We start from the raw sequence: 57,671 nt of genomic DNA, 5'->3' as shown, positions 1-57,671 counted from the left end.
CCGTCTTCCCGCGTCGCGGGGCGACGTGATCGAGCGTGATCGCGCGCGCGGGCACCTTCGTCGCGCAGTACGCGCACGTTGGGCCGTAATGCCGGAGCAGCCACGCGCGCGTGTCGGCTTGCGCGCCGCGCGTCGTTGGGTGCGAGGTCAGCTCGTGAGCCCGTTCGCTTTTGGCCGCCGCACCGCGACCCTTACCGCCGCGACCGCCGCGCGCACCCCGGCGGCGCGAGGATGATTTCTTTCGCATACATGAAAACCTATCGCGGTGCACCGAATCGGGCCCGACCGAGGTCTGGCGAAACCTCGAGGGCGACATAGACTTCGGCGTGAAGATGTCCGCGTTATGGAGGCCGTTCGTGCACTCCTGGCTGAGACCGACCGTGGCAGTCGCGTTCAGCATTGCATCCTTGTGCGACGCTGCGCGCGCGGCCGCCCAGGTGCCACGCGACTCGGCGGTGGCGGCGACGCTCACCGGCACGTTCCGCGATCGCGCCGGCGCGCCGGTCCGCGGCGCTCGCGTGACGATCGCGTCCGGTGCTCTTGTCGCCATTTCCGACAGCGTGGGACATTTCGTCGTTCATGGTCTGACACCGGCGGCGACCGAATTCACTGTCCATCGAATTGGCTACGAACCGGGCCGCGTCACGCTCAACCTCCGGCCCGGCGAGGCGCTCGATGTCGATTTCACACTTGTCGATGCAGCCGTCGAGTTGCCCGCGGTGGAGTCGAACGCGACGAACACGTGGCTGAAGAAGTTCAACGATCATCGGGCGTCGCAGGGAGGCGGCCACTTCTTCACGCGCGAAGACATCGAGAAGGCGAATCCCAGACAGTTGAGCGACATGCTTCGCTCCATTCCGGGCCTTCAGCTCTCGGCGAAACCAGTGGGCCCACCGACCGTGCGCATGGCGCGCTCGAATCTGGGTGCGTTCGGTGATTGTCCGGTGCAGTACTGGGTCGACGGCATGCGCGCCACCGATTTCGAGCTCGACGACGTCGCGCCGCGTGAAGTCGAGGCCATCGAGGTGTATTCGGGGCCGGCAACGCTGCCGCCGGAATATCGTACGCGCATCGGGACGTCGTCGTGCGGTACCATCGCCATCTGGACGCGCATGCCGTGATCCGCGTTGCCCAGCGCGAGATCAACCTCCGACCAACGCGAGCTCAACGCAAACTCAATGGCGCGTTCGAATGCTGATCGCACCAGCCGCGTTTCCCTTCCCGTATTTGTACTGCGCTTCCGAGGCATTGTAGAAGTGAATCGATTCGACGGTCATCGCGGAGATGTTGCGTAGCTCCGTCGCGTCGCCGTAGAGTTGGTCATCGAGGTACACGTTCGGAAGCGCATTCGGCGAGCCCGGCTGAAGATCAACTTTGCCCCGGCTCACCAGGAACATAGGCCGCAGCCTATAGATCACCTCGAACGCGTTCATGGCGTGCGACGAGTCGATCTCGGTTCGCGAGATCGTCGACAGATCGGAGACGACGGCGCCGGCGCCGCGATGGCCCGTGCACGCCATCGCGACGGCGCACGACAGCGCGGCGAATAAAGCAGCGAATGACGCGCGAGCTGCGACTCTTCGTTCGGTCATCGAGCGCTCCGATCGAGACGGGCTGGGCGGCTGAGCGATCGCTCAACCGCCCAGCCGCCACCACAGTACCGCGCGCGTGCGCGAATCGTGCCGATCGTTCTTCAGGGTTGCGGGGTGATGTTGCCGCCGCGGGCAGCGGCTTCGCCGGACGGAATTGGAAGCGCCCGGATCAAGGCGTCATTGCTGTGCGTCGGGTCGGACGAGACCGACGGCATTCCCGGCTGCGTCACGTACGCACGATTGAACGCGCTGTACTCGCGGAGCGCCGTTAGATAGTACGGTCCTTCGTACACCAACGAGTACCGCATCTCGTACAGGATCTGCTGCCGTGCGGCTGCGACACTCGCGAAGGTCGGTAACGCCGCGAGTCCACCTTCGCCGACGTGCACGGCGTTCACGTCCGCCGTCGCCGCGGCCAGATTTCCCGATTCCGCTTCAGCCTGCGCGCGGAACAGGTACCAGTCCGCGGCGCGACGCAGCGCAATGGGGCGTGTCAGGTTCGCGCCGATCGTCGGATCGGTGATCGGATCGCGGAAGGTGAGCTGCAGACCGCTCACGCTCGACGACGGCGTCGCCGCGGTCACGATCTTCGCTGCCCGCTTGTCGCCGGCCTGAATCGAGCTCACGAAATTGTTCGTGAGGAAAATGTGATTGTCGACGAGCGGGCTCGTGAAGGACTCCGGCGCGCTCGGGTTGTACTGATAGTAAGGGCCGAACTGAAGCTGCGTCGCCGACGGCGCGGCACCGAGGCTGCCGATCGCGGTGTTCAGCGCCGTGATCGCCGTCGCGAAACACGTCGTACACGGCGACTGGTGATCGAGTCCACGCATCACTTCGACTTCACCTTTCAAACCGCGGTTGAATCGCGCGAAGGTGGCCGTCGTCGTGAAATCGCCGCTTTGCGTGTAGCCGCTCGGCAGCGTGAACGGGAACGACGCGCTGACGCCGGCCGACGTGAGCTGCGCGAAGGCCGAGTCGAGCAGCGCCGAGGTGTACGCGAGCACGGCCGTCTTCGTGCGAATCGGATCGTTGACCGACGGATTCGGTCCCTGGATCACTTCGCCGACCGTATCACGCAACTGCACTTCACGGAGATACTCGAGCGCGGCGAGCGTGCGGACGAAACCCGCGGTCGCCGACTGATCGCCGGCGCTGAGCGTGGTGAACGACGGGCTCGCGAGGAGTTGCTGCACGGTGCGCACGATCTGATAGTTGCCGGTCCATCCGGCCGCACCGATGAAATCCGAGTTGTCGATCGGCACGTTGATCAACTCGTTGATGAAGCGCGGCTCGTTCGGATCGATGCGCACCGTGTTGCGCGCCATCGTCTCTGGAAAGAGCAGATACACGAAGGTCGAGCCGACCGCGCGATCGTCGGCGATGATCCCCGTGACGAGATTCTGGATCGGCTGCGCGGTGCCGGCGACGAGGTTGTCCACGCTCGGCGCCGACAGTCCCTCATTACACGCGGCGGTGAAGACGAGAGTCGCCATCAGCGCCCGAAGAGTCTGTTTCTTCACGACGGAATTCCTCTCAGAAGTTTCAGAAGTTTCAGAAGTTTCGGAAGTTTCAGAAGTTGGCGTTGACGGAGAGCATGAACTGCCGGCTCGGTGGGTACGGAGCGAGATCCCACAGGCGGCTCAGTGGAGAGTTGCTGAAGTTCGACACTTCGGGATCGAGACCTCGATAGTGCGTCCACGTCCACAGGTTGCGTCCGCTCAGCTCGATGCGTGCGTCCTTGGCGGTGCCGCGGAACAACGTATTCGTGAGTCGTGAATTCAATCCGACGCTGAGCGTCAGCTCGCGCAGCTTTGCGAAACTGGCATGCTCGAGGAACGATGGAAAACCCTTCGCGTAGTTCGCCTGATCGGCGTTGTTCATCGCGGTGTCGGCCAGGTTGCCGCCGGCGATCGCGCTCTGGCCATTCACGCCGTTCTCGGGATACGTCTGGCTCAGATCCGCGAGGAAGCCACCATGTCTCCACTCGACCAGCGAGGACAGGCGGACGTTCCCGAACGTGAGATCGTTTCCGAAGCCCATCTCGAAATCGGGGCTCTCCGACCCGAAGAATGACTCGAGGCGATTGACGCCGGTGGAGTCGAAGCCGGTGAACGCCACGACTTCGTCCGGCGCATAGCCTACCTGCACCTTCGTGCGCGCGGTGCGCTCACCGAAGCCCGAGCCGGTGTAGAACGCCGGCACCGGCAGCGACGTCACGAGGCCACGGTTGTGCGAGAACGTTTCGTGCGACTGCCACGTGAACGCGCGCGTCTGAATCGGGATCATGTTGAGCCCAACCTCGATGCCGCTGTTCGTGAGCGACCCGCCGTTGATGACCTGACTGGTAAAGCCGCTGGACGGCGCGGGCGCCGCGGTGAGCACGAGACCGGTCGTGCGCTTCTTGTAGCCGGTGATCTCCGCCTGCGCGCGTCCGCCGAGCATCTGCAGATCGACGCCGCCTTCGGTTTCGCTCGTGACTTCGGGCTTGACGTTCGCCAGACCAATCTGCGCCGACGGCAACAGACCGACGATTCCGTTTTCGGCGATGGTGTTGAGGAAAGTGTATTTAAAGTTCACCGGCACGCGGTTGCCCGCCTGCCCGGTGGAGAGACGGAACTTCGCGTTGTCGAGGCCGAAGCGGCCCAGCGGCATGTTGTACGACACCGCGAACTTCGGGAAGGCATAGAATTTCGCGCTGTCGCCGTTCGTGCTCGAGCGCTCGCCGTTGATCGCGGCGGTGACCATCAGCCGCTCCTGCAACGTGAGGAACTCCTCCTGCGCGAAATACGAGAACGTCTTGGTCAGGCTATGCAGCTGCGTGACCGCGGTCTGCACGGCCGTCGCGAAGTTGGTGATTCCGGGGAAGAGACCTTGCCCGCGATCGACGTCCTGAACGAACGACTGATGCTCCTGCCGGAAGCCGGCCGACGTGCTGGCGGTGCCGAAGCGCATCGTGATCTTGTGAATGAGCGTGCCCTGCAAGTTCGCGTTCACCACGTCCGCGTTGCCATCGACGACGGAGCCCGGGAACGGACTGATGTTGCCGCTCTGCTCGACGTAGGTATTCGGCGGGGAATAGATGAACGAATGGTCGTTGTACGCGTCCACGCCGCCGAGCATGGTGAAGTTGAGCGCCTGGCGCTGCGTGGTGAGGATGCTCCAGTCAGCCTGGAGGTTGCCGATGAGGCGGAAGACGTCCTCAGGCGTGCGGACCGATTGCTCATCCTGCAGCACGTTCGCGCCGCCGGCGATGAAGGGATCCTTCACGAGCGCACCGGTCGTCGGATCGACGCGGCGCGGATCGAAGTACGTCGGCGTCGCACCCATGATGGTGTAGGGCGCGATGTTGTTGTTGTCGTTGCCGAAGATGCCGCGCTCGGTGAGCGTGTGCAGAATCTCCGTCGAGCCGGTGAGATTCAGCTTGCTGCCGATGAGCTGCGCGAGGTTCGTGCGGAGCGACTGCTTGCTGTATCCGCTGTTGACGGAAAGCCCGCCGTCGTGCTTCACCGTGCCCGACAGAAAGTACGACGTGCCCGAGCTCTGGAAGCCGCCGTGCAGGGACATGTTCGTCTCGTACGACAGGAGGTGATTGCCGTAGATGATCTCCTGCGGGTCGACGCAACCGGCATAGTCGGCCTGCGTGAGGTCGATGCCGAAATCGGCTTTCGCTTCGGCGACCGCCTGGTCGAACGTGAAGCAGCGCAAGTCGTATTTGTTCGCGAGCGTTTGGGTGCCGAGGCGCTGAATGATGTTGAACGACGGCGCGCCCGCCTGGCCCTTCTTCGTCGTGATGACGATGACACCGTTCGCGCCGCGCGAGCCGTAGATCGCGCCGGCCGACGGGCCCTTCAGGATCTGGATGTCCTGAATGTCCTCGGGGTTGAGATCGGCCACGCGGTTGACCATCTGGTCCTGATTGGACGTGATGCCGCCGCCGGCGCCCGTGATCGAGTTCAGACCGATCGACACCGCCGTGTTGTCGACGATGACGCCGTCGATCACATAGAGCGGCTGATAGTTGCCGTTGACGGTATTGCTGCCGCGAATCTGCACCTGCACGCCGCCGCCCGGTGCACCGGAATTTTGCGTGATGACGGCACCCGGCACCTTGCCTTGCAGCGCATTCTCGATGTTCGGCTGCGGCGCGCGCTGCAGCTCGGCGCTATTGACGATCGTCACCGCGTTCGCGGCGTTCTGCGTCGAGACCGACGTTGCCTGTCCGGTCACGACCACTTCGTCGAGCTGCAGCGGATCGCGACCGACGAGAATCGTGATCGTGTTCGCGGTGCTGGAGAGCAGCGCTGCCGTGCGACGAAAACCGATGCGGCGCACAACGAGTGTCTGCGCGCCGGCCGGTACCTTGTCGATGACGAACTGTCCTTCGGTGTTCGTGACGGCGGCGATCGTGGTGCCCTGCACCAGGACGGTCGCGGCCGGGATCGCGGTGCCGGCGCTGTCGCTGACCTGACCGCTCACGCGTCGTTGCGCCGACGCCGTGGCGCTCAACGCTGCGCTGAAGAATGCGGCGAGCAGAGATACGCTGAACCTTCTCACATCTCCTCCGTGATACGGATTGATGGGGGAAACGGCGCCGAATTCCGCACAGGGGTGTCGGACACGAGCGCACTGGACAACTTCCCTACACCAACCATGCAATACGACGAAAACGTTAACTAAGAACTCTTAATCACGATCGTAAATCGTTGTGGTACATCATCATCCGAGAGCGTACGATTCGCATGCATCTTTACACTTGTCTCGGCGCGCATCGCGTTCACCGCACCTTCTCGGTACGCTTTGCGCCACCCGGTGCGCACCGGCCGCGGATATTGACGCGATTCGCGGCAGAGGTACGCGAGTGTCACATTCGGCGGTGTATTTAAAGAATTCTCATCAAAGGAATGATCCCGTGCCGTTCGTCGCTCGGAACCGCCGGCGTCATCGGTGGGTAAGGGATTCGGGGTCGTCCATCGACCGACACGGAACGAGCATTTTCGGACAATGATCACTCGCACCGATCTCATCGACGTGCTCTTCGTCATCGTGCCGCATTCATTGCTGCTCGATGTCGCCGGTCCTGCCGAAGCGTTTCGTCTCGCCAATCAGCATCGCGAGCTCCACGGGTTGCCGCCGCGGTTTCGCCTCCGTTTCGCCGGGCCGCGCACCACACAGGAAACGTCGGTCGGCCTGGCGATCGCGGGACTGGAGCCGTTGCCGCACCATCTCTCGCCAGGGACGTGGGTCGTGGTCGTCGGTCAGCCCAGCGAACATCTGGGCGACGTCACGCCGGCCAAGATCGAGACTGTACGCTGGCTCCAATCGTCGCTCGCCGCGGCAGTGCGCGACGCTTCGAATGCGCATCGTTTGCTGACGATCTGCTCGGGAACGCTGCTCGCGGCGCGCGCCGGACTTCTCGATGGCCGGCGGTGCACCACCCATCATGCGGTGCTCGACACGCTCCGCGCCCTGGCGCCACGAGCCAAGGTGATCGAGAATCGCGTGTTCGTCATCGATGGCCCTGTCGCGTCGAGCGCGGGCATCACCGCGGGGATTGACGTCGCGCTGCATCTGATCGCCAACGAATGCGGCGAGGCGTTGGCGGCGAGCGTCGCCGAGGATATGGTCGTTTATCTTCGACGGTCGGATCGCGATCCGGAACGATCCCCGTTTCGACTGCATCGCCGGCACCTGCACGCCACGGTGCATCGCGTGCAGAACGCGATCACGGACGAGCCGGAACGCGACTGGAACATGGCGGCGCTCGCGCTGACCGGTCACACCACGGAGCGCCACTTGCTTCGCCTCTTTCTCGAGCACGCGGGCGTGTCACCCTTGCAGTACCTCCAGGCGATCCGGCTCGAGCGGGCGAAGCAGGCGCTCGAGCATGGAGCGAGTGTCACACACGCCGCGGCGGTCGCGGGATTCCGTTCGGATCTACAGATGCGGCGCGCGTGGAACAGACAGTGGGGCGGTTCACCGCGCGACGCGCTGAAAGTCGATCGCGCGACCAGCGTCTAGCAATCTCCACGCTCGAGCTACCAGACGCGCACGCGTGCGCCGGGCTCGATGTACAATCGCTGGCCCGGACCGACGCCGAACGCGTCATACCACGCGTCGAGATTTCGGACGGTATTCATCCGATAGGTTTCCGGCGCGTGATCGGTCGCGAGCTGTGCGCGCAGTGCCCTGTCGTTCATCGTCACACCGAACGATCGAGCGAACGCGATGAAGAATTCGCGATCGGCGCGACGCACGTACGCCGTGTCGGCACGCTTCGCCCCGAGCGATTGACGATACGCTTCGAACGCCGCGGTGAGGCCGGCGAGATCGGCCACGTTCTCCGTGCGCGTCAGGCGCCCGTTCACGTGCACGCCCGGCAGCGGTTCATAGGCAGAGAACTGTCGCACCAGCGGCCCCGCGGCGGTCTCGAAGTTCGCCGAGTCGGCCGCCGTCCACCACCGATGCATGCGGCCGTCCGGCAAATAGTCCGCGCCGAGCACGTCGACGAAGTGACTCACGTCGTGACCGATGAGCGCGCCGATCGCGCCGTATGCGGCGGCATCCGACGCGGTCGAATCGAACTTCGGCGGCTGAAGCAGCGCGGCGGCGAAGGTGTAGGCGTTCTGCTGGAATAGCAGAACGGCGGACACGAGATGCGGTCCCAGAACCCACTCGTGCGAATCGTAGGCGCTGCCCAGGCGCATCAATGCATGCCGGCGGCTTCGTTCCGCGACGCGCCGCAAATTGCCCGCGGCGTCTTTCGGATCGACGCGCAGATCGGTCCAGCGCTCCCACGTCTCGGGATAACCAATTCCGACGTACAAGGCATCGATCTTCTCGAGAGCAATTCGCCTGCTGTCGGGCGACAACCACGGAACGTTCGCCACGTGCCGGCGAAACGCCGCGGTCACGTTGCCGACAATGTCGCGAACGCGCGCTTTCTGGCGAGGCGAAAAGTAGCGTTCGGCGTATAGCTTGCCGACAGCGCCGGACAGCGCGTCTGCCGTCATCGCCAGCGCGCGCTCATCGCGCGTGCGCCGGTCGCCACGCAAATCGGCCGCGGCATCGGAGATCGCACGCGGCAACGCGTCGGCAACGTCGTCGATCGCGTGAAAACGGAGATAGTCCTTCCACGTGTCGAGCGGTCGCGAGGCCACGAGCGCCGCGACTCCCTTCACCGCCGTTGGCTGCCACGCGACGATCACTCGCTGTTTGCCGAGACCAGCGGCATCGAAGAACACGTCCCAATCGAAGCCCGGCGCCTGCCGCGCGAACTCCGAGCGCGACCACTCGTTGTCAGCGTTGCGATCGACCGCTGACGCCGGAAGCGTCGCATGCGACACGGCGATGGCCGTTTCGAGCGCCACCACCGAGTCGGCGCGCCGATCCGGATGATCGAATCCCGCGAGAGTCAGCGCGTGCGCGACGTAGGTCCGATAACGCGCGCGGCGCGCTTCGCCGGCGGAGTCCGTCGCCACGTATCGATCGCGATCGCCAAGGCCAAGGCCGCCCTGCACGAGAAAGGCTGTGTACGTGTGTTCGCCATGAATGCTGTGCTCGACGGAGAGGCCGAGGATCGAGCGAGACGCGAAGATGCCGATGTTGAGCGGGTCGACGTCGGCGCGCATGGTGGCGCCAAGGAAGCGGGTGAGCGCACGCTTGTCGTGGAGGGCAGCGATGCGCTCGAGCATCGGAGCCACCGCGCTGAGCCCTTTCGCGTCGATCGCATCGCGATCGAGAAGCGCCGCGCGAAAATCCGCGACCTGGCGAGCGAGCGAACCAGGTCGTGCCGTGCGCGCGTCGTTCAGCAGCGCGGCAATTTGTCGCGCGGTTTTCACGTCGATGTCATCGCGCACGCCCCAGCGGTCTCGCCCGGGTGGAATGACGGCCGAGCTGAGCCAGGCGCGATTGGCATAGGCGAAAAAGTCGTCGCCGGGTTTGACGGTCGTATCCCGCGTGCGCTCGGCTTGGAGCGGAGGCGCTTGCGCGTGAGCCGTTGCCGCAACCGGCACGCAGAGGCACGCGATGAGAGCAAGCGGAATGCGAAGGAGCATGTCGTCGACGCGCATATTCTCGCGAAGGTATCGGCCGTGCGCCTCGTTGTCGCAGCGTGGAATGACAGGTAACAATCATTTTCGGACACGAAACGCCGTCTTTTTTTTGCATCTCGGAACTCAAACGCGGTGCGCGAGGATTCCTGATAACCAATCGGAACTCGATACCTCGTCACTTTCTGGCCCTTGCGACCTTCTTTGCCGTTCGTGCCCACGCTCTACGGTGGGCCGAATCGCGCTATGCTCGCGGGGCTGCTGCTGCGAGCCGGCGCGATCGCCGCCGCTCAGACCGCGCCGCCGATCGCTCGGTACGTCCCACCGGTCCCCGACGCAACACATGTCTTCGTGCTCGATTCCGCGCACATCCTGTCGGCCGCGATGATCGCCGCGCTTCAAGACAGCAGCCGCGCGCTTCAGGCGGAGACCGGCGCCGATATCGCATGGGTGACGCTCCCGACACTCGGGGGCCGTCCGATCGAGGAAGCGGGATTGTACATCGGGCGCACGTGGCGTGTCGGATCGGCCGGCACACCGGGTGACCCGCTCCGCAACCGCGGCCTCGTCGTGCTGTATGTGCCGAACAAGGCCACGACCGCGGGGCCGAACTTCCGCGTCGAAGTCGGCAACGGCCTCGAAGGCACGATCACGGACTCGCGCTCGCGCGCGATCGCGAACGCCATGAGAGATTCCTTACGCCTGCGCCGTGTTGACGCCGCGTACCGGCTGGGCTGGGCCGCCGCCGCGAGCCTGGTTCGCGAGGATGCATTGCAGCAGCACGTCATCGCGGCCGCGCACTCGAAGCCGATGCCACACTTCGTGCAGCCGGCGCATCCGGCCAAGCCGCGCACGGCGCACAATTCCATGCCGAATTGGTATTGGTTCGCCGGATTTTTCGTGTTTTACATCGTTGCGCTTTTCTTGAACGACCCGAACAAAGCGAGTTCGAGGGATCGCGACTCGAGTAGCAGCGGCGACAGCGGTAGTGGAGGCGGCGGCGGCGACAGCGATTTCGGCGGCGGCGGCGGATTTTCGGGCGGCGGCTCGTCGGACACGATCTAGTGATAACCGTCGGCGCGTGGCTCCTTGCATGGTCGCTGATCCTCAGCGCGTTTGCCGTCTTGTCGTCAGCGGGAGGGCCGGCGGAGCTATCGCTCGGCGCGACGCTCATCAGACAGGTCGCCGCGGCGGTCGTGTGGACCGGACTGAGTCTCGTCATCGCCGCGTATCATCGGCGCGTGCGACGCACCACGACGAATCTCTGGCTCATCGCGGCGATGCATGTCCCTGGATTGTTTGCGGCGGCAGTGATCGCCGCCGCCGGCTCGATGTTCGTGCTACGAGCCGTGTCGCCGAACGTCCATCCCATCTTCTGGATGATGGTCGTGTTCTACCTCGACTTCGACGTCGGCGCGTACGCCGCGGTGATCGCGGTAACGGAAGTGGTCGAGCTTCGGCGCCGACTCGCCGCGCGCCAGCGGCAGGCGGAAAGTCTGGAACGATCGCTGGCCCGCGCGCGGCTCGACTTCCTCACCGCGCAGCTTCAACCGCACTTTCTCTTCAACTCACTCGGTGCGGTGTCGGAGCTCGCGTATCAGACACCGGCGGCGGCGACGCGTGTACTCCAGCAGCTCGCGTCCATTTTTCGCACGGCCCTCGCGACACGCGACGACGAGATCACCCTCGGCGAAGAGATCGCGGGGATCGAGCCATACTTGGACATTCAGCGTATTCGTTTCGCCGACTGGCTGCGCATCGAGTATCATGTCGACGACGCGGCGGTCGATTGTCTCGTTCCGCGCTTCGTGCTTCAGCCGCTCGTCGAGAATGCAATTCGACACGGTCTGAGCGGCCGCCGCGCCGCGGGCTCCATCGAAATCTCGGCGAAGGTCGATGCCTCTACGCTCATCGTCTCTGTCGCGGACGACGGCGTCGGCATGGATATGACGAGCTCGACGTCAGGCCGGCGGGGCATCGGTCTCGCCAACGTGCGCGACCGGCTGCGCATTCTGTATTCCGACGCGCACGACCTGCACCTGTCGCGCGGAAGCGCCGGCGGGACCGTCGTCCAACTGTGCATTCCGGCGCGGCGGCGTGAGGACCATCCGCGCGGCGCGACGCAGGACGTCGCGGTGATCGATGCGCACGAGGCTCGCACCATTCGCCTCCCGCGCGCGTTGCGGAATCCGTTCGTCATGCAGCCATTGCTCTGGGCGATGGGCGGACTGTTCTGGACTCAGCAGACGTACATGTATAACGAGCTCCAGGTGCCGAGGCTCAACCTCACGTGGCTTGGCATCGCACGGCTGGACATGACGTTCGCGGCAATCTGGGCGCTTCTCACACCGTGCGTGATGTTCCTGGCGCGGCGCGTTCCGCTTCGACGAAACGGTCTGTGGTGGCGCGTCTGCCTCTACGTCGTCGGCGCGGCGGTCATCGACATCGGCGACACGATGCTGTGGCGTCGGGCCGTGTCAGCTACGGACCCGTTCCCTGCTCCCTCGTACCAGTTGCAGTTGGTCGTCGGCATGCTCATCATCGGGATCACGGTCGCGTTCGCACATCGATCGGTGTTCGCGGCGTGGATGCGCCAGCGCGAAGAGGCGGCAGCGCTGTTGCGCGCGGAACTGGATGACGCACAAACCCGCGCGACGAAATTGCAATCAGTGCCGCCGGTGCTGCTGGAATCGCTCGACAGCATCGCCGTGTCGGCGCGGGGTGATCCGGGATTGACGGAACGACAACTCACGCGGTTGGCCGACTACGTTCGACTCGCCCTCGAGTGCACGGACGCGCGTGGCGTCACACCCGATCGCCAGCGCGCACTCGATGGATCGCTGACCGAGCTGTACCAAGCCCTCGGCACACGCTCACGATCGCGCTGCTAGACGCGTCATCAAGTGGCGTACGTCGCGTGTGAGGTCTTCGATCGCCTGCGCGAAGATCGCGGACTCGCCCAGCTCATACGATGTCGGGCTCCACTGAATGACGAGCGTCGATGCCAAGGCAAGCGCACCACGAGGTGACGCCAGGCGCTTGTCCCGCTCGGCCGGCGGCGTGATGCGCCACCACTTGTCCTTGCCATACGTGATGCGGCCGATGCGATACGTCCCATCCTTTCGCGCATCGAAGTCCTTTGGCGTGCCGGGAAAGCCCGTGAACCCGCGCTCACCGGTCGCCGACAGAATCACGTTCACCGTGAAATGCCCGGCTGTCCTGGCGCTGGGTTGAAACCACAGGAAGACAAACCCGGGACGTTCCGGCTCGGGCCACCGCAGGACGAAGCTGCTGGATTTCGGAAGGTTCGGCAGTGAGTGGTCGAGGGGACGAACATGCGGGAGAGCGACTTTCCAGCGTTTCCGCAGCGCGCGCATGAAGCGTGGAAAGATCCCTTTGGTCGTCGTTCGTGGGTCGATTGCGGACGGCATCATTCAGCGATCGTGGCGTCGTCGCCGCTGTCTGAACAGCGCGGCGGGACGAGCCGTTCGCAGGCCGTGACGAATCGAGTCGTCGCGGAACGGCGTGGCCAGATTCTGCCGGCAATGCGGCCGACCGGAATAGCCGGTTATTATAAAATTCTAATAACGCGCAGTTCGCGCGACGTTCGCATCGACCTCGTGCCTTATTTCGATCTAGCGCTGCACTGATTCGAGACGCCGCAGTTCGATCGTCGCTGGGAACTCCCTCATGTACCTCAGGGTTCGCGAAAACACCGGTCCACTCACGGGCCGATCTTCACCTGAGGAGAAGCAGCATGACCTTGCGAGCCACGCTCGCCGCAGCAGCTCTTTCGTTTTGCGCGGTTGCTTCTCAGTCCGATCAGAATTCGTCCGCTCTCATCACGTCTCCCACAATCTCGCGAGCTCGAATCCGGCCATTCTCTCGCAGCTTCCGGCGACGGTCACACTCGCCGCCGGGAACGATCGCGTAAGTGTCGGCCTCACGGTTCCCGTCGTCTCGTCGACGACCACCGTTACGGTGACGGCGTCAGGTGCCGGCGTATCGGTGTCGGCGAACCTCACGTTGCTTCCTCCTGGATCGCCGGCGCCGGCGAAGATGATCGACACGATCTTCGCCTCGCCGCTCACGGTCTCGGCCGGCACGTCGTCGACGGCGACGATCAAGCTCACGTCGCCGGCGCCGGTTGGTGGTCTTGTCGTCGGTCTCGAGACGAACCTCCCGAGCTCGGCGACGATGCCCGCGTCGGTGACGTTCGCCGAGGGAACGACCATCGCGACGGTGCCAATCACGACGTTCGTCGGATTTCCCAACAGCACGACGACGGTCGAGTTGACAGCGATGGCGGGCGCCACCCTCGTGCACAACGGGATCAACGTCGTCACCGGCAGCGTCACTCAGCCCTTGGGGCTTGGACCGACGACGCTGAACGCGCCACTCGTCAACGGTTTCGCGACCGTGACCGGCGGTAGCACGTTGACCGGAACGGTATCACTCAGCGGACCGGCGCCGAGTGGCGGTGCGGTCATCACGTTGGTGAGCACCGACACGACCGTCGCGACCGTCGCGCCAAGCGTCGTGATTCCGGCCGGCGCCACGTCGGCCAGCTTCGGCATCATGACGAAGTCGGTCTCGGTTGTGTCGTCGTCGAACATTGGCGGTGGGTACGCCGGCGGGTTCAATGTCGCGACGCTCGTGGTGAACCCGGCATCGTCGACCACGACGCCACCGCCGGCGCCGACGTCGATTGGTACGCCGACGCTCATCAGTCCGGCGGCCGACGCGCGCTTCGCGCCCGGCACGTCGATCACCTTCGACTGGAGCGACGTCAGCGGCGCGACCACATACACGATTCAGATCAGCGACAACGACAAGTTCACGTCGACGCTGGTGAATCAGACGCTCACGACCTCGCAGTTCACGATCTCGACGCTGCCGACCAAGACGTTGTGGTGGCGCGTGCGGGCCAGCTCCAGCAGCGCGACGGGAAGCTTCACGACGTCCCGTCGGTTCGAGTTGAAGTAGCGAAGTAGCACCGTCTTCTCGCCCGGGAAATCCCTCGGGCGATTCCAATATTCCTATCGAGAGGTCGTCATGCGGGTCATGTCCACGCGGCATCTGGCAACAGCACTCCTGCTCGCGGCGGTCGCGGGCTGCTCCGACGTGACGGCCCCTCCGTCGGGAGCTCTTGCGCCCAACAATGCGAAGGGAGTGGCAGGTGGTGGTGGTGGTGGTGGTGGCGGCGGCGGCGGGTCCGTGACGCTCGCCGACGTGTCGGGGACGTGGACGGGGTCGTACACCCCGAGCAACTCGGCCGGAACGGCGCTCGCCGGCGCCGCGCCCAGACCGTTCACGCTCCACGTGACGCAGGATGCCGCGGGAAATCTCGGCGGAGTCGAATGCGTGTTCACGAGCACGAATTGCGTGCTCGGCGTCGGCGGCAAGATCGACTCGAAGGGCCAGCTGACGCTGTTATTCAACTTCTCTTATAAGGGCACGCCGTCGACCGTCATCTGCGCGGACGGTTCGACGGCACTTGCGATCACGTCGCCCGGGGCGGTGGCCACCGACACGGGGTTCTTCATTTACTCAGCGAATCGCTGTCCCGTGATCTAGCGCGGCGCTATGTCCGAGCATGATTCATCCAGCGGGCGATACCCGCCAGTCGCGCACCCAGCGACTGGCGGGTATCGTTGCATTGGCGCTCCTCCTCCGCGCGCAAGCTCCGCGCGCAAGCTCAGCGCGCAAGCTCAGCGCGCAAGCTTAGCGCGCAACTTCGGCGCGCAGCTGCATGTGGTACGACGCGCCCGCACCCGAGAGCGCGACAGCGCCCTGCTGCTTTGCATTCGCGGTGTCGAGCGTCGCCGTCGTCTGGCCGCTCAGCACGTTACACGACACGACGCAACGAAGTGCTCTCCAGTGCACCGTACCGTCGTCGTTCGCGATCACCAGCTCGGAACTGCCGAGCCAGCGCCCACCCGCCGCGGTGAGCGCCGACATCGCGATCTTCAATTGGTTCGCGAGTGGCGACGAGGTGTTCGTGAGCGCACGCGTCGACGCATCAGCCGCGGCCTTCTCTTCCGCGTCATGCACCGCGCCGGTGAGCACCGACACGAGCACGCGAACCGAGTCGCCCGGTTCGAGACTCAGATCGGCGAGCGGGCGGGCCCCGAGCGCCTCGTCTTCGTGAATGCGCAAATGCCCCCGAGCGGGCAACTCGAGCATCGACGCGGCGGCGTGTGGTCCGGCGATCGAGACCAGGAAGTACGGTTGGTCGACGGAATCCGTCTGCGCGCGCGGCTCGGTGAGCGCGGCGGCATGGAGCGTGGCGATCGACAGACGAACCTTGGCCGCCGATGGCCGAGGGGGCGTCGAGAAGGCCGCGATGAGCGCGACGAACGGCGCGAGGACGGGTGCGAACCGGAGGCCAGGATTTGGGAACATGGCAGCTCGAAGGTAGAGGGTGAACACGACAAGTCACAGCGGTTCGCCGATGGTTCCTTGAGGCGCACCCTTCCTTATATAGAAGGTCAGTCCGGTGGCGACTTTTCCGTTGGCCGGAGCCGAATGATTCGCGACGGCTGCCGGCGCTGCGCCGGATCGTCATAGATGAGCACCAGTTGTTCGCCGGTTTCGCGACTCACGCCGAACACGGTCAAGAGCGGTCGCACCTGAATGTCCGAGGTCGTGCCAATTCGGTCGCCTGTGACCTGCGGCAGCGTGGTCACGGAATAGCTCACCGATCGGACATCCAGCTCCCGTGGAATGTCGATGTCGGCGCGCTCGATCGCGGCTGTCGCGGAGACAGGGTATGGGCTCGTCGCGATCGCTCGATTGCATGCCGTTCCGGCAACGAGGAGTGCGATGAGCGCTGTACATCTTGTCATCAGGATCGGCTCGAGGGCTTGTCTCGACTGAACCCGAGTGGCGAACGGTATGTTCCGAGCGAGCGAGAACCGTGCGCGCGCGAATGCGCATGAGAATGCTACTGTTCCTGGGTGCAAACCATGCAACCCGTGCAACGCGTGCGAACATGATCGTGTGGATCGACGCCGACGCGGCGCCGCGCGACGTCAAGGAGATCTGTCTCCGGGCGTCGGACCGGTTGAAGCTCGAGACGATTCTCGTCGCGAATCAGCGGTTGCAGATTCCGCCGGGCTACACGCATGCATCGGCGGTGCGCGTCGATGGCGGTCCCGACGTCGCCGACGCATATATCGCCGAGCATGCGGTGGCGGGCGACGTCGCGATCACGGCGGATATCCCGCTCGCGGCGCTGCTCGTTCCTAAAGGCGTGATTGTCCTTGATCCGCGCGGTGACGAATACACCGCGGAGAGTATCGGCGAGCGCCTGTCGGTGCGGAACTTCATGGATGCGTTGCGCAGCACCGGCGTCGAGACAGGCGGGCATGCGGCGTATGGGGCGCGGGACAAGCAGCGATTCGCCAATGCGCTGGATCGGGCGCTGACACGGGGGCGGCGATAGGCGTCCTGCGGCAGCCGCGGCAGCTTACGGCGTGTTTAGTGTTTTATAAATATCTGCTTCAGGTCAATTGATAGCGGCTGTGTCGCGCCTGGCGGGTACCACGTCAACGTGTCGCACATCTCGCGCCTGGGATGGTCGCGCGTGTACACGTGTATGACCTCGCCCTCCGGATCGACCACCCAGTACTCGGCGATGCCGCCTTCGTCGACGTATACGCGGGGCTTTACCTGGAAGTCACGCCGTCGAGTCGAGGGTGACAGGATCTCGACGACGAGCGAGGGAGTCGGCGCACTCTCCCAATCCTTGTCGTTGCCGGCGGCGGCCGGATGCGGCAACCGCACCATGAGATCAGGCTCGACCTCGACCTCTTCGCCAATGCGGAACACGGAGCGGGGATGGTAGACGAACCCAAGTCCCTGCGCAGCCACATACGGGTCGAGCACGCGCGTGAGTCGCGCGGCGATGGTTTCATGCGCGTCGCCGGGTGCGGGCGTCACGTAGAGAACTCCGTGCACCAGCTCGTACTTGTTGCCGTCGTCGGGCAGGCTGTGGACTTCCGCGAGCGTCCAGATCTTGGTCGCCGTTGTCATGATTCAGCGTACGCTCGGCGGCGGGGCCGAGTCAATGGTCCGGTTGCCTGCAATAGGCTCATCGCGCGCCCGCAGCCGGCCGATTCGGCGACGCCGCCCGCGGCAGCAGATCGAGCGCCTTTCTGCCGAGCGTATCAAAGAGTGTGAAAGTCGCGGTCGACGCTCCGACCGCGTCGACGGTGCCCTGCCGCGGCACCGCGGCCCGCATGTCGAACACGTCCGCGGTCAATCGCACCTGCCCGCGCACGTCGGCAATGCGACCGGTGACGACGTACCGCGCATGAAAGCGCTTTGCCGCGGCGCGCAACGCGTCGTCGGACTCTGTATCGAGATGCGTCTGCCGCGCATACGCCACGACCTCGCGGGGATCGGCCACCGAAGTCACTTCCGGAACGGACAGCTTGGCGGCAAGAATGTTCACCGCCTCGTCCTGAAAAAACGCGAAGTCGGCACTTCCAACATGTGTGAACGGCAGCACCACGATCGTGCTGCGCGTGTCGACGGACGCAGTGGATGACAGCCGGAGGACCGCGGCGGCGATGCCGACGGCCGCGACGATCGCCAACGCCACCACCCAGGTGGTGAATTTCCGCGGCGCGCCAGCCGGTCGCGGCGTCATGGCGACAGCAGCCGGAGCAACGGGAGCAACAGGAGCAACATGCGCGACCGCCGGCGCAACGACCGGCATCGCCGATGGCAACGCGCCCGAGGTGTGCGTGAGGACGCGCGCACGGAGTAATGCGACGAGCCGTCGCGTCTCGGGTGACGGCTCCATCTCGAAATCACGGTCCAGCGCCGTCGCGAATTCGCTGTACGCCTGCGCAAGACCGAGTCGATCGCCCGCGCGATCGAGCAGCGCGAGCAGTCGCCGCAGCGCCGGCTCGTCCAACCGATCGAGATCGAACGCCTGACGCGCGCGTCGCAACGCCGTCGGAAGATCCTTGGCATCCTCAGCACGCTTCGCGAGCGCCCAGGCCGCCGCGCACGCCTGCTTCCGAAGCCGGAGCCGCTCGCGCTCGACCCAGTTCTCGAACTCCGACGCGCCGGAGAGGACGAAGCCGTCGAGAAACTCGCCCGCGTACAACTGCATCGCACGATCGACGTCACCGGCGGCGATCGCCGCGTCGAACTCCGCCGCGTCGCACCGCAGTCGGTCCGGCGCCACGCCGACCTCCTCCTTTCCCCGGCTCACGATGGCGTCGACCGCAAGCTCGCCGCGCAGAAAGGAGATGCTCCGGTTGAGCGCATTGCGCGCGTTCGTTTCTGTCATCTCGGGCCAGAACACACCGAGCAGCGCGTCTCGGCGCCGGAGACGCCCCTGAGGACTCATCGCGAGGTAGGCGAGCAGCGCCAGCCGCTTCGGCTGCGCGAGAACCGCCGAAATCTCGCCTCCGGTGGGGTCTCGGAGGTCGAGACCACCCAGCAAAACGAGCCGAAGTGGCTCCGCGCGCGAAATTTCCGCCGCTGATTGGCTCAGGTTCGTCACAGGTTCGAGTCGAGTTGGGACCAGGGGAGCGCGGACCGGCACAGTTCCGCATCCACCAGCCGGAGTTCTTCATGACCATGCTCGCTCGTCGTTCCCGCTTCGTTGCGCCCGCCGCCCATCGCGCGCCCGCAACGTTGTCGCCCGTCATCATTGGAAGCGCGACGGCGCTTCCGCCGCATCGATACCGGCAGAGCGAGCTGTCGGAGATCGTACAGGCCGCCGTGCCCGCCGGGATGCAGCGCGACGGCAGGCTTCGCCGCTTCTTCGATTCCGTGCAGGTCGACGAGCGCTACTTCGTCGTGCCGCCGGAGCGCGTCATCCACCTGAAAGGCTTCAAGGAACGCAACGACCTCTATATAGAAGCGGCGCTCGAGCTGAGCGAACGCGTCCTGATCGACGCGCTGGCGAACGCCGGGATGGCGCCGGCCGACATCGGCATGCTGGCGACGACGAGCGTCACGGGGATCGCGGTGCCGTCGCTCGATGCGCGGTTGATGAATCGCATCGACCTGCCGCATTCGCTCGTGCGGATGCCGCTGTTCGGACTCGGTTGTCTGGGCGGCGCGGCCGGCGTAGCGCGCGTCAGCGATTGGCTGCGCGGCAATCCCGACCAGATCGCCGTGCTGCTGTCCGTCGAAACGTGCTCGCTCGCGTTCCAGCTCGACGCGCAGATCGGCAACCTCGTGTCGATCGGACTGTTCGGCGACGGCGCGGCGGCGATCGTCATGGCCGGCGCGCGTCATCCGCTTGCACGCTCGGGCGCAACCGCCGGCGGCGGACGCGCACGCGTGATCGGCGCCCGGTCGACGTTCTTCCCCGCCACCGAACGCGTGATGGGATGGGACATCGGCGACAACGGCTTCACGCCGGTGCTGAGCGCGAACGTTCCGACCATCGTTCGCGATCACGCGCCGGCCGCCGTGAATGCGCTGCTCAAAAAACACGGCGTCGATCGCGACGACGTCGCGCACTGGGTCATGCATCCCGGCGGTCCCAAGGTGATCGACGCGATGGAATCGGCGCTCGATCTCGAGGCGGGCGCGCTCGAACCGACACGCCGGCATCTCCAGCGCGTCGGCAATCTCTCCTCGGCGTCGGTGCTGTTCATTCTCGACGAGCACCGGCGGCGCATCGCCGCGGGTGAACGCCCCGGCGGCTACGGCGTCATGATGGCGATGGGCCCCGCATTCTGCGCGGAAGTCGTATTGCTCGACTTCGACGCCGCCGACGTGGAGGACGATCAATGAACCCCCTCCAGTTTGCGTTCACCGCGCTGGTGCTCGCGGTCGCCATGCAGCGCCTGTGGGAAGTCCGACGGAGCGCGAAGCATCAGCGAACGCTCATCGCGCTCGGAGCACGCGAGCACGCGCACGAACAGCTCGCGTGGATGCGCGTGCTTCACGCCGGATGGCTGGCGGCGACGCTGATCGAAGCGTGGCTCGTTCCGCGCGACGTGCCGACGGCGGTGATGCTGATCGCCGCCGTCGCATTCGCCGCCGGCCAGACGCTTCGCGCGCTCGCGATGCACGCGCTCGGTCCGCGCTGGACGATCAGCGTCATCACGTTGCCCGGCGAGCCCGCGATCGCGAAGGGAATCTTTAGACATCTTCGACACCCGAATTACCTCGGCGTATGTCTCGAGCTGCTGGCGCTGCCGGTGATCGGCGGCGCGTACGTCACGGCGATCGTCGCCTCGATCGCCAACGGCGTGCTTCTCTTCTTTCGCATTCGCGCCGAGGAAGCGGCATTGCGCTGCGACAGCCTGTACGAATCCACGTTGGGTGACAAACCGCGTTTCATTCCGGGAGTGATGCCATGAGCCAGTATGACAATTCCATCGCCGTGATCGGCGGCGGTCCCGTCGGTCTCGTATTCGCCCTCTGCGCCCACGCGCGCGGACTGCGGCCGCTCGTGATCGAGCGGCGCACGTCGGCGCGATCTGAATCGCGCGCGATCGGCATTCATCCGCCGTCGCTCGAGCTGCTCGATCGCCTCGGCCTCGCCGACCGTTTTCTCGCCCGCGGCATTCTCGTGCGCCGCGGTCTTGCGTTCGGCACGCGCGGCGTCGTCGGGGCGATCAACTTTCAGTGGTTGTCCGGCCGCCACAAGTACGTGCTCGCGCTGCCGCAGCAGGACACGGAAACACTGCTTCGCGAAGCGCTCATGGAACGCGTGCCCGATGCACTGCTCCGCGGCCGAACGTTGACGGGACTCACACAAACCGCCGCCGACGTCGAGCTCGAGATCACCGACGTGCACGGCAGCATCCGCCACGTGCGCGCCAGCGCCGCGGTCGCATGCGATGGCAAGTATGGACCAACGCGCGCACTGTGCGGACTGTCCTACACCGGCGGCGCCTACGAAGGCGCTTACGCCATGGGCGACTTTCCGGACACGACCGCGCTCGGCGAGCAGGGCGCGGTGTATCTGACGCCGGCGGGCCTCGTCGAATCGTTCCCGCTGCCGGAAGGCTATCGGCGCTGGGTCGTTCGCCGCGACGACGACGCGTGCGGCTTGCCGACCGCCGATGAAGTCGCGAACGTCGTACGCGCGCGTACCGGTCATGTCGTGTCGCCTCCCGACGCCCGTGCGGTCAGCGGTTTTCGCGCCGAGCATTGGCTTGCGTCGGACCTCTCGGCCGGGCGCGTGGCGTTCGTCGGCGATGCGGCGCACGTGATCAGCCCCATCGGCGGCCAGGGTATGAACGTCGGCTGGCTCGGCGCCGAGGACGTCGCGAAGACGATGGCGTCGTCGCTGCGGCGCGGCACCAATCTCGAAACGGCGCTCACGCGCAGCTCGGCGCGCCGGCGGCGTGTCGTCGGTGCCGCACGCCGGCGTGCGGAGCTCAACATGTGGATCGGCCGTCCGACGGCGCGGCCGGAGCGGCGTGAGCGCGTCGTCGGATTGCTGCTGCGCGGGCTTGCGGGGCGAATCTTCGCACGATCGGTGACGATGCGAGGGCTCCAGTTCGGGGTGTGATTAGAGAACACTTATACTCCCGGCCGACGCCGAAGCTAACCCTTCGGCTCGAGGAGCCGATCGAACGGTGCGTACCCACGCAGCGGCGTCGTGTCCGGGAACCAATGCAGGCGCCACCAGATGCCCCAGCCGATCCCCTGCGCGAACGCGTCCTGCAGCAGCGCCACCGCCTCGGCCTTGTGTCCGAGTCCGGCCGCGATGAATGCGCGCTCCTGCGTCGGCGCGCCGAGGAGTCCGGGATCCGTCATGCGCTCGAGCTGGTGCATGCGGCGCACGGCTTCGACTGTGTCGCCGGCGCGAGCCGCGATACGGCCCGCGAGTCCAATGACCGGCGACGCACTCGTGTCGACGAGCATCGGCGCGAGTGTCTCACCGGCGCGCTTGTAGTCGGCCAGCGCGTAGTAGGCGAGCGCCTTGCGGTACACCATGCGGCGATCGGTCACGGGATGGGAATTGAACCAGTCGATCGCGTCGCGCACGAGCTGCTGTCCGAGCTTGTCGTGCCCGTGGGCCATGAGCTCCTGGCCGGCTTGCATGACGAGATCGCCATAGAAGTCATAGGACCCGGAGCGCGACGGCAGCGTCCGCGCCGTATTCAGGATGTCGCGAATGTGCGCCGAGTCGCCGTCCCACGACGCGGCGATCAATTCGGCGCGCGCGGTCGACATCACGTCGGGCGCCAGGCGGTGCAACTGATTCGCCGCCTCGATGTTCCCCGCGCGGTCGCCGAGGTAGTGGTCGATCGACGCGATGATCTCCCAGCGCGACGCGTCGTCCTCGGGAGGAATCCGCTTGCCGTTCGCATCGCGCGACGGCGGCATCGTCCGCAGAAGCCGCAACGCTTCGCGGGGGCGGTTCTGATCCATGAGGATGCGCGGCAACGAATCGGCCGGAGGCGCCTCCGGCGCGATGGCAACCAATCGCCGTAACGCTTCTATGATCTCCGGCACGCGGCCGAGATGCTTGGCAACGACGTAGTCGTACAGCGCGCGCTCGAAGTTCGAGAGCTGATCCATGTGCGGCGCGAGTGCGTGCATGGTGCTGTCGCCGATGACCCGCGAGCGCGGGTAATAGGTCGAGCGATAGTTGTCCTGCACGAATTGCGTCTGCCACAGACGCGCTTGGTAGTACGTCGAGTCGAGCGCGACGGCGCGATCGATGTGCGTCATCGCCACCCCGCGCTTCACTGAATCCGCCGCGCGCAGCTCGAGCCCGGTCGCGAGCTCACGCGCCGCGGCGAACTTCGGCGCGTCGACAAGCGGCAGCGCCGCCGGGCCCAACGATGGCTCGGTCACGATGGTGAGGAGCGCGAACACGGGATCGAGCGCCGCGCGCACGGTGGAATCCGGCGCACTGCGGCGCAGGTCGATCGGACGCATGGCGCGAACGAGGTCGCCCGAGCGCGCATCGAGAATTCGAAAACGCAACCGCACACTGTCGGCGCCGTGTGCTTCGGCGGTCGTGACGAGCAGCGTACGTGCACCAGCCTTGCTCGCTCGCGAACGGGCGGCCGCATCGTCAGGAAGACTCGACGCGACTTCGACCCGACGAACCGAGGGCAGCGATTCGACGGTGCGCGCGACGAGATCGTTCGCCTGTGCGGTCGCCGCGACGAGCACCGCGTCGCGCGACTCCACCGGCGTCGATGCGACCAGCACGCGCGACGCATCGAGCTCGGCGGGACTTCCCATGCTGTCGCGCATGACGTACACCGCCGCCCCGGCGGCCACGACGATGACGGCCGCGCACGCGCCGATGACGACCGCCCGGCGCAGCGGCGCTTTCCGCGAATCACGCGGGGCGGACAATGTATTGACGTCAATGTTTCCAAGTGCATCCAACACCGCCCGCGCGTTCGCTGGGCGTTGCGCGCGGTCCTTGGCGAGGCAGCTCGTGACGAGCGCCGCCAAACCGCGCGGGATCTCCGGGCAGCAGGATTCGATCGGCGCCGGATGTTCGGTGATGTGCGCCGCCATCAACTCGTGCGGCGTGCGCGCGTCGAACGGATAACGGCCGGCCAGCATCTCGTACATCGTGAGCCCAAGCGCGTAGAGATCGGCCCGATGATCGGTCGTCGGATCGCCGAGCGCTTGCTCGGGCGCCATGTAGGCCGGCGTGCCGAGCGAGGTGCCGAGCAGCGTCAGGTTGGTGACGGCGCCATTCGATCCGTTGTCGAGAGAATGCTCGGCGCCGCTCCGCGCGGCGCTGATGGCCTTGGCGACGCCGAAGTCCGTGACCACCGCCGTCGCGCCGGAAAGCAGAATGTTCTCCGGCTTGATGTCCCGATGCACGACGCCGTTCTCGTGCGCGTAGCTCAGCGCGCGCGCCACGTCCGTCGCAATCGCGACAGTTTGCGTTACCGATAGCCGCGGAGTACGCCGCAGCAGATCGCGCAGCGACTCGCCGGCGACGAACGGCATGGTATAGAACGGCACACCGTCCGAGATTCCGGCACTCAACACGGGAACGATGTTCGCCTGCTGCAGCCGCGCCGCCACACGAATCTCGCGAGCGAACCGATCGGCGCTGACACCGGCGGCGAACGCCGGCGGCAACACCTTGATCACGACGTCGCGCCCCAGGCTGCGTTCTTCCGCGAGAAAGACGTGCGACATTCCGCCGCCGCCAAGCTCGCGCTTGATGTCGTGGGTGGCGTCCAGAGCAACGCGCAGCCGCGAGACGAGTAGATCGGTCATTGCTGCTCCAGCGCGGCCAGCCGTCGCCGCGCCGCGGCGACTTGCGGTTGCAGCTCGGCATCGGCATCGCGCCAAAGCATTATGAATTGCTGATAATGGTGCGCGGCCTTCGCGCGATCGCCGGCTGCATCATACAGCTCGGCAAGGCGGCGCTCGGCCAACGCGCGATAGCGCGAATCCGGACTGATGCGCTGCGGGTACGGATAGCTCAGGTAGCGCTCGAAGTTCGCGATGGCGGAATCGCGTTGGCCGCCCGAGTCGAACGCGCGCGCGACCTGCTGATACACACAGAACGGACACCAGTCCGCGTACGGATACACCACCTGCCGCGCCGCACGGAACTCGGCGATCGCATCCTTCCATTTGCCCTCGGCGAGCTCGATCTCGCCGAGGGCTTCACGCCGCTCGAACTCGCGCTCGCGGCGCACGACGGTGTCGGTGATCTCACGATCGTATGCATCGACGAACGTACGCGCGCGCTGCGGCTGTCCCGCGCGGGCGTACGCGGCCGCCACCTCGAAGTACGGACGCTCGCGCGGCGGAAGCGAGGTAACTGCGTTCGCGGCGAGCAGCGCATCCAGGCGTCCGAGCAGCGCGGTACTTGGCGCCAACGTGAGCTCGGCGGTGATGAACGGCAGCGAGTCTGTTAGAGATGTGAAGCGCAACGCGGCGCCGGCGTCGGCATAGGCCGCCAGCTCGACGCGGCGTGCTTCGGCCAGGCGGCCGCGCAGCCGCGCGATCCACGCCCGCTCGACGGAAATCGGGAGGGTCGGCTCGAGCTCCGCCAGCGAGTCGAGCTTGTCCTCGAGGATCAGGTGCCACAGCAGCACGCGCCGGGGTGTCGCGCCGCCGGGGAATCGCCCCTCCATGGCGGCGAGCACGGAGTCGGCTTCCCGATAGCGGCCCTGCGCCTGGAGGGCGATCGCCACATTGCCATGGAAGATCTGCACTTCGGGCGCAAGCTGCGCGGCGCGGCGAAACAATGGCTCCGCCTGCGCGTCCTCGCCGACGTAGCGATACTTCATGCCCAGGTTGTTCCACGTCGTCGACAACGTGGAGTCCAGCGCGAGCATGGTGCGATAAGTAGACACGACCTGCTTGAAATCCGGCGCCGCCCACGTGTGGTACTCCGTCTCGGCGAACATTCGCTCGGCGTCGGGCAGGCGGCCGCGCAACGCGTACGCGCGCGAGAACGCCGCATACGCGCGATCGGGTTGAACGCGCGTCCCCAGCAGCAACGAACAGTTCGTGAGCGTCGTCGCCAGGCGCACGTATGCGGACGCGAACGTCGAGTCGAGGGCTACCGCCTGCTCGAACAACGTCGTGGCGAGGAAGAACGCGCCCGCCGCGTTCGCGCGCATGCCGGCCGCGTAGGCGCGAAATGCGTCGAGCGAGGGTGTCGTCGCCTGAACGAGACGCGGCGACTGCCGCAGGTCAGCGAGCGATTCGCCGATGCGCCCGCGCAACTGCCGCGTCGCGTCGTCGACGGCGCCAAGGAGCGACGACGCATCGCGCGCCGTCTGGCGATACGACGCCAGCTCGTCGCCGGTCTGCGCCGAGACCAGCCGCACCGTGACCACATATCCCTGGCCGAGTCGCACGACATTCCCGTCGACGACGGCGTTGGCTTGCTCACGCTCGGCCAGCTCGCGCGCGACCGCGGCATCGACGCGCGTGTTCACCGGGCGCCGCATGCGGACGAGACCAAGGCTCACCGCACTGAGCGGCATCACACTGATGGCGCGCGACGGTGTCAGGGCCGCGCGTACGGCGTCGGACACGACGGAACCGAGTGCGCTATCACCGGGAACATCGAACTCCGCGATCACCACCGCCGGCTTCGCCGGCAGTGTGCCCGCCGCGATCAACGATCCGACGAATCCGATGTGAAAGACGCGCATGACGACGTAGGCGACGAGCAGAACGCCGACGGCCGCGGTGGCGCCGAGCTTCCATCGCCGCGAAGCGTACACGGGCAACACCGCACTCGCGCCGCTGTCGAACGCCGCCGCCGCATCGAACGCGGTATGTAATTCCGCCGCCGTCGCCGGCCGGTTGCTCGGCAACTTCTCGAGGCAGCGCATGACGAGTGCGGCAACAGGCGCGGGCACGTCCGGGCGGAGCTCGATCAGCGAACGCGGGCGCTCGACGAGATGCGCGACCGCGAGCTCCTGCGGTGTCCGCGCCTCGAACACGGGTCGCCCCGCAAGCAGCTCGTACGCTACGCAGCCCAGCGCATAGATGTCCGCGCGGTGATCGGTGCGCGGATCGCCCACCGCCTGCTCCGGCGCCATGTACGCCGGCGTCCCGATCGCGAGCCCGGTGGCGGTGATGCCGCTTGTTCCCGCGGCGCCATCGGTGGTGCCCGCCGCCACGATCGCGCGGGCGATGCCGAAGTCGGCCACCAGCGCATGCCCGCCCGACAACAGGATGTTCTCGGGCTTGATGTCGCGATGTACGACATTTCGTGAATGAGCATATGCTAATGCATCGCTCACGTCACGGAGCAGGCGCAGCGCTTCGCCGAGCGGCAGCTTTGGCTCGCGCACCAGCCGCGAGCGCAGCGACACGCCGTCCACAAGCGGCATCGTGTAGTACGGCACGCCGGCGGCGGTCGTCCCCGCCGTGTGAAGTGGTACGACGAGCGGATGCTGCATCGCGGCAGCGAGCTGTATCTCGCGCTCGAATCGCTCGGCGCTCAGGCCCGCGGCCAGCTCCGGCGCGAGCAGCTTCACGACGACGCGCCGCCCAAGTCGGATGTCGGTCGCCACGAACACGCGCGACATGCCGCCGCCGAGCAGTTCCGATTCGATCGTGAATGCGGCGCCGAGAGATGTTTGAAGATCGGCACGTGCATTGTTGCCGCCCGCGTACGCGTTTGCCGTCATCGTCAGGGTCCTCGCGCCGCGAGCCGGCGGCGAATCTCGTCCGGCCAGTTCACGACGATCGTCAGTCGCATCTCTTCGGCGGGCGCGAGCCCGACGATCGCGTTGCCGTCGGCGGTCACGTCATAGTCCGCGTGCTCGCTGTCCGTGAGGAAGTCGTTCTCGAGCAGAGTCTCACGTCTCACGACCGACGGAACGTCTCCGCCGCTCAGCGTCGCAACGATGAACGCGCGCCCCTGCCGGTAGTAGAGCCGCGTGCCGTCGCGCGCCCACACCGGCTCGCTGCCGCCGCCAACCGAGATCTGCACGCGGCCGCCGCCGTCGCGGAACGGACGCACGTACACCTCGAATTGCCCGGACTGATCCGACGCGTACGCCATGAGCCGGCCGTCGGGCGAGAGGCGCGGTGAAAGATTCCGCGCGCCGTCGGCGATGAGCACCGTCCGCGTCGTGTCGCCGAGGCGCATCGCGCCGACTTCCATGTGACCGCGGCCGTCGTCGTTGCGGTAGAGCAGCGACTTCCCGTCGCGTGAGATCGTGCCTTCCACTTCCGGTCCGAGCACGAGCGGGGTGATGCCGCCGCTGCCGTCGGCCGGCACCCATCCGAGCCCGCGCCGCGAGTTCATGAGCGAGTAGCAGAGTACGCGCGTGCCGTCGGGCGACCATTCCGGACGTGTGTTGTACAACTCCGGCGTCAGCCGCCCCAGCGTGTGCGTGGCGATGTCGTAGTTCCAGATCGCCGTTCCAATCGGCGACTCGATCTGCAGAGCGAGATGACGTCCGTCCGGCGAGAGTCGCGGATGCGTGTACGCGCGCGGCTCATCGAGCAGTGGACGCGTGCCGGACCTGTCGGCGATGACGATCGTGTTGCGCACGCCGCCGGTGACATACGCCGCCGTTCCATTGCTCGCGATCACTGGAGCGCCCGGCCACGCACCGGGCTTGACACCGTCGAGCACGGCGACGGGCTCTCCGGTCACCTTGTGCCCCCGCGCGTCGTACGGCACGGCCATCACCACGCCGTCGCTGCGCGTGTAGAGGAGCTGTCCGTCGATGATGCCGACAGCCGCCGCGCCGATGAGCGGCGTCAGCGTGAAAGATCCGTCCTCGAGCGACGCGACGCCGATATAATCGTCGCGCGAGTCGCCGGGTCCCCAATTCGTGAACAGCACTTCCCTGCCGCCGGGGATTGCGACGGGCATCACGTGCTGCACGGCATTCGCGGGCTTCGTCAACGTCCGAACTCGCCCGCCGGACGCGTTCACCGCCGACAGTCCCGCGCTCTCGCCCGTGCCGCCGAGCACCAGCAGCGTGTCCAACGGCCAGGCGAGCGACGGAAAATCCGTCTGCGTGACGTCCGCGATGTCGGTGATCGGGCCGCCGTCGATCGGCATCTTGCGAAGCTTGGTGCCGACGAAGAAGGCGACCCAGCGTCCGTCCGGCGACACGGCCGGACTCGTCGCATCCTCGGTGCCGGCGAGCGGGCGCGGCACGAGCTCGTCCAGCGCGCGCACGACGAGCCGCGTGCTGAGTCCCGCGCGCGCGACATAGACGACACGCTTGCCATCCGGCGAGATCGCGAGATACGATCCTTCGTTGCGCGCGGTCAGACGCTCGTCGCCGCTCAGTGGAACGACGAATCGCGAGGTCACGGCGTCGGACGTCTTCGCGCGCGATGGATGCAACGCGAATCCCCCCGCGAACAACGCGACGCCGCCGAGCACAGCGGCCGTCGCGACTGCCCGGCTGCGCGGCCGCGCCGGCGCGATCGCTTTGGGCGACGCAGACGACTCCAACGCTTCCGCGAACTCGCGCGCCGTCGAGAAGCGATCGGCCGGCAGTTTGGCGAGCGCGCGCTCGACCGCGGCATCCACATGCTGCGGCACGGTGTCGCGCGCCAGACGCAATGAGCGTGGCCTCTCAGTCAGGAGCTTGGCGAACACCGCCTGCACCGACGGCCCGGTGTGCGGCGGTTCGCCGGCGAGCATCTCATAAAGCACGGCGCCGAGCGAATAGATGTCGCTGCGCGCATCGACGCGGCGATCGCCGGTCGCCTGCTCGGGCGACATGTACTGCGGCGTGCCGAGCGACAAACCGGTCTGCGTCAGTCGTTCGCCGCCGGCGCTCGACACGGCGAGCGCGAGCCCGAAGTCGGCAACCACAGGATGCACCGCCGCGGTACTCCCGCGCCCGGTCTCCGACGCATGCAGGAGAATGCTCTCTGGCTTGAGGTCGCGATGGATTACGCCATGCCGATGCGCATAATCCAGCGCGTCCGCGATCGTGATCGCAATCTGCAGCGCGATGGCCACGTCGAGCGGCCCGTCACGATCGAGCCGCTGCCGCAACGACTCACCCTCGACGTACGGCATGACGTAATACAGCGTGCTGTCGGAGCCGTTCTGGCCTTCCGCACGGCCCGAGTCGAACAGCGGCAGGATCGTGGGATGTTGCAGGTTCGCCGTGACGCGGATCTCGGTGAGGAACCGCTCCGTGCCGAGGACGGCGCCAAGATCGGGGTGCACGATCTTGAGTGCCACCGAGCGATCGTGGCGCAGGTCGCGCGCGAGATACACCGTCGCCATGCCGCCGCGTCCAATCTCACGCTCGGCGACATAGCGTTCGGCAAGCGCCGCGTTCAGGCGATGTAACACGATGTCGGTCACGCGTGTGGTCCCGTCGATCCGCCGGAATTCGGCACGCGCCGCACGACGAGCATCGCGATGTCGTCGAACTGTTCCCCACCCTGCACATGCTGCTGCACGGCGAACGACAGTCGATCGAGAATTGCTTCCGCCGACGGCGCGGACTGCGCGCACAAGCGCTGCACGCGATCGTCGCCGAGCAGCTCGCCCGCCGGCGATCGCGCTTCAGTGATGCCGTCGGTGAACATCACCAGCGCATCGCCCGGCATGAGCCGCGCGGTGCCCACGGTGAACGTCGCGTCCGCGGCGAGACCAAGCGCCGGTCCCGTCGGGTCCAGACGCAACGGCGCCTCGCCGCCGCGCATCAGCACGGGCGGCTCGTGCCCGGCGTTCACGTACAAGACCAATCCGGTCGAGGGATCGACCGCGGCGAAGAACAGCGTGGCGAACATGTTCGCGTTGCCGTGCGTGCGCGCGATGTAATCGTTCGTCGCGCCGACAGCGTGATAGAGACACGCGGTCGACGCGCCGACGCCCGACGGGCCCATCGAGGCGGGATCGGGCGCGAACAGACCCGACACGCGGCGCGCCCGCGGTTCCTCGGCGAAGCGGTCGGCGATCGCGTGGATGAGCGTGCGGCAGATCGCCATGAACAGCGCGGCGCCGACACCCTTGCCGCACACGTCGGCGATGACGATGCCGATGCGGTCTGTTCCACCGAGCTTGAACGCGTCATAGAAGTCGCCGGCGACCTGGCGCGCCGGCTGGAAACGCGCGGCGATCTCCCATCCATCCGCCGTCGGGAGAACGTCGGGGATGAAGCCTTCCTGAATCTCGCGGCCGATCTCGAGATCGCGCTCGAGCGAACGCGCGCGCAGCCGCTCGCCGTCGCGCAGGCGTTTCTTCTCCAGCGCCGACTCCACGCGCGCGCGCAGCACCACGGGATCGCACGGCTTCGGCAGAAAATCGTCGGCACCCATCTCGAGGCAGCGCACGACGCCGTCAATGTCCTCGATCGCCGAGATCATGATGACCGGCAGATGCCGCAGGAATTCATCGGCCTTGAGCCGCGCGAGCAGATCGAAGCCGTTGATCTCGGGCATCACCGTGTCGAGCAAGACAAGATCGAACTCGTCGCGTCGAATCATATCGAGCGCCAGTCGCCCGTTTTCGGCAAGACTCACCGCGTGGCCCTGGCGGCGAAGACGCCGCGAGAAGAGGTCGCGGCTCATCTCGCTGTCGTCCACGACGAGGACGCGGCTCGGATTTGCGGAAGTGCGCAGCATGTCAGTCGGCGGAGACGGGAGATTCGAGCAGACGCATGAGGTACGGCAGCTGCCGCTCGGCGGCGCGCTCGCCGCATTCGACGATGTATGGAATGAGCGCCGAGTCCTTGAAGCCGATCGGACGGTCGAATTCGGGCAGCACGGGAATGATTTCGGCGTGATGCGCCAGCGAGTGGAACGCGAAGCTCGCGCGCATGAGATGATTGGTCGACATCGCGATGACGTTGCCGACAGCGTCCCACACCGAGCGCACGGCCGGCTTGTATGAGTTCTCGAAACCCATCGCGAGAATGATCTCGCTGCCTTCGCGAATGGCCGCGTCGACCGGCAGCGGATTGGAGAGGCCGCCGTCCATGAGGAGTCGATCGCCAACGCGGCACGCGGGAAGAACGATCGGCAGCGACACGCTGGCGCGAACGGCATCGGCGACGCGTCCTTCGTCGATCAAAACACATTCCCCGCTTTCCGCATCCGTGGCCGCCACGAGCAGTGGTATGCGCGCGTCCGAAAACATCGAGTTGCCGAAGAGCTCATGCATCTCCGCGTTGATCTTCGTGTCGCGGCTCAAGCCCACGCGAGCGTCGTAGCCGAGCATGCGCGGCAGCGCGGCGCGCGCGACGCCCACCGGATCGAACGACAGCAGGCTGTCCCACATCCATTTGGTGCGCTCTTCCGCCAGCGCGAGCGGGTGACCGAGCGCCAACCCCGCGGCGTAGAGCGCGCCGCCGCTCGACCCGATCGCGAGATCGGGTTGAATGCCTTCCCGCGCGAGCACGCGCCAGAGACCCAGCGCGGCGGCACACTTGAGTCCTCCGGAGCCGATCACGACCGCGATGCGCGGCGCCATGCTATGCTCCGGCTCCGACCGCGCGCGACTCGAGCAGCCGGCGCAGATACGGCAGCTGCTCCGCCATCGCCCGCTCGCCCACGTCCATGATGTACGGCATCTTCTCGACGTCGAACAGCCGAACGCGCTGGGTGAACTGCGGAACGACGAGCAACAGCTCGCCGTGATGCGCCGCGCCGTGGAACGCGAACATCGCCTTGAGCAGGTTGTTGCTCAGAATGGAGCTGAGCTGCATCGCGAACCGGCTCGGCGAATGAATGCGTTCCTGGTAGACGCTCTCGAACCCCATCGCGATGACGACGTCCGCGCCTTCGCGAATGGCGACGCCCACGGGAAGCGGATCGGACATGAAGCCGTCGACGAGCAGACGGCCATCTATGCGCACGGGTGGAAAGGCAAACGGCAGCGCGAGGCTCGCGCGAATGGCGTCGACGATGCGCCCGCGCGACAGCACCACCTGCTCGCCGTTCGAGAAATCCGTCGCGGTGATGTGCAATGGAATATTACAATCTTCGAACGTGCGATCGCCGAACGCGGCAGCGAGCCGCCGCTCGAGCAGCCGGTCGTCCTTGAGGCCCCACTCCTCGGTGAAGCGCAGCGCGCGCGGAAACAACGCCTGCCACATCGCGCGGCGATTCGCCCGCTCGGCCACCTCGCGCGTCCAGAGCGTGCGATTCTTCTCGGCCGCTTCCTCGACGCTCATGCCCAGCGCGATGCACGCGGTGTAGATGGCGCCCGCGCTGCAGCCGACCAGCCGGTCGATCGCGACGCCTTCGCGGCGCAGCAGCCGGAACATGCCGAGCGATGCCGCGCACTTCACGCTGCCTGAGCCGACGACGACGGTGAGGCTCATGCGCGAACCGCCGTCGCGTAGCTGGCCACCGCGCTCTCGACGTCCGGATAGCACTTTAGAATACTGGTAAACCCGCTCATCGTGAGGACGCGCCGCACCTTGTCGGTGACGCCGGCCAACCGCAGGTCGCCGCCGCGATGACGCGCCTCGCGCATCGTCGCGAGCAGCACGCGAAGCCCGGCGCTGCTGGTGTACTCCAGCCCCGCGCACCCGGCGACGAGCTGCGTGCGCCCCGAACGCACCTCGGTATCGAAGGCCCGCTGGAGCGTGTCGGCGGTGAGCGCGTCCAGGCTGCCGTCGACTGACACGACGGTGGCGGTGGCGCGTTGATCGATCGCGATGTTCATGAGGGTCTCCGCACGACGACGAGAGTGAGGCGATTGCTGCCGTCGGATTCGGTCGCGTACGTGACCGAGTCGACGACGTTCTTGATGAGATGCCAGCCAAGGCCGCCGGGAAAACGCCGCACCCATCCGGAGATGGTGTCGGCGAGTGGTGCGTCGTCCGGCGGAAACGGTTTGCCGCGGTCGACGAGATGGACGCGCAGCTCGCGATCGTCCGCCTCGAACGTCACGCCGACAGGTCCCGGCGCGGTCTTCGGATAGCCGTGCTCGATCACGTTCGTGCACGCTTCGTCGACCGCCAGCTCGAGCGAGTCGCGCGCGTCCGGGGACGCGTGCGCGTCCGCGCACGCGTTTGCAACGAAACGCCGAATCGCGGCCAGATCGGTGAATGCCGCGTGGGTGAGCGACATCGAGCGATGCGTCGTCAGCTTCGTCGTGGTCACGAAACCAGTTGCGGCTCGCGCGCCAGGGCGGCCGGTGCGATGTACACTCCGCTCGCCGCGAACTCGGGCACGGACGCGGGCAGCCGAACCGAAAACGTCGAACCGGCGCCGGGCGCCGAATCCACCGAGATGTCGCCGCCCATCAGCGCGCAGAGGCGGCGGCTGAGCGCGAGACCCAATCCCGCTCCGTGCGACGAATCATCGGCGACGCCGAATGGCTGGAAGAGCTGCTTGCGCTGTTCCGGCGTCATGCCGGCGCCCGTGTCTCGCACCGCGAATGTGAGCTCGCGCCCGTCGGCCGATCGCGCCGCCTGAAGCACGACGCGTCCGCGTTCCGTGAACTTGCCCGCGTTCGACAGGAGATTGAGCAGCACCTGCCGGAGCTTCCCCGAATCGCTGCGCATGACGCCGAGGGCGTCGCCGCACTGGAGCTCGAGCGTGTTGTCGTTGCCGGCGACGAGCGGGGCCGCGGCTTCGGCGATCTCGCGCATCGCCGCGGCGACGTCGAAGCTCTCCACGACGAGCCGCGTATGCCCCGCCTCGGCACGTGAGAGATCGAGAATCGTGTCGATGACCGCCAGAAGATGCCGGGCGGCGGCGCCGATCCGATTGAGATCGGCCGTGAGCTCGCTCGCCTCCTGCTCGGGCTCCAGCACCTCGACCGCCATCGCGCTGTAATCGATGATCGCGTGCAGCGGCGTCCGGAGCTCGTGGCTCATGTTCGCCAGGAACAGACTCTTCGCGCGGTTCGCCTCCTCGGCCGCCCGGCGGGTGCGCTCGAGCAATGCCTGCGCTTCGTCGCAGCGAATTTTTGCCGAGGCGGCCTCACGGCGGGCGGCGGCGGCGCGCCGGGCGTAGAACGCCGCGAGCACGGCCGCGCACGCCATACATATGATAGAAGCGATCAGACCGAGAGCGAGAGCTGACACGATGCCGGGGGGATGACGACCGCCGAGGAACGTGAATCGGCGTTGCCGCACGCTGTTTCCGCCCCCACATTGAGGGCTCAGAGTCGCCTGCCTGTCATTTTCCGTGTGGCCCGCCTGTGGCTTGGGCCCTCCCACGCCGCTTTTCCGATGATTCGGCTGTTTTTGCTGGGCCCCCAGGACGCGCGAGACGATCAGGATCGATCGCTGCGGGCGGTGCTTGCCCAGCCGAAACGATTCGGCCTTCTCGCGTACCTGGCCGTGGAAGCGGTAAAGGGTCCGCGACGGCGCGACGAAGTGTTGGCGCTGTTCTGGCCGGAGGCCGACGAGTCGAAGGCGCGGCGCGCCCTCACCTACGCGCTCTACTTTCTGCGGCGCGAGCTCGGTCAGGACGCCATCGTGCGGCACGGCGCCGATGACCTGATGATCGCGCCCGGCGAGCTGTGGACCGACGTGCACGAGTTCGAGCGGGCCGCCGACGAAGGCCGGTTCGAGGACGCGCTGGCGCTCTATCGCGGCGATTTCCTCGACGGCTTCTACGACGCCGATGCGCCCGAGCTCGAGCAGTGGGCCGATGCGCGGCGGCTTCGGTTGCGCGAGCGGGCGCGCACGGCGGCGTGGGGCGCGATCGAAGCGGCCCGCCGAGCGCGGGATGCCGCGGCCGCGACGCGCTGGGCGCGCCGGGCGCTGGAGTTGGCGCCCGACGACGAGCGCGCGCTGAGGGAGCTGCTCTCCTCACTGCACGGCACCGGCGACGTCGCCGGCTTGGGTGCCGAGTATGAGCATTTCATAAAGCGGTTCGCGGATCTCCACGGCGTGGCGCCGTCGGCCGAGACGCGCGGGTTCTACGAGGCATTGCGGGCGACGCCGGTGGGTGTCGCGTCGCCGGTGACGCCTGTCTCACCTGCATTAGCTGTATTGCCTGCATCACCCGCTTCGCCAGTCGTGTCGGTTCCCGCGCCACCGCCGGCACCGTTGACATCACGACGATGGCGCGTCGTACTCGGCTCGGCGGCGGCACTCGTCATCGCCGGGGTCGCGTACGCATTCGCGCGAACGCCGGCCCGCTCCGACTCGGCCGCGGTCGTGGCGGTGCTGCCCTTTGCCTATCACGGCACGCCGGATCTGAGCTACACGCGCGAGGGCATCGCGACGCTCCTCGCGGCCGGGCTGGATCGCGCCGGTGGACTGCGCGCGGTCAACTCGCGCGTGATGCTCGCCGGCCTCGCGGGCGCGTCGGCTGTCACGGTTGATGATGCCGTGGCGGCGGCGCATCGCTTCGGTGCGGGCCAGTTCGTGCTCGGCGACATCACCGAGTCCGGGCGGCGGCTGCGCGTGACCGCGACCGTGTACGACGCAAAGGCGCGCCCGGTGATGGCGCCCGTCGTCGCCGACGGCGCGGCCGATTCGCTGTTCGATCTCGTCGACCGCCTCACCATGCAGATTGCCGCGGCGCGCTCGCGCGACACGACGGCGCATGCGCTCGCCGCCGTCGCCGCGGGGACACACTCGATCCCGGCGCTCCAGGCTTTTCTTGAAGGAGAGCACGACTTCCGCACCGGGCAGTACGATGCCGCGGTCCTGGCGTACCAGCGCGCGATCGCCGCCGATTCGACGTTCGCGCTCGCGTTCCTGCGCACGAGCCAGGCCGCCAACTGGACGGGCGACTATCGATTGCAGCGCATGGCCGACGACCGCGTACAGCTGCTTCAGAGCCATCTGTCGCCCCGCGACCGGCTGCGCGCGCAGGCGTGGCACTTTTCAACGATCTCTAATCGCCCGCAGCAGTCGGAAGCGCTGTATCGGCAGCTCGTCACCGAGGATCCCACCGACGTCGAAGCGTGGTATTACCTCGCGGATCTGATCTACCACTTCGGACCGCAGATCGCCTGGCCGGCCGACGAGTCGCGCGCGTCGTGGGATCACGTGCTGGCGCTCCAGCCCAACGATGCGAGCGCGCTCATTCACGTCGTCCGTCTCGCCGCGGCGTCGCATGACCGCGCCGCGTTCGATTCGCTGGCGACGCGGCTGCGTCCGCTCGACGCCTCCGAGGACACGCGCTTCGAGGTCGAAGCGTTGCGCGCCTTCGCATTCGGTGATTCCAGCGAGCGCGCGGCGCTCCTGCCGGAGGCGCGGCGACTGACCAAGGCACCGGCCGCGTTGGAGCTCGCCGGTCATCTCACGGCCGCATCCGACGACGCGCGCGGTGTCGCGGCGTTCTGGCGCGCGATCGACAACGAGCCGCCACATCTCCCCTCGCACGCGATCCTCACGCTGCATCGCGCGTCGGTGGAGCTCGCGCTCGGACACTTGCGTGCCGCGAGCGCGGCGATCGACGAAGCGGCGCCAGCCGATCCGTCCATGGCGCTGCGCTACCGCGTGCTCACCGGCACGCTCCCGTTCCTTCCGACGAACGCATGGTCGTCGGGGGTGATGGACCGCGCGCAGCACGCCGTGGACAAGGGCGACACGATTACAATTCATGAATACGCCGCCATGTGGCGCGCGTTGTCGTCGGGGCTGATCGCCGTACGCCGCGGCGATGCCGCAATCGCATCGCGTGAGTCCGCGACGCTCGACGCGACGGCGGCGCGCGGCGATTGGGAAGCAACGCAACTCGCGCCGCTGCTGCGCGGCGAAACCACGCTGTTGCAAGGGCGGACAGCCGACGCTCTCGCCGCACTCGGGCCGTATCCCGTCACCGGCGGGTGGATGGGCGACCCGAGCTCGATGCTGCTCAATGCCGAGGAGCGGTGGGTGCGCGCGGAGGTGTTGTCGAAACTCGGCCGCGATCGCGAAGCGCTGCGCGTGCTGGCGTCGATTCCCGGGCCGAATGGCGGCGACATCGCGTATGCGCCGGCGGCGCATCTCAGGCAGGGGGAATTGCTGGAGAAGCTTGGACAGCGGAATGAAGCGGCGGCGCAGTATCAGCGTGCTCTCGACTATTGGCGGACGGCGGATGCGGAGCTGGCGCCGCTCGTCGCGCGGGCGCGGGCGGGGGTGGGGCGGGTGGGGAAGCAGTAAGGCTGTGCACGCCGAGCGGCCCAAATGGCTATGCGCCGCCGGTCGAAGTGGTCATGGAATCGCGCCGTCGCGCCTACGAGACTGTGACGCATGCGATTCGCCGTCCTCTTCAGCATCGCGTGGTGCGCATCCGTTGCGAACGCTCAGGCGCCTGCTCCGAGGCTCGACGCGATGCCCCGCGCACTCGAGACCGCGTACGCGCTGAGCGCGGCACCCGCACACCTTCGAGATTCCGCCGGCGTGTACCTGCTCGATCCCGCGCGGGGATACGTCGAGGCTCGTCCGAGCCTGAACGGTTTCCGCTGTCTCGTCGCCGGAACCGAATGGAACGGGCCCGACCTGCCGTTTCGCGACGACGTCTTCGTTCCCGTCTGCTCCGATGCCGCCGGCGCGGCGCGCGGCTTCTGCCTTATCGCCGCCGGTCTCCTCCAGCTATTGATGCAGCAACATACGCGTGACCACTCCATGTATACCGGGCTCGCGAGAGGTCGAGAGCCCAAAGGTCGAAAACGGAGAGCCGCTCGGTATGCCGGCGGCTGAGGACCCGTGTTCCATGTTCAACCGGTGGAGCGTTCAATTTTCAACCGATGCTAACACGGCTGCGCAAACTGTAAAGTTCCTGCGCGTTTGCGCATTGCATCACGCGCTTGAGACTGGTTCTCTTCATACCAATCAATTGATGATTAGCCAATCGGACGCGCAAGCGACATGAGCGAGGTCTTATGAGTATCGTATTCGAGCGAGCAATATCTGGGACGCTGGCGATCGCTGCCATCGTGATCGCGGGTTCAACCTTTCACCGAGAGTTCGCTTCGCCGCCGCCAGCCGGGCCGACAATACCGAAGCCAGAATACGTTCGGGATTGGCGGGCGATTGCGAATGCTGGCATCCGAGATGGTGATTCGGCGGCGCGGATTCAGGTCATCGAATTCGCCGACTTCCAATGTCCATTTTGCGCTCAATACGAACAAACCTTGCGAGCATTCCAAAAAGAGCATCGCGGACAAGTTGCCCGGGTATTCGTGCACTTCCCGCTGACCATCCATCGCTTCGCTCGATCGGCCGCCCGTGCTGCAGAGTGCGCGGCTGCGCAGGGTCGGTTTCCCCAAATGCAGACTGCGCTATACGCCAAGCAAGATTCTTTCGGTCTGAGACCTTGGTCTGCGTATGGGGCCGACGCGGCAGTCACCGACTCGGTCAGCTTCGCGAAATGCGCGGCAGATTCGAACCGTCTGGAGCGTATCGAACAGGGAATTGCCCTCGCGAACAAGCTGAAGGTTTACGGCACGCCGGCCGTAATTATTAACGGCTGGAAGTTTATGGGCGGACCGCCCGATTCAATCTTGGCTCGTGTTGCTGATCGTCTGCTCGCGGGAAAGTCACCCGCTGATGTCGTACGACCCTAGGCGTACCGCCGAATTGCGACAACGGGCGGGTATGACCGTCCAACTTTCACTGGAGGAAGCATGACAGCGACTCGGCGGGTAACCGCACAAGCGATCATCGTTGCATTAATGGGAGGTGTTTCACTTTCGACGCCACGACGAGCCGAGGCTGGGCCTACTCCTTTTCCGCCCTGTAATCAGTTTTGTTGGTATTCTTGCTCGGACTACGGTATGTCGGGCTGCACCGCCGCCGGCGGCTGCAGCGGGGCGTGGGGCGCCACGTGCGGGGAGCTACCGTGCTCCAAATTCGGCTTGACGACCATCTTTTGTTGGCAACTCTAGTGCGGCCAACACGGGGGAGCCGTCGCCGAGCTCCTCCTACTTTCGCGCCCGGGTCGCTTCAGCGGCTCCGGGCAGCACTAGTCGCCGCGCTCTTCTGCTGTTGTACTCGACCGGAAACCCGCTCGGGTCCATCCGGCGCGACGATGACCTTGGATTTTCGCGGAGGTTTGTCCCTGCCGGTCGCGCTCTTCCTTCCGGAGTACGATGAGCATGTCATTGGTCTCAACGTTCTCGGATTTGAGCGCTTGGACTCACGAATTCAGCGTGTCGGTTCCAATTGGCTGATCGGCGGCAAACCAGCCCCGTCCGGCGCGGGGATCGCTGTCCAAACAACCACTGGCCGTGTGTTCCTCATCGATCGGCAGACGGTAGAAGCATTCGCGGCAGCAGAGTTGCGCCAAATCCGCGCACAGCGACCAGCTGGTTCTTATCCCCCAATCTCTGCGCCGTCGGCTAACACCTTCTATGTGACGGCCGCCGATTCAATCCAACCAAAGTGGGTGGAAGTAGCTCGACTCAAACGGATAAGAGAAAAGACTCCTGTTCGTTAGTCCAGCAAGAGCGCCGACGCGGGAGAGATTCGTAGCGCACGCCAGATTGGTGATATGCATGCGACGGCGGCGACCGCAATAAGCACGGTAAAAGTAACGGCGAGCGTGAGCGGGTCGTACGGTTCGATGCCGTAGAGCGAGGACTGGATCGTCTTACCAACTACGAGAGCTCCGCCCAAGCCGAACAACAGGCCCACTCCAATGGTTCGAGCAAATTCGGTGAGCAGGCTGCGCACGATGTGCTGGGAGTTCGCTCCAAAAGCACGGCGCACGCCGATTTCGCGCGTCCGACGAGTCGTCACATATGCGATGCTGCCAAACATTCCAGCGCCTGCGACTATCACGGCGAGCACCGCCATCGATGCGAAAAGTAGTGCGCTAATCCGCCACGGTCTCAGTTCAGGTTCGAGAACCTGAAGTAGGGATTTGACGTTCCATGTGATGGACGAGGAACGCCATGACGCTACCTGACGTATTAGCTGGACATCACTCGCCGACGCGCCGTGCTTCATCGTGACGATAACTGCCCTTGGTGCGCCGGCGAAGCCCCGTACCTGATTCAGCGGTAAGTAGATGTGAGGCGAGGAACTCTCGAGCAACTTCTGCGAATGGACGTCGTCAACCAGGCCGACGATTGTTCGACACTCCTCGCTCGGGCCGCCGATAACCACACAGTTATTTGCTGGCTTTGTATTGTGCCACAAATCGCGTGCGAGCATGACACTGACGATCGCAACCGGGAGCGAGCCCGACTGGTCCGTCGAGTCGAAGTCCCGGCCGCTCACCATTTTAAGTCCAACGGCTCGAAAGAAGCCCGGTGATACAACGGAGAGATCCGTGCGGCGACCCATTCGAGCATCTAGTCCCTTGTAAGGAAACACGGTCGAGTACATAGCTGACGCGAGCGGCGGCGACGCAGCGGTGGCGACGGCGGCGACTTGAGGCAATGCCCGCAATCGAGCCGCCGCCTCTGAGCTGAGGGTCTTGAATCTCTCTTCCGACACACTCGTGGTGGCACCTGGCTCAACGTACGCAACCACCAATTCATCGATCGCGTAGCCGGTGTTGGAGGAGCGGACATTGCGCAGTGATCGAACGAACAACGCCGACACGGCCAGCAACACGACTAAGAGAGCACTTTGCAGCGCTAACATGACTGATCTGAGGCGCGTGCGCTCCCGAGCGTCGTCTGTCTTCGTTCCCATCAAGACAAGATTTAGTCGCGGCGAGCGAAGTTGGAGCAGTGGAGATACTCCAGACAACAGGCCTGCTACGAGTCCGATGCCCAAAGTTAGACCGCACAGTCGAAGGTCGATCGGCGAGCCGGACCAGTCGATCCCTGGAATCAAACGATTACGGAGCCACGTGGCAGCCGCGCCTCCCAGAGCGATCGATGCCACACCGGACACGATACCAAGTATGACGTATTCAAATGCCAATTCTTGTACAAGTCGGTGCCGAGGTGCTCCGAGCGCTGAGCGAATCGCCAACTGTTTTCCCCGATATGAGCTTTGAAACACCAGCAAGTTCGAGAGGTTCGCGATGGTGATTAAGAGAATCGTGGCGGCGGCAATTTGAAAACGAGTTAGGACGTTGATAACAACGGAGCCCTGCTGTGGCTCGAGGAGCCTCGTCACGGGAGTCAGGTTCGCGGTCGCAGTCGCGTCTCCGACAACGTCTGCCCAGCGAAGCGATCGCGTGAGCGCTGCAGCGAGAGCCGGCGTGATCCGCCGATCCGGAGCCCGCGCGATGTAGTGAAAGCGAAGATCATACGGCTTCGACGCTGCAGCAGCGCTGTCCGGCCAGTACGCGAAGGGGATCCATACATCAGTATGCCAGGTGCCCACTCCGCGAAAGCCCTTCCCGGCGACGCCGATGACGGCGAATCGCTTGCCCGCAATCTGAAGATGCTGTCCCAACAGTTGGGGTGAATGCCCGAATCTCGTCTCCCATAACCGCTCACTGATGACGGCGACAGGACCTATCGGGCCGTCGCTGTGGAAGAGACGGCCTAAAGCGGCGGTGACGCCGAGGACGCCGAAGTAGTCACCGGCCACAAAAGTGCACTTGATCTGCGCCCGAAGATCATCGTCGGTCGTCTGCTCGTCATCAACGTACGGTGCGGCCGACACGCCGGGCGGCATCCCTTGACTCATTTGTGTTACTTCGCTCAACGAGAAGATGTCTCGCTCACGGCGCTCGTGCGTCAAGGGCACGACGAAGCGCTGAGTTACCCGTCGTAATTCACCTGCAGCCGTCACTCCGGCCGGCGCGCGAAGTAGGACGCTGGCCAAGACGGCAGAAACAGCCGCATTGGCGCCCACGCCAAGTGTCAGGGTGAGAACGGCAATAACGGATACCATTTTTGCCTGCCGAAACCGGCGCATCGCCGTTCTCAAGTCCTGTCGTAGAGTCTCAGGAACAAGTTGTATCATCGGCGTTGGCTCCTCTCGACCCATCGCTCGATTTCGCGCGCTGACATTGCACCGAGGTGACGATCGATCAAAATCGAATCTCTAAAGAGCAGAATTACCGGTAGTTGATTCATACCCCGCGTCAAGCCGAATGACTCCGGCCGTAGCTCAACAGTCGGAAGGTTCACTGCATGGACGAATGCAAAGCGGGCGACATCGGACGAATTGCTGGAGGGATCGACCGCCGTTGAAATACCGACGCTGTAACTTCGGGTGGCAAAATGGGCCGATGCCTGGTTAGCCGCGCCAAGGGCGTCCTTCGTGTGAGCGATCCACGCGCCCCAAATCACTAGCAAATTGATTTGGTGCGGCGGCCGGTCACTTCGAACGATCTCCTTCCAGGTCCCCTGGGACGGGAGAGTGTCGTCGTGTACTGGCAGCGGCCGCTCTGGAAGGAGCGTAACGTTGCTTGCCATAATGAAACCGCGGTAGTCATCGCCGTCGTACCGGAAGCACAGTCTCCCGTCTCGCGTCCAACTAGGGAATAAGCTGGAACCAGGTAGGCCGCTGAGCCGACGATAGGTCCGGCGTATCAAATCAACAATTACAATCTCGTACCCGGGCGCGCCTTCTTTCGGGGAATGAAAAGCGATGAATCGACCGTCCCACGAGAAGTCAGCCTTTGCGCCGGGCAGATGCGTATTGAATAGCCCTTTACAGTCTGACAAATCGCGAACGGCAACATGCCCTGCGATGAATATCGTGATGCGCCGTCCGTCCTTGGATATCAGTGGCCTTTGAGGTGGGCCACTCTTGTCGCATGAGGCGGCGCTACTCGCCGGCAGGCCCGCGCGGTCGCCCTGGAGGTAGTAGTACCGACCGATGATCGTAAGAATGAGGTCATGTCCAGACCGACGGGCCCAACTGAAATAGTCACCCAGGTTCGCCGGCGCGACGTCGGCGACGACATCGCCTGTCGTCCGATTCCAGATGCTCACGCTGGGAGTGGAATCCGGATCGGACAGGTAGATCAGGCGAGATCCGTCGACCGACCAATACGCGTCAAGTCCCGCACGCGTGAACAGGACGGCTCTCGTCCTCAGCGCCACGACTCTCAACATCCGTTTTAACGCAGTAGGGTGATGCGGGTCCGCTATCTCTGCTGAATATGCAAGCCTGCGACCGTCCGGAGAGATTCTCGCGTACGCGTAGATACCCTCCTCGACCGGAACAGACAGCACGCGCTCGAGATGTTGCGAGAGCGCGGCGGATAGCGGGCTTAAAATGAACAGAATGGCCAACACAGGCCGCGCCTTCGCGCGAACGATCGTGGTCGTTTGTTGGTTAGCGCGCGGCACTGAATTGCCCACTGTTAGTGGTCGACGTCGCTTTCGGCGGGAACAGCGTCGGCCAAGTTGTCTTGAGTCTATCGACGGCGACGGAATAGGCCCCGTGTTTCACCGAGCGACGCACCGATTGGCCGACGTAGCGCGTGATCATCGCCCCGAGTCCAAGTGGACTTGGAAAGCCCAGGATGGGTGCGACGTGTTTCAGCGCCAGGCCGCCCCTTTCCAGCAACCACGTTGCGCGTAACACGCGGGACCAACCCAAAACATGTCGTGCGGTCGGCATACCATCAGCCCTGAGCCACCACTCCAGAGTACGGGCCGGAACGCCTGCAGCGAGTGCGAGCTCCGTCACGCGCGTCTTATCGTATGACAGTCGAACGGCACACTCCATGGCGACGGCGAGTCGGGGCGAAGTCTTGTACAGCCAGATCGCACGCAATCGACTTTCAATTGCCACCGCCTGGGCCCATTCCCATTGAGCGAGCACGGTCCGTTCGAATCCGGGTGCATCAACGTCAACACCCCGGATTTGATACTCCCACTCTGTCAGCGCTGGCGGCGGTATACGCCGGTACGCCGCGAGCAGAGATAGTCTGCCCCGTACACCGGACAATGCGTTGTCAGGCCACCCCGTGACGCCCTCACCCGTCATGTCGATGAGCGCACAGTCAAACCGATCGAGATGCACTCCGGCTATACTCCTCATCTCGGCTACAACGACATGACACTGCCGCAGCCGATTCTCGACCTCAGTTCGATGGGAGTTACCCAGGGTAATGAGAAGGAGCGTGGGTCGGCTGTGACTGATGATCAGACAAGTTTCGCCGCTCATAAACACAAGCCACTCGTTGACGACAGCGACAGTTGCGAGCCACAGCGCTCGACGTAGACTCGGGCCTGCTGTGTCATGAGGACACGCGGCCGCTCCCGACGCCTATGCGTCGCGGCGTGGGTGTCGGTCCGTTGACCGCGATTACTAATATCGAAACACGAAATTAGCAACTTTTAATGAAACCAACGCATGTTTGCTGCAGGCGTCGCGCTCCCGTGTGCTCACGTTGTCCCAAGCCGCGACAGTCGGCTGCCATGAGGTAGAATCTCAAGTAGGCCCGAAATAAGAACGGCCGCCCAGGAGAGGGCGGCCGTATCCCACAGAGTTTCACCCAACGCTATCGTGAATCAACTATTCGCCCCGCCCCCAAATTATCAAAATTCATGATCGCATTAAAGACGAGCGGATACGTCCCAATCGTCTCCCCGCGATAAATAGGATTGATCGAGAACAACACGCTGTGCCCCTTCCCAAACGGCGAGTCCACCACCGCCGGCCGCTGCGCGATATCCCCACCGCCACTGAGCAGTCCCGACACCAACAGCTCATTCTGCGCCCCATACCGCAGAACTGCTCTCGGCCGCTGATCCGGCGGAATGATGTTCAGTGGGTTGCGCAGTTGGTCATCCGTCGGCTTCGCATACTCCCAGGGTTGCACGCGCTCGCGAGGCGGCGCCTTGAACCGATCTTCCAACGCCGGCCGCCCCTGCACTTCATCCACATCATCCGCCTGCCCACGCCCCGTCTCTCGCGCGCCACCACCCGCCCCACCCCGCCCACCAAATCCTCCACGCCCACCGGCAGTCGCCGAGACCCCAAACGACTCCCCGTCATTCGTATACGCCGCGACCCCATCCGCCACGCCATACACAATCGGCGACGCATCATCCACAATCCGCGTCTTCAAGAACGTGCCCGTGACAGTCCCACGCGACGCCGTCGACATCGACACACCATTCGCCAGCCCCTCATCCACCGCGAACTGCGCCGACGCCACCGCGCCGATGAACACGCCGCCGTTCTGCACGAACTTTTGCAACTTCTCTAAACCCTCGTAGCCCAAGCCCGGTCGCATGTCATCGGTCGAGTCCAGCACGCCGATGTTCGGCGTGAGCGCCGTCTTCTTCCACGGGATCGGATTGCGCCACATCGGCATGCCGTCCATCACCGACTTGGGCGAGCCGCCGCCCGGGCCAAAGATGATCACGTCGAACCGAGCGTTGAGATCCGGGATCTGCGACAGCGCATGCGTGTTGAGGTACGTGTACGGCACGCCCGCCTGATCGAGCGCGTAACGCCACCAGCCTTCCGTCTGTGTATTCTGCCACGTGTGCATCACCGCCACACGCGCCGCACGCACGGGATGCATCTTCACACTCGGCCCACTCGACACGGCGTTCACCTTGATGTCCGCGGCCTTCGCGGCGGCGTCGAGATCCGACTGTGAGACATTCGTGATCACGAGCGAGCCGCGGTTGTAATGCACGCGGTTCGCGTCGAACGGCTCTTCCGCGGCCTGCATGTCGGCGTTGCGCAGCTTGTAGCGCAGCGTGATCAGCCCGTTGTCGCCATTAGCATTCACTAAATAGGTCGAGCCCGAGCCGTTCACGCCCGCGCTCACCACCTTGATCTCGCCCTTCACCGGCTCCATCGCGACGCTCAACACCTTGGGATCGGTCACGCGCACGGCGTTCACCGCGAAGCCCTCGGGGAACGTCCAGCCGGTGTCGTCGTACGGCTGCTTCTGCGGATCGTTCGGCGACCAGAACTGATAGTCGAGCAGCGCATCCGCGATGCGCGAGTAGGGCTGATCCATCCGAATGATGTAGCTGCCCGCCGGGAATTCCTTCTGCTCGATGCGCGCGTTCGATCCCGCCTGCTGCACCGCGGCATCACCTTGCACCGGGCCCGCCGCACCCGCACCCTGCGCGCCGCCACGACCCGCGCCACGTCCACCGCGGCCACCACCATTCGCGCCGCCACCCTGCGCCACCACCTTCACCGGCACGCCGATCGAGAACGGCGCGGTGGCTCTCGAGATCTCCACGCGCTGCTTCTGGAGAATTCTGAGCAGCTGCGCCTGCGCGCCCGGACGCCGTTCATCAGCCGTCAGGATATACGCGGCCGGTCCTTCCGTATGCGCCTTGAGAATCGATCGCTTCGACTTCTCGTAGAAGTTCTCGAGAATCTGATAGCGATTACTAGCAATGTAATTCAACGATACTAACAAGCCCGTCTGCTCGTAATTGTTGTTGTTGCGCAGCGACCAGTTGACTCGAGGGAGCGGCGGATCCTGACGATACCACGTGCGGCTCGTCTCGTTCGCCGAAAGCGTGCGTTCCTGCGTGTCGGCACTGCCGCCGTTGCCGAACGTCTCGTACAACCGCGAGATGCCGTTGTGCGTCGCCGCAATGAACATCAGATAACCCGGCGACCACGTATCGAAGGTCCCGTGCGCGAACACGCCGGGCATCCCATACCGCGTCATCTCCTGCACGTTGTTCCAGCCGATCAACTGCCACTCGTTCGTCACGATCGGATCGAGCCACGAGTTGTACGGGCCGTCGCCCACGGTGTTGTCGTACAGGTACGCCACCGACTCGTGCAGATCGTGCAGCACCTGCGCCTTCTGATCGACGTACGTGTTGAGAATGTTCTCGCTCAGCTTGAGCGTCATGCCCATGGCGTCGCGATTGTTGTCGTGACGCACATAGTGGCCCCAGTACACGGCGTCGGGTGCCACCTCGTTCGGATGCGCCTTGTGCCAGTTGTACACGTCCACGACGCGATCGCGGCCGTCCACTTCCACCACCGGCGTGATGAGCGTGATGACGTGATCGCGAATTTGCTTCACGTACGGCGACTCATCGACCGCCAGGCGATACGCCAGCTCCATCAACGCGGTCGGCGCGCCGGCTTCCGTCGAGTGAATCGTTCCAGTTATGTAATAAACCGGCGCCGTGGTCGTCACGATCGCCTGCGCCTGCTTGTCGTCCATGTTGATGGTGCGCGGATCGGCGAGTTTCGCCAGCTTCGCGCGATTCGCATCATAGTTCTTCATCAGCTCGTCGCTCGCGATCGCGACGGCGATGTGCTCTCTGCCCTCTTCGGTGTGGCCGATCGAGTAGACCTTCACGCGGCCCGGCAGCGCCTTCTCGAGCTTCCGCATGTAGGCGTACACCTCTTCGGCGTACGGCAGCTTGCCCGGCGCGCCGGCAATGTCGCCGAGCTCCGCGGTCGGCGTCGGAACGCCGGCCTTGGCGGGCATGTAGTCCACGAGCGGCGAGAGGAAAAATTTCTCGGTCGTGTACTGATGAATCTTGTCGGTGTACGCCTGGTCGATCGGCTGATTCGGATTGCGGCCGGGACGCTGCGACGCGGGATCGGTGAACTGGGCGCGGAGCGGGACGGCGGATAAGGCAAGGAGTACCAGTAGGGCGAGTGAACGCCGCATGAATGCTGCCTCGAGCTGGGGAGGAGAGACCGCGGAACGAGAGTCGTGAAAGTTGGGGGGAGGAACGGGCTGCCGCCAGTTTTTTTGACGCCGGAAAGGGCCTATGCGCTCGAACGGTACGATCGACAATCGCCCGGTGCGGCTCTCCAGCCGTGGCGCGGACATCGTGAGACATGCCGAGTTGCCGAGTGGCGTCCGCCGAGCGTAGGGTTAATGCAGGGCGAACACGGAGACGAGATGGCTCAGCCCGCACCCGCTCGGGTCTATCTGACCGTAGAAGAATTCGAGCAATACGACGTGCCCGACGACATGCAGGCCGAGCTCGTGCGCGGTGAGCTACGTTTGATTCCGCTACCGGGTTTTCGCCACGGCGCGCTCGCGACGCGCGTCGCTCGACTCCTTGACGCGTTTGTCGAACCGAACCGGCTTGGGACGGTCACCGTCGGATCGGGATACGTGTTGGCCGCGCTACCGCGGACCGTGCGCGGACCGGACATCGCGTTCGTCTCGGCGAGCCGTCTGCCACCTGACATGGAGGCGGAACGGATCGCCCGCTTCCGTCCGGATCTGGCCATCGAGATTCTCTCGCCGAGCGAGCCGGCGAGTCGTCTCGACGAAAAGCTCGCCGATTACCGCGCGGCCGGAATTCCGCTAGCCTGGGTTGTCGATGGTTCGAGTCGCACGGTTACCGTCGTCACATTACGCGGTGCGCCTCGCACGTTACACCACGATGATGTGCTCGACGGCGGAACGATCCTGCCAGGATTCTCGTGTCGAGTTGGGGACCTCTTCGAGGGACTGCGCTGAGCTCTTGACGGACTATGTTCTTGCAGTACCCCTAGTCCGCGCTCAACGCCTCCGCCGGATTGATCCCCGCCACGCGCCGCGCCGGCACCCAGATCGCGGCGGCCGCAATCAGCATCACGCCGCCGAGCGCACCGGCCAGCACCAACGGATCGTACGGGCTCACGCCGAACGTGAGACTCGCGAGCAGCTTTGCCGACCCGAGCACCACCAGCAGTCCGACGCCCGCGCCGCAGATCACGACGACGGCGCCGTCACGCAGCATCAATCGAGGCGCATGTGCGGGATCGAGACCGAGCGCGATACGAATGCTCAGCTCCCGCGTGCGGAGGCGCACGGCGTACGCGATCGCACCATACAAGCCGACGATGCCGAGCAGCAATGCGGCCGCGGCGCCGGCGCCGAGTACGATGAGCGCGAACGTCATGCTGGCGCGCGAATCGGCGACGAGTTGATCGAGCGTTGCCGGGCGATGGAATGGGAGATTCGGATCGAGCGCGTGGAGCTCGTTGCGCAACGCGGCGGCGATGTTCGGCTGCGCGCCGCGCGTGCGAACGACGAACGCCATGTCGCGCGCGGTCGTGTTGGCCGTCGTATCGCCATTCGGTTCCTCGGCGAAATACACTTCGGACACGGGCGGCAGCGTGAGCGTCGAATCGCGCACGTCGCCGACGACGCCGACGATCGTGAACCATGGACCGTTCGCGGTTGGACGGAGTCGTTTGCCGACGCCCGAGCGGCCCGTTGGATCGTGCCAGACTTGCTCGACGTACGCGCGGCTCGCCACGGCCTCGTACGCGCCGCGGCGAATGTTCGCGTCGTCGTACGATTGGCCGGCGACGAGCGGAATGCGCATCGTATTGAAGTAGCCGCTCGACGTCGTCGTGGCCTGCACGACGGGCGGCAGCTGCGTCGCGACGTTCGCGCCGTTGTCGCCCCATACCGTCGTGCGATACGGATAGCCTTCGATCTCGAGCGGCAGCTTCGCGGTCACTGCAACTGAAGCGACGCCCGGCATCTTGCCGATGCGCTCGAGCGCGTCGCGATAGAAGCGCGCGACGTTCTCGGCGCCGTGATACGACGTCGACGGAAGAAACGTCCAGAACGTGAACACGTTCGACGCGTCGAACCCCGGCTGCACGGCGCGAAGACGCACGAGGCTGCGGCCCAGTACGCCGGACGCAGCAACGAGGGCGAGTGACATCGCGACTTCGGCGCCGACGAAGATCGCGCGCAGCCGTCGCGATGAGCGTCCGCCGGCGACAGTGCGGCCGCTGTCGCGCAGCGTGGCGACCATGTTCGGATCGCGAACGCGCAGTGCGCCGATCAATGCGCTCGCCGTGGCAAAAAGCAGCATGAGCGAAAGGGCGATGCCAACGACCGCGCCATCCACGCGCACCTCGTTCAATCGCGGCACGTTCGCGGGAGCGGCGTCAACGAGAAGTTGCACCGCGAAGACGGCGACGATCAACCCGATGCTCGCACCGACGCCCGAGACGAGCGTGCTCTCCAGCATCAGGTCCCGCCAGATCGAACCGGTCGATGCACCCAGCGCACGGCGCACCGCGATCTCGCGCTGCCGCGCCTCGCTTCGCACGAGTCTCAGCGACGAGACGTTGCTGAACGCGACGACGATGAGCAGCACGACCGCGCCGGCGACGAGCCACAGCACCTGATCGAATCCGCCGATGACGTCGTCGCGCAGCAAGTGAATGACCGGCGCCATGCGAGCTTTCTGAAGCACGAGCGCCGTCGAAACGCCGGGCCGCTGTTCGGGGAAGCGCTCGACGGCGCGCGGCAGAATCTGCGCGAGCTCGCGTTGCGCCGCGTCGGGCGTCACGCCGGGACGCAGCAGCCCGATGCCGTTGTAGCCGAAGCTGCCCAGGTATTTCGGGTTCGACGTATCGAGCGGAACCCAGACGGGCGTCTGTGCCTCGGGAAACGCGAACGATTCGGGCATCACGCCAACGATCGTGTGGGCGACGCCGTCGATCGAGATCGAGCGGCCGAGTACCGCCCGATCGGCGCCGAAGCGCGTGGTCCATAGGTGCTCGCCTATCATTGCGACGGGCTGCGCCCTGTTCGTCGCGTCGGATTGATCGAACGTGCGGCCGATCAGGGTGCGAGTACCCAGTGCGCCGAAGATCGACGGCGTCATGTATCCGACACGGACGCGCTCGGGCGCGACGTCTCGTGCATTCGGAAATTCGACCGTCGCGGCGAGCGAGACGTACAAGCCCATCGACTCGAAGCTGCGCGCGCTCTCGCCGTAGAGCGTGTACGTGCCGATCGACTGCTTGGCGACGGGCACGTCGACGCCGGGGAGTGTATGCCATATCCCGACGAGGCGATCGGCGTGCGCGTATGGCAGTGGGCGGAGCAGCACGGCGTTGACCAGCGCGAACACCGTGCACGCGGCGGCAATACACAGTGCGATCGTCGCGATGCTCGCGGCGGTGAACGCGCGGGCGTGGCGGAGGGATCGAATGGCGAAACGAAAGGTGGTCATTTCGCGGCTCGTGCGGTTGGAGTCGGGATAGTATGCGCGAGAAGACGGTTGGTTCCGTTATATGGTGGTGTCCGCGTGATTGGGAGGTCTCGGGGGCGCTACGGCTGGATCAATCATGGGTCGCGGAATTGACGGAATCGGACGAAATGTTCGCGGACACAATCAAGAGACAGATTCCGCGACCGATTCGCTGCTATCCGCAAAATCCGCGAACCCGAGAGAACGTGCATCTGTCCAGCCCAGGTTATTTCGCGAGCAGCGGATTCGACGAGCGAGATGATGGACGGTTCAACTCGACAACGTTCATTTTCTGCGCCGCCGCTCGCCTCCACCGTGATCGAGGCGAACCGTTGAAGATTCGTGACTTCCCGGACACACGCAAGTATCGGACTCTGATCGAAGTTGCGCCCATTAGAGCGCTCTAATCTCGGGCGACGTACGATTAACTCGTATTCAATGTTCTAAATGCACAAAGATCTCGAAACACTGACTCTGATTCTTGACCGACGCCGGTCCACCGCATAGCCTGGGCTCCGCGACGACGCGCTTTCGTAAACTGTGTTTCGCTGCTGACAGCGGAGAGATGCCGAATGACAGATCGACGGAACGTGTTTGCTGCTGCTGTGACTCTTCTGATCGTGATGGCCCCTTGGGCGTTGCACGCACAGGCGGATACGTCCGCCTGGTATTTCTGTACCGTGAATGCCACCGGTATCGGCTCGTACTCGCTGCCCGCGACTGATCAGACGATGGAGACGTTCGCCGTATCAAATTTTCTCATCGAGGACACCGGCACGGCGCCCGGATCTGGATCCGGCGCGTGGTACGATCCCGATCCGCCGGACGTGAAGACGTACAACTCCGCCCGTCAGACGGCCTATCAGTGGATGTCGCCGGCGGACCACTTCACCTGCACGCAGCACACCAATGCGGACGGCAGCAACGGCGGCATCCGCATTACTGATGACAATACACCGTCCGGATGGGCGCAGGTAATCGAGGCCGACGAAGTTGCGTCGAACAGCGGCGGCACCGGCGGTGGTGGCGGTGGGGACGCGTACTGCATCTTCTCAGTGAGCTACGACCCGTGGGGCGATGTTACCAGCATCGACAACACAGGAATCTGCTCCGACGATCCGAATACGTTAATCGCGCTTATCTGAACGCCCTCAACTGGTGATGTCATGTCGATACGCAACTACATAGTCGGAGCAGTGAGTGCCGGCGTGCTGACCGCGTGCGGACCGAGAGATGTTGCGGCGCCCCCCGCACGCTCGGCCGGCACCACGCCGGCGAACGCGGCGCGCTCGCTGACTGGTCCGCATTCGATGGTCGGAATCTCCGCCGGTCATATCTCGGATCAAGAGCTCGCCGCACACGCCGTCGGCGCGCGCCGGGCCGAGGAGGCAGCGGCCACGGCGATCGTGCTCAGCCGCATGCCGACGGCGCAGGACCGCGCCGAAATGCAACATACGTTACTCGACCCGCACACCCGAGTCGTCGCATATCCAGATTCGGTGGTGGCCGCACAAATCTCCGCGATCTACCATATTCGGGCCCTCGATGCGCTCGTCTCGAGGCGCGACGCCTTCAAGGGTGCGGCGCGATGGTCCGGCGCGACCGTCACGCTCGCCGTGTCGTCCGATCCGCAATTCGCGCATGGCATCGCAACGATCATTCGAGCGGCCAACAGCTACAAGCAGGCGACGATTGTTATTCCACCGAACACGACGCCCGAGGCGCTTGCGAGCACGATCGGAGATCTTCAGGGCCTGCGGAACCAGTTTGGCGACGCACCACTGGCTGCGCAGCGCGTGACGGTCAATGGTATTGCGGCCGGTCTCCGTATCAGCGACGCAACGCGGCTGCGCTACACGACGTATCTCGCCGCAGCGGGGTCAGCCCCTCCGTCGAACTTGCCCGGAGTAGGCATCGTCCATTCCATTCAGGTGAAAGTATCGCCGGTAGCTGGCAACCAGACTCGCTGAGGATTGTTGGGCATTCCATGGCACGTGTGATTCACGAAGTGGTACCGCGGGCATCTTACCGCCCGCGGTGCCACACTCGCCGGTCGATCCTCGACGCGAAGACGCTCGCATACGCGCTGGCTGCGACGGCGAGCGCGTTGCTGTCATCCTGCTCCTTGTCGCCGAAACGCGTCGCCGCCGCATCGCCAATGCTCGCCCCCGCCAGCACGCTTGCTCCGCCGACGAACGCGTTGGTGCTGCATCTTGCGTCGTTCGGCATCATCGGAGGCCGACACGACCGCGTACCACCAGCGCGGCTGTCGTGTCACGCCGTCATCGCGGGGTGGATCGCGATATCCGGTCCGCGGTGGATCGCCGTGGACACAATCGCCGCATGCGCCGCAGACGGCCTGCCCCTGACGAGAGGTCGTGACGCGGTCGCGATCGTCGCGGACAGCGGAACGCTCGCCGGCGGTGCCGCCGACCAGCTCGGCTTCATGAGTACGATCACACCGCAGGTCCTCCCGCACGCCGCGGGCAGCATTGGAGTGCTGCGGGGAGATACACTGTGGGTGAGAGCCGTCTCGGACAGTCGGCTCGAGCGAGTCTACGCGCGGTAAGAGGCCGAGGCGGGTGCGCGAGCGGGCGCGGTTACGGCGCGAAGGTTACTGCCCTGGTCCCTCCTCGGGCACAACTTCCGCGAAAAACTCGGCGAGGTTCAACGTGAACGGCTCACCGGCCCCTCAGGACGCCACATGAGCGTTTCCGAAACTACTTCCGGCCGCTCATCATCGGGATGCCAGAGCTCGAACGTGCGAGACCAGCCGTCGACGATCCAGTAATCGGCCACGCGATTGCGTTGATAGACGGGACGCTTTTTCACGCGATCGTAGCGCGCCGAGCTTGGCGAGAGCACCTCGACGGCGAGACGCAGGTGACGGATGTAGTCGCTTGGTTTGCGTAACTCGCCATTTGGCACAACCAGCAAATCCGGCTGAAGCCACCGCTTGTGTCGTTGCGCGGGCATACCCATATAGTGCTCGGCGGGTGCGGGTGAATGCAACTCGGCGCGTAGCGCTCTCTCCTTCTGTCATCCCGAGCGGAGGCGCGTAGCGCCGCAGTCGAGGGACCCCCTTCACTACGGAGAACTCCTCCGTCGGGATGGAGGTCCTTCGACTCGCTTCGCTCGCTCAGGATGACAGAAGAGTCATTCCGCTCTGAGCGAGCTCGCCGGATCCACTCGCCCCGCGCGCCACGCCGGCACCAGCGTCGCCAACGCCGCCGCCCCCATCAACGCAATCACCACAAACCCGAGCACGAACGGATCACTCGGCGTCACTCCATAGAGGAGACTGGCGACAAGCCGCCCCGCCGCGATCGATGCGATGACACCGAGCACGATGCCAATCGCGACCACGCGCATGCCCTGCAGCATCACCAATCCGACGACGTTTCGCAGCGTCGCGCCGAGCGCCAGACGAATGCCGAATTCATGCAGGCGATGATTCACCGCGTACGAGATCGTGCTGTAGATGCCCACCATCGCCACGATGAGCGCGAGCACACCGAACGCCGTGAACAGCGACGCACCCAGGCGCCACGGCCGATACTCCGGCTCGAGCCGCTCCTCCATCGTTTTGAGGAACGGATATCCGCCGGGAAATTCCTTCAGCACTTGCGCGCGAATTTCCGTCTCCGCGCTCGCGAGCGCGCTGGGAGTGACGCGCACGATGACGAGATTCGCGGCGAAGTCCGCCGGGTTCGGCAGGTGACCGAGCGGCAGATAGTACATCGGCTTCGGCTCCTCGATCACGCGACCCATGCGAGAGTTCTCCGCGACACCGACGACGGTGTAGCACTCCGACGCTCGCGAGTCGAAGCGAATGCACTTGCCGATCGGATCTTCGTTCGGCCAGAGCCCGCGCGCCATCTCCTCGTTCACGACGACGCCGCGCGGATTCGCCTCGAATCCGGCGCCGCGAACCATGCGCAATCCCGTGGTCGCGAAGAATTCAGGGCTCACCGCGGTGAGCGTCGGCATCCAGTTCTTCCGCGACCCGAGGGAGTCGCGTTCGGTAAAGAATGCGGTCCACGAGAAACCGGCCATCGGTTCCATGCTCGAGAGTGCCACACGCTCGACGCCCGGCACGCTCGCGATACGTTTGCTCAACTCGCCCAGGCGCGCGGGAATCGTTGGATCCTTCCGCTGCTCGGCGGCGTCGAAGCTCACGCCAACGCTCAGGATGCGATCGCGATCGAAGCCGATGTCGAGACTCCGCACCGCGGACAAACTGCGCACGAACAGCGCGGCACCGATCAGCAGCACCACGGACAACGCCGCCTGCGCCGCGACGAGCACCGAGCGCAGTCGCGCATACGGCACACGACCCACCGATCCGCCGATCTTGAGCGCGTCGGTCAATTGGGTCGACGCCGACTGGAGCGTGGGGATCAGCCCGGCCGCGAGCCCGCCGGCAATCGCCAGCGCGAGCGCGACGACGAGCACGCTGCCGTCAACCGCCGGCGTGCTCCAATGGACATCGGGCATGAGCAGCGTGCGCAATACTCGCCCGCCAACGAATGCAACCGCGATCGCGAGGAATGCGGCGCCGAGCGAGAGGATGAGCGTTTCTACGAGCAACAGTCGCACGAGCCGCACGCGTGAAATGCCGAGCGCGAGACGAACGGCGACTTCGCGCCGCCGACGGAGCGCACGCGCGAGCAGCAGGTTCACGAGGTTGCCGCACGCGATCAACAGCACGACGAACGAGACGCCGGCCAGCCGAATGGCGATCTGCTGCTCCTGCGACTTCTGTCCCGGCCCATTCGCCGCGACGATACTACCCAGTTGCACGACCGCCGCCGTATCGCGTCGACCGCCGAAGTCGAGTTGCCGCAGCGCGAGTGCGGTGCGCTGCTCCAATTCGGATTCACTCGCGTTGCCCTGCGGGCGTACGAGCATCGTGAGCCCGTTGACATGCCAGTCTCTCCACCACGGTGTCTTCGCCGAGGGACTCCCGTACGACGACAGCGGAAGCCAGACGTCCGCCGCGTCGAGGTCGACGCCTGTGAAGCCGTTGGCCGCGACGCCGATTACCGTGTAGACGCTGCCGTTGATGCGCAGGTGGCGGCCCAACACATGCGCGTCACCGCCGAGCGAGCGCCGCCAATAAGGTTCGCTGACGACGACCACCAGCGAGCGATTGCTAAGATCGTCCTCGTCGCGCGAGAACAGCCGGCCGAGCGATGCGTGTACGCCAAGCATGGCGAAGTAGTCGCTCGTGACGAGGCTCGGGCGAATCTCGCCGACCGACTGGCCGTCGGCGAGACGTGACTTGGTCGGCTGGCGATAGACCGTCGCGCGCGCCCGATCGCCGACGGCGTCGCGGATGGCCTCGAACTGCTGGTACGCCATGATCGTCGTGAAACGCGGGCCGTCGGAATAGTTCTGCCGGAACCAGACGCGATGCACGCCGGCCGGCGCAACGACGCCCGCCGGAGGACGAAGAAAGACGGCGTCGAGGAAGCTGAACATCGCGGCGTTGGCGCCGACCCCGAGTGCCAGCGTGACGAGCGCGGTCAGCGTGAAGCCGGCGTTGTTGCGCAGCGAACGGACGGCGTAGCGAATGTCAGCGGCGAGATCGCGCATCATTCCCCTGGATGGTCTCGCTCGGTGAGACGCCGCGAACGCAAATTCCGTTGCCTGTTGTCATCCTGAGCGCGAAGCGCGAAAGGATGACGGCTACTGTTTCCGCAGCAGCTTGCTCAACCGCTGCAGTTGCCTGGTATTCCTCACCCGACAACTCCCCGGCGCGACATCGGGGCTCGCCGCGCGCGTCGAGTCCATCGCGAGCGACGAATCCATCCAGTCGCGCGCGAGCTTCGAGAGCAGCCAGCCGAGCGGCGGCGACACGACGCGCGCGCGGCCTTCCTCGAGGCGCGCGGAATCCGCCGAGGTCTTCGCGCCACCCGT

General features: G+C 65.3%; 46 protein-coding genes (2 of these 46 running past the window's edge). 18 read left to right on the top strand and 28 right to left on the bottom strand.

Translation table 11 applies throughout. From position 1 onward, the window contains the following. Positions 1–247 carry the 5' end (the start) of an HNH endonuclease signature motif containing protein gene (locus VN706_12740; protein HXT16496.1) on the bottom strand. The gene continues 266 nt to the left of window position 1, outside the view, so only the first 247 of its 513 coding nucleotides appear in the window; its start codon is at positions 245–247; its stop codon lies beyond the left edge, outside the window. A gap of 133 nt (positions 248–380) precedes the next feature. Between VN706_12740 and VN706_12735 the strand changes: the two genes are divergently transcribed. Beyond that, complete coding sequence (locus VN706_12735; GenBank protein HXT16495.1) at positions 381–1,121, top strand: carboxypeptidase regulatory-like domain-containing protein; 741 nt, start codon at positions 381–383, stop codon at positions 1,119–1,121. 54 nt (positions 1,122–1,175) lie between these two features. Here the strand turns inward: VN706_12735 and VN706_12730 are convergent, their stop codons facing one another. The 3 genes from VN706_12730 to VN706_12720 form a co-directional block, all read right to left on the bottom strand. Further along, on the bottom strand, positions 1,176–1,592 hold the full coding sequence (locus VN706_12730) for a hypothetical protein (GenBank protein HXT16494.1): 417 nt from the start codon (positions 1,590–1,592) through the stop codon (positions 1,176–1,178). 101 nt (positions 1,593–1,693) lie between these two features. Next, entirely contained in the window at positions 1,694–3,112 is a 1,419-nt protein-coding gene (locus tag VN706_12725) for a hypothetical protein (GenBank protein HXT16493.1), read from the bottom strand. A gap of 49 nt (positions 3,113–3,161) precedes the next feature. Next, positions 3,162–6,146 carry a SusC/RagA family TonB-linked outer membrane protein gene (locus tag VN706_12720; protein HXT16492.1) on the bottom strand — a complete coding sequence of 995 codons (2,985 nt, stop codon included), beginning with the start codon at positions 6,144–6,146 and terminating at the stop codon, positions 3,162–3,164. 447 nt (positions 6,147–6,593) lie between these two features. Here VN706_12720 and VN706_12715 point away from each other — a divergent pair, with 447 nt between their 5' ends. Next, positions 6,594–7,610 carry a helix-turn-helix domain-containing protein gene (locus VN706_12715; GenBank protein HXT16491.1) on the top strand — a complete coding sequence of 339 codons (1,017 nt, stop codon included), beginning with the start codon at positions 6,594–6,596 and terminating at the stop codon, positions 7,608–7,610. 17 nt (positions 7,611–7,627) lie between these two features. On the opposite strand, the gene VN706_12710 is transcribed toward VN706_12715, so the two are convergent. After that, positions 7,628–9,661 carry a M13 family metallopeptidase gene (locus tag VN706_12710; protein HXT16490.1) on the bottom strand — a complete coding sequence of 678 codons (2,034 nt, stop codon included), beginning with the start codon at positions 9,659–9,661 and terminating at the stop codon, positions 7,628–7,630. A 192-nt stretch (positions 9,662–9,853) separates the two neighbouring features. On the opposite strand from VN706_12710, the gene VN706_12705 reads away from it, so the two are divergent. Both VN706_12705 and VN706_12700 read left to right on the top strand, forming a co-directional pair. Further along, the gene (locus tag VN706_12705) at positions 9,854–10,705 is read left to right on the top strand and encodes a TPM domain-containing protein (GenBank protein ID HXT16489.1); all 852 of its coding nucleotides are present in this window, start codon (positions 9,854–9,856) and stop codon (positions 10,703–10,705) included. Then, positions 10,705–12,531, top strand: a complete 1,827-nt coding sequence (locus tag VN706_12700) for a sensor histidine kinase (protein ID HXT16488.1) — start codon at positions 10,705–10,707, stop codon at positions 12,529–12,531. Before VN706_12705 ends, VN706_12700 begins: the two co-directional genes overlap by 1 nt. On the opposite strand, the gene VN706_12695 is transcribed toward VN706_12700, so the two are convergent. Beyond that, positions 12,514–13,074: a hypothetical protein gene (locus tag VN706_12695; GenBank protein ID HXT16487.1), complete on the bottom strand. Its 561-nt coding sequence runs from the start codon at positions 13,072–13,074 to the stop codon at positions 12,514–12,516. The genes VN706_12700 and VN706_12695 overlap by 18 nt on opposite strands. A gap of 408 nt (positions 13,075–13,482) precedes the next feature. Continuing rightward, positions 13,483–13,710, bottom strand: a complete 228-nt coding sequence (locus tag VN706_12690; GenBank protein ID HXT16486.1) for a hypothetical protein — start codon at positions 13,708–13,710, stop codon at positions 13,483–13,485. Here VN706_12690 and VN706_12685 point away from each other — a divergent pair. Then, entirely contained in the window at positions 13,700–14,626 is a 927-nt protein-coding gene (locus tag VN706_12685) for a hypothetical protein (GenBank protein ID HXT16485.1), read from the top strand. The two genes, VN706_12690 and VN706_12685, sit on opposite strands and share 11 nt — an antisense overlap. Before the next feature lie 69 nt (positions 14,627–14,695). Beyond that, positions 14,696–15,217: a hypothetical protein gene (locus VN706_12680; GenBank protein HXT16484.1), complete on the top strand. Its 522-nt coding sequence runs from the start codon at positions 14,696–14,698 to the stop codon at positions 15,215–15,217. 147 nt (positions 15,218–15,364) lie between these two features. On the opposite strand, the gene VN706_12675 is transcribed toward VN706_12680, so the two are convergent. Further along, the gene (locus VN706_12675) at positions 15,365–16,045 is read right to left on the bottom strand and encodes a hypothetical protein (protein HXT16483.1); all 681 of its coding nucleotides are present in this window, start codon (positions 16,043–16,045) and stop codon (positions 15,365–15,367) included. 86 nt (positions 16,046–16,131) lie between these two features. After that, complete coding sequence (locus VN706_12670; GenBank protein HXT16482.1) at positions 16,132–16,488, bottom strand: hypothetical protein; 357 nt, start codon at positions 16,486–16,488, stop codon at positions 16,132–16,134. 89 nt (positions 16,489–16,577) lie between these two features. Between VN706_12670 and VN706_12665 the strand changes: the two genes are divergently transcribed. Further along, positions 16,578–17,087: a YaiI/YqxD family protein gene (locus VN706_12665; GenBank protein ID HXT16481.1), complete on the top strand. Its 510-nt coding sequence runs from the start codon at positions 16,578–16,580 to the stop codon at positions 17,085–17,087. 35 nt (positions 17,088–17,122) lie between these two features. Here the strand turns inward: VN706_12665 and VN706_12660 are convergent, their stop codons facing one another. Next, complete coding sequence (locus VN706_12660) at positions 17,123–17,677, bottom strand: Uma2 family endonuclease (GenBank protein ID HXT16480.1); 555 nt, start codon at positions 17,675–17,677, stop codon at positions 17,123–17,125. A 58-nt stretch (positions 17,678–17,735) separates the two neighbouring features. After that, positions 17,736–19,163: a BTAD domain-containing putative transcriptional regulator gene (locus tag VN706_12655; protein ID HXT16479.1), complete on the bottom strand. Its 1,428-nt coding sequence runs from the start codon at positions 19,161–19,163 to the stop codon at positions 17,736–17,738. Positions 19,164–19,234: 71 nt separating this feature from the next. On the opposite strand from VN706_12655, the gene VN706_12650 reads away from it, so the two are divergent. From VN706_12650 to VN706_12640, 3 genes are read left to right on the top strand one after another with little or no spacing between them, the layout of a single operon-like run. Further along, the gene (locus VN706_12650; GenBank protein HXT16478.1) at positions 19,235–20,410 is read left to right on the top strand and encodes a 3-oxoacyl-[acyl-carrier-protein] synthase III C-terminal domain-containing protein; all 1,176 of its coding nucleotides are present in this window, start codon (positions 19,235–19,237) and stop codon (positions 20,408–20,410) included. Beyond that, complete coding sequence (locus tag VN706_12645; protein ID HXT16477.1) at positions 20,407–20,982, top strand: isoprenylcysteine carboxylmethyltransferase family protein; 576 nt, start codon at positions 20,407–20,409, stop codon at positions 20,980–20,982. The genes VN706_12650 and VN706_12645 overlap by 4 nt, the downstream gene beginning before the upstream one ends. Then, a complete protein-coding gene (locus tag VN706_12640; protein ID HXT16476.1) occupies positions 20,979–22,142 on the top strand; it encodes an NAD(P)/FAD-dependent oxidoreductase in 1,164 nt (387 codons plus the stop codon). Before VN706_12645 ends, VN706_12640 begins: the two co-directional genes overlap by 4 nt. A 35-nt stretch (positions 22,143–22,177) precedes the next feature. On the opposite strand, the gene VN706_12635 is transcribed toward VN706_12640, so the two are convergent. Genes VN706_12635 through VN706_12595 form a run of 9 tightly spaced genes read right to left on the bottom strand, consistent with a single transcriptional unit; the run spans position 22,178 to position 35,028 of the window. Beyond that, the gene (locus tag VN706_12635) at positions 22,178–24,838 is read right to left on the bottom strand and encodes a protein kinase (protein HXT16475.1); all 2,661 of its coding nucleotides are present in this window, start codon (positions 24,836–24,838) and stop codon (positions 22,178–22,180) included. After that, positions 24,835–27,726: a protein kinase gene (locus VN706_12630; protein ID HXT16474.1), complete on the bottom strand. Its 2,892-nt coding sequence runs from the start codon at positions 27,724–27,726 to the stop codon at positions 24,835–24,837. The genes VN706_12635 and VN706_12630 overlap by 4 nt, the downstream gene beginning before the upstream one ends. Positions 27,727–27,728: 2 nt before the next feature. Further along, a complete protein-coding gene (locus VN706_12625; protein HXT16473.1) occupies positions 27,729–30,389 on the bottom strand; it encodes a protein kinase in 2,661 nt (886 codons plus the stop codon). Continuing rightward, complete coding sequence (locus tag VN706_12620) at positions 30,386–31,654, bottom strand: SpoIIE family protein phosphatase (GenBank protein HXT16472.1); 1,269 nt, start codon at positions 31,652–31,654, stop codon at positions 30,386–30,388. Before VN706_12620 ends, VN706_12625 begins: the two co-directional genes overlap by 4 nt. 1 nt (position 31,655) lies before the next feature. Then, positions 31,656–32,501: a patatin-like phospholipase family protein gene (locus VN706_12615; GenBank protein HXT16471.1), complete on the bottom strand. Its 846-nt coding sequence runs from the start codon at positions 32,499–32,501 to the stop codon at positions 31,656–31,658. A 1-nt stretch (position 32,502) separates the two neighbouring features. Continuing rightward, entirely contained in the window at positions 32,503–33,354 is an 852-nt protein-coding gene (locus VN706_12610) for a patatin-like phospholipase family protein (protein ID HXT16470.1), read from the bottom strand. Beyond that, positions 33,351–33,701 carry an STAS domain-containing protein gene (locus tag VN706_12605; GenBank protein ID HXT16469.1) on the bottom strand — a complete coding sequence of 117 codons (351 nt, stop codon included), beginning with the start codon at positions 33,699–33,701 and terminating at the stop codon, positions 33,351–33,353. Before VN706_12605 ends, VN706_12610 begins: the two co-directional genes overlap by 4 nt. Next, positions 33,698–34,141, bottom strand: a complete 444-nt coding sequence (locus tag VN706_12600) for an ATP-binding protein (GenBank protein HXT16468.1) — start codon at positions 34,139–34,141, stop codon at positions 33,698–33,700. The genes VN706_12605 and VN706_12600 overlap by 4 nt, the downstream gene beginning before the upstream one ends. After that, complete coding sequence (locus VN706_12595; GenBank protein ID HXT16467.1) at positions 34,138–35,028, bottom strand: HAMP domain-containing sensor histidine kinase; 891 nt, start codon at positions 35,026–35,028, stop codon at positions 34,138–34,140. Before VN706_12595 ends, VN706_12600 begins: the two co-directional genes overlap by 4 nt. A gap of 189 nt (positions 35,029–35,217) precedes the next feature. Between VN706_12595 and VN706_12590 the strand changes: the two genes are divergently transcribed. The 4 genes from VN706_12590 to VN706_12575 all read left to right on the top strand — a co-directional run bounded on the left by VN706_12590 (position 35,218) and on the right by VN706_12575 (position 40,369). Then, complete coding sequence (locus VN706_12590) at positions 35,218–38,091, top strand: BTAD domain-containing putative transcriptional regulator (protein HXT16466.1); 2,874 nt, start codon at positions 35,218–35,220, stop codon at positions 38,089–38,091. 90 nt (positions 38,092–38,181) lie between these two features. After that, positions 38,182–38,631, top strand: coding sequence for a hypothetical protein (locus VN706_12585; protein ID HXT16465.1), 450 nt, complete (start codon positions 38,182–38,184; stop codon positions 38,629–38,631). 182 nt (positions 38,632–38,813) lie between these two features. Further along, the gene (locus tag VN706_12580) at positions 38,814–39,497 is read left to right on the top strand and encodes a thioredoxin domain-containing protein (GenBank protein ID HXT16464.1); all 684 of its coding nucleotides are present in this window, start codon (positions 38,814–38,816) and stop codon (positions 39,495–39,497) included. Between the two features lie 464 nt (positions 39,498–39,961). Beyond that, positions 39,962–40,369, top strand: a complete 408-nt coding sequence (locus VN706_12575; protein HXT16463.1) for a hypothetical protein — start codon at positions 39,962–39,964, stop codon at positions 40,367–40,369. On the opposite strand, the gene VN706_12570 is transcribed toward VN706_12575, so the two are convergent. The 4 genes from VN706_12570 to VN706_12555 form a co-directional block, all read right to left on the bottom strand. Then, on the bottom strand, positions 40,366–42,756 hold the full coding sequence (locus VN706_12570) for an ABC transporter permease (GenBank protein ID HXT16462.1): 2,391 nt from the start codon (positions 42,754–42,756) through the stop codon (positions 40,366–40,368). The two genes, VN706_12575 and VN706_12570, sit on opposite strands and share 4 nt — an antisense overlap. A 44-nt stretch (positions 42,757–42,800) precedes the next feature. Beyond that, positions 42,801–44,084, bottom strand: a complete 1,284-nt coding sequence (locus VN706_12565; GenBank protein ID HXT16461.1) for a hypothetical protein — start codon at positions 44,082–44,084, stop codon at positions 42,801–42,803. A 43-nt stretch (positions 44,085–44,127) separates the two neighbouring features. Further along, on the bottom strand, positions 44,128–44,820 hold the full coding sequence (locus VN706_12560; GenBank protein ID HXT16460.1) for a hypothetical protein: 693 nt from the start codon (positions 44,818–44,820) through the stop codon (positions 44,128–44,130). A gap of 481 nt (positions 44,821–45,301) precedes the next feature. Beyond that, positions 45,302–48,418: a M14 family zinc carboxypeptidase gene (locus VN706_12555; protein ID HXT16459.1), complete on the bottom strand. Its 3,117-nt coding sequence runs from the start codon at positions 48,416–48,418 to the stop codon at positions 45,302–45,304. Between the two features lie 237 nt (positions 48,419–48,655). Between VN706_12555 and VN706_12550 the strand changes: the two genes are divergently transcribed. Beyond that, positions 48,656–49,225 carry a Uma2 family endonuclease gene (locus VN706_12550; protein ID HXT16458.1) on the top strand — a complete coding sequence of 190 codons (570 nt, stop codon included), beginning with the start codon at positions 48,656–48,658 and terminating at the stop codon, positions 49,223–49,225. Positions 49,226–49,256: 31 nt separating this feature from the next. Here VN706_12550 and VN706_12545 read toward each other — a convergent pair whose 3' ends face one another. Beyond that, positions 49,257–51,731: an ABC transporter permease gene (locus VN706_12545; GenBank protein ID HXT16457.1), complete on the bottom strand. Its 2,475-nt coding sequence runs from the start codon at positions 51,729–51,731 to the stop codon at positions 49,257–49,259. Positions 51,732–52,321: 590 nt separating this feature from the next. Here VN706_12545 and VN706_12540 point away from each other — a divergent pair. The 3 genes from VN706_12540 (at position 52,322) to VN706_12530 (ending at position 54,318) form a co-directional block, all read left to right on the top strand. Next, positions 52,322–52,894 carry a hypothetical protein gene (locus VN706_12540; protein ID HXT16456.1) on the top strand — a complete coding sequence of 191 codons (573 nt, stop codon included), beginning with the start codon at positions 52,322–52,324 and terminating at the stop codon, positions 52,892–52,894. 21 nt (positions 52,895–52,915) lie between these two features. Then, positions 52,916–53,719 carry a hypothetical protein gene (locus VN706_12535; GenBank protein ID HXT16455.1) on the top strand — a complete coding sequence of 268 codons (804 nt, stop codon included), beginning with the start codon at positions 52,916–52,918 and terminating at the stop codon, positions 53,717–53,719. A 188-nt stretch (positions 53,720–53,907) separates the two neighbouring features. Then, a complete protein-coding gene (locus VN706_12530) occupies positions 53,908–54,318 on the top strand; it encodes a hypothetical protein (protein HXT16454.1) in 411 nt (136 codons plus the stop codon). Between the two features lie 98 nt (positions 54,319–54,416). On the opposite strand, the gene VN706_12525 is transcribed toward VN706_12530, so the two are convergent. From VN706_12525 to VN706_12515, 3 genes are all read right to left on the bottom strand, one after another. Next, entirely contained in the window at positions 54,417–54,725 is a 309-nt protein-coding gene (locus VN706_12525; GenBank protein ID HXT16453.1) for a Uma2 family endonuclease, read from the bottom strand. 180 nt (positions 54,726–54,905) lie between these two features. Further along, on the bottom strand, positions 54,906–57,350 hold the full coding sequence (locus VN706_12520; protein ID HXT16452.1) for an ADOP family duplicated permease: 2,445 nt from the start codon (positions 57,348–57,350) through the stop codon (positions 54,906–54,908). A 90-nt stretch (positions 57,351–57,440) separates the two neighbouring features. Then, positions 57,441–57,671 carry the end of a hypothetical protein gene (locus VN706_12515; GenBank protein ID HXT16451.1) on the bottom strand. It continues 2,808 nt past the right edge of the window, so 231 of the gene's 3,039 nt are visible here — the last part of the coding sequence; its start codon lies beyond the right edge, outside the window; its stop codon occupies positions 57,441–57,443.

The organism is Gemmatimonadaceae bacterium, from assembly GCA_035606695.1.
In the GTDB taxonomy this organism is placed as follows: domain Bacteria; phylum Gemmatimonadota; class Gemmatimonadetes; order Gemmatimonadales; family Gemmatimonadaceae; genus JAQBQB01.
The sequence above is the reverse complement of the archived record's forward strand: the minus strand, read 5'-3'. Positions and strand labels throughout refer to the sequence as shown.

Excerpts from the sequence above, each read along its gene's own strand:
- VN706_12590 (HXT16466.1), top strand. The coding sequence starts at position 35,218 with ATGATTCGGCTGTTTTTGCTGGGCCCCCAGGACGCGCGAGACGATCAG.
- VN706_12650 (HXT16478.1), top strand. The coding sequence starts at position 19,235 with ATGACCATGCTCGCTCGTCGTTCCCGCTTCGTTGCGCCCGCCGCCCAT.
- VN706_12545 (HXT16457.1), bottom strand. The coding sequence starts at position 51,731 with ATGACCACCTTTCGTTTCGCCATTCGATCCCTCCGCCACGCCCGCGCG.
- VN706_12670 (HXT16482.1), bottom strand. The coding sequence starts at position 16,488 with ATGACAAGATGTACAGCGCTCATCGCACTCCTCGTTGCCGGAACGGCA.
- VN706_12520 (HXT16452.1), bottom strand. The coding sequence starts at position 57,350 with ATGATGCGCGATCTCGCCGCTGACATTCGCTACGCCGTCCGTTCGCTG.
- VN706_12660 (HXT16480.1), bottom strand. The coding sequence starts at position 17,677 with ATGACAACGGCGACCAAGATCTGGACGCTCGCGGAAGTCCACAGCCTG.
- VN706_12645 (HXT16477.1), top strand. The coding sequence starts at position 20,407 with ATGAACCCCCTCCAGTTTGCGTTCACCGCGCTGGTGCTCGCGGTCGCC.
- VN706_12550 (HXT16458.1), top strand. The coding sequence starts at position 48,656 with ATGGCTCAGCCCGCACCCGCTCGGGTCTATCTGACCGTAGAAGAATTC.
- VN706_12595 (HXT16467.1), bottom strand. The coding sequence starts at position 35,028 with ATGGCGTGCGCGGCCGTGCTCGCGGCGTTCTACGCCCGGCGCGCCGCC.
- VN706_12640 (HXT16476.1), top strand. The coding sequence starts at position 20,979 with ATGAGCCAGTATGACAATTCCATCGCCGTGATCGGCGGCGGTCCCGTC.
- VN706_12685 (HXT16485.1), top strand. The coding sequence starts at position 13,700 with ATGATCGACACGATCTTCGCCTCGCCGCTCACGGTCTCGGCCGGCACG.
- VN706_12610 (HXT16470.1), bottom strand. The coding sequence starts at position 33,354 with ATGAGCCTCACCGTCGTCGTCGGCTCAGGCAGCGTGAAGTGCGCGGCA.
- VN706_12695 (HXT16487.1), bottom strand. The coding sequence starts at position 13,074 with ATGATGCCGTCCGCAATCGACCCACGAACGACGACCAAAGGGATCTTT.
- VN706_12570 (HXT16462.1), bottom strand. The coding sequence starts at position 42,756 with ATGCGCCGGTTTCGGCAGGCAAAAATGGTATCCGTTATTGCCGTTCTC.
- VN706_12710 (HXT16490.1), bottom strand. The coding sequence starts at position 9,661 with ATGCGCGTCGACGACATGCTCCTTCGCATTCCGCTTGCTCTCATCGCG.
- VN706_12730 (HXT16494.1), bottom strand. The coding sequence starts at position 1,592 with ATGACCGAACGAAGAGTCGCAGCTCGCGCGTCATTCGCTGCTTTATTC.
- VN706_12630 (HXT16474.1), bottom strand. The coding sequence starts at position 27,726 with ATGACGGCAAACGCGTACGCGGGCGGCAACAATGCACGTGCCGATCTT.
- VN706_12675 (HXT16483.1), bottom strand. The coding sequence starts at position 16,045 with ATGTTCCCAAATCCTGGCCTCCGGTTCGCACCCGTCCTCGCGCCGTTC.
- VN706_12605 (HXT16469.1), bottom strand. The coding sequence starts at position 33,701 with ATGAACATCGCGATCGATCAACGCGCCACCGCCACCGTCGTGTCAGTC.
- VN706_12575 (HXT16463.1), top strand. The coding sequence starts at position 39,962 with ATGACCTTGGATTTTCGCGGAGGTTTGTCCCTGCCGGTCGCGCTCTTC.
- VN706_12615 (HXT16471.1), bottom strand. The coding sequence starts at position 32,501 with ATGGCGCCGCGCATCGCGGTCGTGATCGGCTCCGGAGGACTCAAGTGT.
- VN706_12635 (HXT16475.1), bottom strand. The coding sequence starts at position 24,838 with ATGACCGATCTACTCGTCTCGCGGCTGCGCGTTGCTCTGGACGCCACC.
- VN706_12530 (HXT16454.1), top strand. The coding sequence starts at position 53,908 with ATGCTCGCCCCCGCCAGCACGCTTGCTCCGCCGACGAACGCGTTGGTG.
- VN706_12555 (HXT16459.1), bottom strand. The coding sequence starts at position 48,418 with ATGCGGCGTTCACTCGCCCTACTGGTACTCCTTGCCTTATCCGCCGTC.
- VN706_12715 (HXT16491.1), top strand. The coding sequence starts at position 6,594 with ATGATCACTCGCACCGATCTCATCGACGTGCTCTTCGTCATCGTGCCG.
- VN706_12540 (HXT16456.1), top strand. The coding sequence starts at position 52,322 with ATGACAGATCGACGGAACGTGTTTGCTGCTGCTGTGACTCTTCTGATC.
- VN706_12535 (HXT16455.1), top strand. The coding sequence starts at position 52,916 with ATGTCGATACGCAACTACATAGTCGGAGCAGTGAGTGCCGGCGTGCTG.
- VN706_12620 (HXT16472.1), bottom strand. The coding sequence starts at position 31,654 with ATGCTGCGCACTTCCGCAAATCCGAGCCGCGTCCTCGTCGTGGACGAC.
- VN706_12525 (HXT16453.1), bottom strand. The coding sequence starts at position 54,725 with ATGCCCGCGCAACGACACAAGCGGTGGCTTCAGCCGGATTTGCTGGTT.
- VN706_12665 (HXT16481.1), top strand. The coding sequence starts at position 16,578 with ATGAGAATGCTACTGTTCCTGGGTGCAAACCATGCAACCCGTGCAACG.
- VN706_12585 (HXT16465.1), top strand. The coding sequence starts at position 38,182 with ATGCGATTCGCCGTCCTCTTCAGCATCGCGTGGTGCGCATCCGTTGCG.
- VN706_12680 (HXT16484.1), top strand. The coding sequence starts at position 14,696 with ATGCGGGTCATGTCCACGCGGCATCTGGCAACAGCACTCCTGCTCGCG.
- VN706_12580 (HXT16464.1), top strand. The coding sequence starts at position 38,814 with ATGAGTATCGTATTCGAGCGAGCAATATCTGGGACGCTGGCGATCGCT.